Here is a 48,864-nt window from a genome sequence, read left to right as displayed (position 1 = left end):
AATTACGCTTTCGCAGCTTGACAGGCAAGACGGTATCTACGACGGCGTTCGCGTGATGCATTCGGCTTGGCCGTAGGGTGGGCACCACGTGCCCGCCAACCGCATCACCGCGCCGCGAACACCAGGCAGGTCGTGGTCGCATGCGCATACAGGCGACCGTCGGCATCGACGATGCGCCCTTCGGCGGTGGCGAGCTGGCGCCCGCAATGCAGCACCTTGCCGATCGCGCGCAAGGGCCCGCCGTCGAGGCGCGCGCCGCGCACCAGGTTCACGCTCAGTTCCGCCGTCGTGTAGGCCTGTCCCGCCTTCAGCATCGTCTGCACCGCGCAGCCCACGGCGGAGTCGAGCAGGGTCGCGTACCAGCCGCCGTGCACGGTGCCCATCGGATTCAGGTGCTTGACCTGCGGCGTGCCCTGGAACACGGCCTCTCCCTTGCTGGCCTCGATGAGGAAGAAATCGAGCGTCTCGGCGATCGGCGGATAGGGGAAGCGGCCGGCCAGCATGGCCTGCATGACTTCCAGGCCGCTCATGGCGAGCGCTTCGCCGGCCGGCACCACGCCGGGCCCGCCGCCGGCTTCGCGCACCCGCGCGCGCACGGCGCGCATCTGCTCTTCCCACTGCTGTGAAATCGATTGCATCTCCATTCCGGTCCCCTTCGTATCATCGAAACGTTGTTCAGTGTATATGCAACAGTGGGATGATGCTCAGCATTCAACATGCATGGGGTTATACTCGTCGGGACCACGCCAACCCAGCGGAAACCGTACCATGACATCGCGCGCCATCACGAATCTCAGCCTCTGCAACTGCCTCGCACTACGCCAGGCGTCCCGCTACATCACGGGCGTCTACGACCAGATGCTGAGCGCTGCGGGGCTGCGCGTGACCCAGTTCTCGATCCTGTACAAGCTGTCGGCGCTGGGGCCGATGACGGTCAACCAGATGTCGGCCGAGCTGGTGATGGACCGCACGACGCTGACGCGCAACCTGAAGCCGCTCGAACGCGACGAACTGGTCGTCTCCGGACCCAGCGAGCACGATCGGCGCGAGCGCGTGATCGACCTGACCCCGGCCGGCAAGGCCAAGGTCAAGGCGATGCTGCCGCTGTGGCGCAAGGTCCAGCAGACCTTCGAGCAGAACTTCGGCGCCGAGCGCGCGGACGAATTGCGCCGCCTGCTGCGCGACGTGGTCGACACCGGCATCCACGAACTCCAGCAAGGCGCACGGCGCTGATCCCGGGAATTTCACGCATGGCGCGGCGTCAAGGCAGTGCCGCATGCCGTGTTCCTGATATGTGTATATACTCCTGATTGCATGTAGAGTGTCGAGTGTCGACAGTCCGGTGCCGGATCCGATGCACCGGGCATCTTCCAACCAACCAGGAGTCTTCATCATGTCTTCGCGTGACATCGTCCTGTGCGCTCCCGTGCGCACCGCGATCGGCGCCTTCAACGGCAGCCTGAAAGCCATCCCCGCCGTGGAGCTCGGCGCCGTCGCCGTGCGCGCCGCCATCGAACGTGCCGGCATCGACCCCGCGCGCATCGACTCGGTCCTGATGGGCAACGTGGTCCAGGCCGGCAACCGCATGAACCCGGCACGCCAGGCGGCCGTCCATGGCGGCATTCCCGTGGACGTGCCGGCCATGACGCTGAACCGCGTGTGCGGCTCGGGCGCCCAGGCCGTCGTCTCGGCGGCGCAGGAAATCCTGGCCGGCGACTCGGAGATCGTGCTCGCCGGCGGCATGGAGAACATGGACATGGCCCCTTACCTGATGCCGCAGGCGCGCTGGGGCGCGCGCATGGGCCATGCGACGATCTACGACAGCCTGTTGCACGACGGCCTGAACGACGCCTTCTCCTCGCAGCACTCGGGCTGGCATACCGAGGACCTGGTCAAGGAGTCGGACATCAGCCGCCAGGCTCAGGACCGCTGGGCCGAACGTTCGCAGCAGCGCTTCTCGCAGGCGCAGGCGGCGGGCCTGTTCAAGGACGAGATCGCGCCGGTGGATATCAAGGGCAAGGCGGGCGTCACGCTGTTCGATACGGACGAAGCGAACCGGCCCGATACCACGCTGGAAAAACTGGCCAAGCTGAAACCGGCGTTCCGTCCGGACGGCACCATCACGGCAGGCAATGCGCCCGGCCTGAACAGCGGCGCTGCCGCCCTGATCGTGGCCGAGCGCGGCGCGGCCGAACGCCTGGGCCTGCAGCCCATCGCGCGCCTGGTCGCCTCCGGCGTGGCGGCCGTCGAGCCGGGCATGTTCGGCCTGGGCCCGGTGCCGGCCGTGCAGAAGGCGCTGGCGCGCGCCGGCTGGAAGGTGGGCGACGTCGACCGCTACGAGATCAACGAGGCGTTCGCCGCGGTGCCGCTGGCGGTGGCGCGCAAGCTGTCGCTGGCGGAAGACACGGTCAATGTCGAAGGCGGGGCGGTGGCGCACGGCCATCCGATCGGCGCCACCGGCGCGGTGCTGACGGTGCGCCTGCTGCACGCGATGCGGCGCGGCCTGGCGCAACGCGGCGTGGTCACGCTGTGCATCGGCGGCGGGCAGGGGATCGCGCTGGCGCTCGAAAAAATCTAAGCGATGGTACGTCGCCCCTGCCTGCGCAGGGACGACGGTTATACCGTCCCCTGCATCCTCCCCACCAAAAACTCGCGCAACACCCGCACCGCCGGCGACACCTGCTTGCGGTTCGCGAGCACCATGTACAGCGGCACGTTATTGCCCGCCCATTCGGGACACACGATGCGCAGCCGGCCGCTGGACAAATCGGCCTGCACGTCGATGCGCGAGCGGTAGCACAGGCCCAGCCCGTCCAGCGCCCAGCGCCGCACGATCTCGGAGTCGCCGGCCACGCGGTCGCCCTGCACCGTCACTTCGATCTCTTCTTCTCCCTTGCGGAAGCGCCAGCGGTCGTTGACCGTGTCGTCCAGCATGAAGCACAGGCAGTTGTGGCCGGGAAGGTCGTGCGGCGACGCCGGCACGCCGCGCCGCGCCAGGTAGGACGGCGCGGCGCACAGCACGCGCGGATTGTCCTGCAGCAGGGGCAGCGCCACCATGCCCGATTCGGGCGGCTTGCCGAAGCGCAGCGCGATGTCGACCGGTTCGCGGTAGATGTCGGCCAGGCGGTCGGTCAATTGCAGGCGCAGCCTCACGTCCGGGTGGCGCGTCTGGAACTCGTTCAGCCAGGGCAGCACGACGTGGCGACCGAGGTCGGACGGCATCGAGATCTGCAGCTGGCCCTCGACCTTGTCGTGGCCGGCCGCCAGCTCCTCCTCGGCGTCGCGCAGGCCGTCCAGCAGCGGCCGCGCCCTTGCCAGCAGGCGTTCGCCCGCCAGCGTCAGGCGCATGCTGCGCGTGGTGCGCACGAACAGCGGGGTGTCGAGGTCGGTTTCCAGGCGCTTGAGCGCGGCGCTGGCCACGGCCGGCGAGATGTCCAGCAAGCGCGCCGCCGCGGACAGGCCGCCGTGCTCGGCGGTGGCGACGAACAATTCGAGGTCCTGCAGGTTCCGGATACGCATCTTCAAAAAATGATTGAAATTGATTCGGTGATTACCTAGTTTATCAAAGATGCCCGACGGTGCAGAATGCTCATCATCGCAATCCGAACCCAGAACAAGGAGCCTGTCATGAAAGCCGTCGCTTACCAGACCAATCTTCCGATCGACCACGCCGAGTCGCTGGTCGACGTCACCCTGCCGGATCCCGTCGCCACGGGCCACGACCTGCTGGTCGAAGTGCAGGCCGTGTCCGTCAATCCGGTGGACTACAAGATCCGCGCCGGTTCGAAGCCGGCGGACGGCGAATGGAAAGTCATCGGCTGGGATGCCGCCGGCATCGTCAAGGCCGTCGGCCCCGACGTGACCCTGTTCCGTCCGGGCGACCGCGTCTGGTATGCCGGCTCGATCGCCCGCGCCGGCAGCAACAGCGAGCTGCAGCTGGTCGACGAGCGCATCGTCGGCAAGATGCCGCAATCGATCGACTTCACGGCCGCCGCCGCGCTGCCGCTGACGACGCTGACGGCCTGGGAACTGCTGTTCGACCGCCTCGAGATTCCGCAAGGGGATGCGGCCAAGGGCAAGACCCTGCTCGTGATCGGCGCCGCCGGCGGCGTCGGTTCGATCCTCGTGCAGCTGGCGCGCCAGCTGACCGGCCTGACCGTCGTCGGCACCGCCTCGCGCCCGGAAACGCGCGAGTGGGCCATCAAGCAGGGCGCCCACCACGTGATCGACCACAGCAAGCCGCTGGCTGCCGAATACGCGAAGACGGGCTTGAGCGCGCCGGAATACGTGGTCAGCCTGACGCACACGGAGCACCACTTCGACCAGATCGTCGAAGTCATCGCGCCGCAGGGCAAGTTCGGCCTGATCGACGACCCGGCCGAGTTCGACGTGCGCAAGCTGAAGCGCAAGGCCGCTTCGCTGCACTGGGAACTGATGTTCACCCGCTCGCTGTACGGCACCGCCGACATGGTCAAGCAGCACGAGATCCTGAACCGCGTTGCGGAACTGGTCGATGCGGGAACGATCCGCACCACGGTCAACGAGAACTTCGGCCGCATCGACGCCGCCAACTTGAAGCGTGCCCACGCGCTGCTGGAATCGAACCGGGCGCAGGGCAAGATCGTGCTGGCCGGGTTCTGAACCGTCAGCGCAACTTCAGCGTCATGTAGCTCAGGTCATGGCCGACGCCATCGATCCTGAGCATGTCGGCGATGCGGGCGACCATCGTGAAGCCCGCATCCAGGTAGAGGTCGACGGCGGGCGTGTTCCCGCTCAGGACTTCGAGGTCGATCCAGGCCATGCCGGCGCTGCTCCCGGCCCAGTCGACGGCCGTCGCCAGCAACTGGCGGCCCAGGCCGCGGCGGCGCCAGGCGCGGTGCACGCCCATGCCCAGCATGGCGCGGTGCGCGGCGCCAGGTTCCGGACGCGCGCGCAGGTCGACGTGGCCGGCGATGCCGCCGGTCGGGCCGATCGCCAGCCACAGGCGGCGCCAGCCCGGATCGCCCACGTCCTGCACGATGCCGCGGATGAACGCCAGGCGCAGGCCGGGCGGCATGTGCGAGGCGTCGCGCGGCAGCGGCTGGAACAGCGGATTGCCGTTCGTGCCGTTGTCGCGCAGGTGGTCGTCCAGGTAGGCGAAGAAGGGCGCCAGGTCGGCCTCGCCCGCCGGGCGGATCGCTGCCTGCGGCGGCGCCTGGATGGATGGCATCTCGTTCACAGCGCCCGGGCGATCAGGATCTTCTGGATGTCGCTGGTGCCTTCGTAGATCTGGCACACGCGCACGTCGCGGTAGATGCGTTCGATGGGGAAGTCGGCCACGTAGCCGTAGCCGCCGAACACCTGCATCGCGTTCGACACGACGCGCTCGGCCATCTCGGAGGCGAACAGCTTGGCCATGGCCGCTTCCTTCAGGCAGGGCAGGCCGGCGTCCTTCATCGCCGCCGCATGCAGGATCAACTGGCGCGCCGCCTCGATCTGCATCGCCATCTCGGCCAGGCGGAACTGCACGGCCTGGTGGTCGAAGATCGGGGCGCCGAAGCTGGTGCGCTCCTTCGCATAGGCCAGCGCCGCTTCGTACGCGGCCCTGGCCATGCCCACCGATTGCGAGGCGATGCCGATCCGTCCGCCCTCCAGGCCCGACAGGGCGATCTTGTAGCCTTGCCCTTCCGCGCCGATCAGGTTTTCGGCGGGAATGCGGCACTCGTCGAACACGATCTGCGCCGTGTCCGACGAGTGCTGGCCCATCTTGTGCTCGATGCCGGCGACGATGTAGCCCGGGGTATCCGTCGGCACCCAGAACGCGCTGATGCCCTTCTTGCCGGCCGCCTTGTCGGTCACCGCCATCACGATCGCCACGTCGCCGTGCTTGCCGCTGGTGATGAACTGCTTGCTGCCGTTCAGGACGTACGCGTCGCCGTCGCGCACGGCCGTCGTGCGCAGCGCGGCGGCGTCGCTGCCCGTGTGCGGCTCGGTGAGGGCAAAGGCGCCCAGCAATTCGCCGCTGGCCAGCGGGCGCAGCCAGCGCTCCTTCTGCGCCTCGTCCGCATACGCCATGCCGATCGAGCACACGGGGCAGTTGTTGACCGAGATGATGGTCGAGGTGCCGCCGTCGCCCGCCGCGATCTCTTCCAGCACCAGCGCCAGCGCCACGTAATCGAGGCCCGCGCCGCCGTATTCCTCGGGCACGGCCACGCCGAACGCGCCCAGGCGCGCCAGTTCCTGCAATTCCTCTTTCGGGAAGTGGTGCTCGCGGTCCCAACGGGCGGCGTTCGGCGCCAGGCGTTCCTGCGCGAAGGCGCGCAGGGCATCGCGGATCATCTGGTGTTCTTCGCTAAGTATCATGTCTCTGGTGGGGGCTCCCTGGACCTGCTGCGCGTTGCATTGTCGTCCTGCGATGCTCGCTGTACCCAAGTACAGCTGCGCTTCTCGGACGAAACTGCTGCCGCCCGCGACGGTCCAGGGAGCCCCTTTGGCGTTATAGGGTTGACGTTCAGTTCAGGTTACCAAGGGATCTGGGCACCATCGTAGTTCAGGAAGGCGCCGTTCTGCGACGGCTGGGCCTTGGCCAGGGTGGCGCGCAACGCCATGACGCTCTGCTCGACCGTCAGCGCGGCGGCGCTGCCGCCCATGTCGGTCTGCACCCAGCCGGGGTGGAAGGTCAGGCAGGTCGCGCCTTGCGGGCCGTAGGTCAGGGCGGCATCGGCCAGCACGGAATTGAGCGCCGCCTTGCTGGCGCGGTACAGCGAACCCTGGTTGCCGGTGCGCTCGCCGATCGAGCCCATGCGCGAGGAAATCACGGCCAGCTTGCCGCGCGTGGCGGCGACCAGCGGCGCGACGATCGGGATCAGGCGCATCGCGGCCAGCACGTTGGTGTGCATGACCTGGTCGAATTCCTGCTCGGTGGGGAAGCTCGCATGGTCGGGGCCGTACACGCCGGCGACCAGCCAGGCGGCATCGATCTTCTCGTCGTCGAGCTTCCAGCCCAGGCCGGCGATGCCTTCCGCATTCGTGACGTCGAGCTGGTGCGCCTCGGCGCCCAGGCGCTTCAATTCCTCGCAATCCGCGGCCTTGCGCGCCGTGGCGATCACGCGCCAGCCGTCGGCGCGGTATTGGCGCACCAGTTCGTGGCCGATGCCGCGCGATGCGCCGAGGATGAGAACGGTGGACATGGAAACCTCCTTGAGCTATAGCCAAACCATCAGCATAGCGTAGCGTGGAGGGCTCTGCCGTCCACGCGTCCAACATCACACCATCTCGATCGCCATCGCGGTCGCTTCGCCGCCGCCGATGCACAGCGAGGCCACGCCGCGCTTGCCGCCCGTCTTCTTCAGCGCGCCCAGCAGCGTGACGATGATGCGCGCGCCGGACGCGCCGATCGGGTGGCCCAGCGCGCAGGCGCCGCCGTGGATATTGATTTTCGAGTGAGGGATGTCCAGCTCGTGCATGGCGGCCATCGGCACGGCGGCGAAGGCTTCATTGATCTCGAACAGGTCGACGTCCTTCGGCGACCAGCCGGTCTTCTTGAACAGCTTGTTCAGCGAGCCGATCGGCGCGGTGGTGAACTGGTCCGGCTCCTGCGCATGCGTCGTGTGCGCCACGATGCGGGCGATCGGCGTCACGCCCAGTTCCTGGGCGGTCGATTCGCGCATCATGACGAGGGCGGCGGCGCCGTCGTTGATCGAGGACGAGGACGCGGCCGTGATCACGCCGTCCTTCTTGAAGGCCGGGCGCAGCGTGGGGATCTTGTCGACCTTGGCCTTCAGCGGGCCTTCGTCCTTCGAGACGACGGTCTCGCCCAGGCGGCTGGCGACGGTCACCGGCGCGATCTCCCAGTCGAAGTGGCCGCCTTCGGCGGCGTTCTGGGCGCGCTTGACGGATTCGATCGCGAACGCGTCGATCTGCTCGCGCGAGAAGCAGTATTTCGCCACGCATTCCTCGGCAAACGTACCCATCGACCGGCCTTCGCCCGTCTTCTCGTTGCGCGAATAGGCGTCTTCGAGGCCGTCCAGCATCATGTGGTCGAACATCGGCGCATGGCCGATGCGGTAGCCGCCGCGCGCCTTCGGGATCAGGTAGGGCGCATTGGTCATCGATTCCATGCCGCCCGCGACGACGACGTCGGCGCTGCCGGCCTTCAGCACGTCGTGGGCGAAGATCGCCGCCTGCATCGCCGAGCCGCACATCTTCGACAGCGTGACGGCGCCCGTCGACAGCGGCAGCCCCGCCTTGATCAGCGCCTGGCGCGCCGGGGCCTGGCCCTGGCCGGCCATCAGGCAGTTGCCGAAATAGACGTGTTCGACGAGGCTGGCATCGACGCCGGCGCGCTCGACGGCGGCCTGGATCGCCACCGCGCCCAGGTCGCTGGCGCTCTTCGAGGAAAAGTCGCCCTGGAAGGCGCCCATCGGGGTGCGCGCGGCACCGACGATAACGATTGGATCATGCATGGTGTTTGTCTCCGGATGATATGTTGGACTGCTATGGCAGACCTACCCGATCCGTCGTTCCTGCGAAGGCGTAAAAACAGTCCAGTGGACTGTTTTACCCCATGCTGAGCGTGCGATCAAAGGCACGGCCGACGACTTCGGTCATTCAGCATGGGTTCCCGCCTGCGCGGGAACGACGTTTCTGCGGCAGCGGGCTGGCAATGACGGCCTTTGCGGCTCTGTATGTGGACGCAGCCCGCGTCTCCCCTCTCTCCACAATCTGTATAGTTGATTTACATCGTTTCGCCGAACAGCTCGCGCCCGATCAGCATGCGGCGGATCTCGCTGGTGCCGGCGCCGATCTCGTACAGCTTGGCGTCGCGCCACAGGCGGCCGACCGGGTATTCGTTGATGTAGCCGTTGCCGCCCAGCGTCTGGATCGCTTCCCCGGCCATCCAGGTCGCCTTTTCCGCGCTGTACAGGATGGCGCCGGCGGCGTCCTTGCGCAGGGCGCGCACCTGCTCGGGGCTGCCCGCGCGATCGCAGGCCTGGCCGACGGCGTAGACGTAGGCGCGGCAAGCCATCATGGTCGAGTACATGTCGGCGATCTTGCCCTGCATGAGCTGGAATTCGCCGATCGCCTGGCCGAACTGCCTGCGTTCGTGGATGTAGGGCACGACCACGTCCATGCAGGCCGCCATGATGCCCAGCGGGCCGCCGGACAGCACGGTGCGTTCGAAGTCCAGGCCCGACATCAGCACGTTGACGCCCTTGCCCACGCCGCCCAGCACGTTCTCGACCGGCACTTCGCAATCCTGGAACACCAGTTCGCCCGTGTGCGAGCCGCGCATGCCCAGCTTGTCGAGCTTCTGCGCGATCGAGAAGCCTTTGAAACCTTTTTCGATCAGGAAGGCGGTCATGCCGCGCGGGCCGGCGTCGATGTCGGTCTTGGCATACACGACCAGGGTGTCGGCATCGAGACCGTTGGTGATCCACATCTTGGTGCCGTTCAGGACGTAGCGGTCGCCTTTCAGGTCGGCGCGCAGCTTCATGCTGACGACGTCGGAACCGGCGTTCGGCTCGGACATCGCGAGCGCGCCCACGTGCTCGCCCGAGATCAGCTTGGGCAGGTAGGTGCGCTTCTGTTCCTCGTTGCCGTTGCGCTTGATCTGGTTCACGCACAGGTTCGAGTGCGCGCCATACGACAGGCCCACCGAGGCGGACGCGCGCGAAATCTCTTCCATCGCGACGATGTGCGCGAGGTAGCCCATGTTGGCGCCGCCGTATTCCTCGCCCACGGTGATGCCCAGCAGGCCCAGCTCGCCCATCTTCTTCCACAAGTCCATCGGGAACTGGTCGGTACGGTCGATCTCGGCGGCGCGCGGGGCGATCTCGCTCGCCGCGAACTGTTGCACCGCTTCGCGCAGCGCGGCGATGTCCTCGCCGTGGTCAAAGGTCAATCCTGGCAGGTGCAGCATGGTTGTCGTCCCCATTCTCGTCTGGTTTATGGCTGAAGCCAGGCCAGATGATAGCGCGGAGTGACGTTAACGTAAACGTCAAGCGTCAAGGGTGTTTTCAGGCGGCATCCTTCTGCCCGGCTTCCGCCAGCAGGCGGCGGCACTCGTCCTCGTGCACGGCGATTTCCGCCAGCGACATCTCGATGTCGGCGCGCTGCTGTTCGAGGGTTTCGCGCTGGTGCGCCAGTACGCCCAGAAAGCGGTCGATCTGTGCAACCGTATCCTTGGGCGTTTCGTACATGTCGATGATGCTCTTGATCTCCGACAAGGTCAGGCCCAGGCGCTTGCCGCGCAAGGTCAGTTTCAGGCGGGTGCGGTCGCGTGGCGTGTACACGCGGTTGCGGCCGCCCTGGCCTTCGCGCATCGGACTGAGCAGCCCCTGGTCTTCGTAGAAACGGATCGCGCGGGCGGTGATGTCGAATTCGCGTGCCAGTTCGGCAATGGTATAGGTGGTGGCCATGGTGTCCTGCGGCTATGTAATGGCAGCGCCCGGAATCGCTTAGAATCGCAATCGGCGCTTGTTGTTTCCGTTTACGTCAACGTCAATGTCGACGTCAAGTGCATTGTAGCGCCCCGTGTGCCCGATCCCACAAAAAGCGAAAGACCGTCATGAATCCTCTCGAAGCCCAGCTGGCCTATCCCTTCGGCGACCAGGTTCCGTCCCCCGGCACGACGATGGAGGTCGTTCCCGGCCTGTCCTGGCTGCGCATGCCGCTGCCGTTCGCCCTCGACCACATCAATTTGTGGCTGCTGGACGAGCGCGGCGCGTCGGGGGAGGGCTGGTCGCTGGTCGACAGCGGCGCCGGTACCGACGCGACCCGTTCCGCATGGGAGCAATTGTTCGCAGGGGCGATGGGCGGGCGGCCGCTGCTGCGCCTGTTCGCCACCCATTGCCATCCCGACCACGTGGGCATGTCCGGCTGGCTGTGCGAGCGCTTCGGGGCGCCGTTCTGGACCAGCGCCGCCGAGTTCGGGTTCATGCGCATGATGGCGGCGGCGCTGCCCGGCGTCGACGGGCCGTCGGCCGTGCCGCACTTCCGCCGGCACGGATTGCGCGACGAAGGATTGCTGGCGCAGATGGAAAGCCGCCGCAACTACTATCCCTCGCTGGTGCCGTCCGTGCCCGTGGCCTACACGCGGCTGCAGGATGGCCAGCACGTCGCCATCGGCGGCACGCCATGGCGGGTGATCACGGGCTTCGGCCATTCGCCGGAACACGTGTCCCTGTATAGCGAGGAATGGAAAGTGTTGCTATCCGGCGACATGGTATTGCCGCGGATTTCGACCAACGTTTCCGTCTTCGCGGTGGAGCCGGAAGGCGATCCGCTGCGCCAGTACCTCGATTCGCTCGACAAGTTCGCCGATCTGCCGGACGACACGCTGGTGCTGCCCGCGCACGGAAAACCGTTCCGCGGCCTGCACGTGCGCATCGCCCAGTTGCGCGAACACCACGCCGCACGCCTCTCGGAAGTGCTGGCCGCCTGCGCCGAACCGCGCTCGGCGCTCGACATCGTTCCCCTGATGTTCCGCCGCCAGCTGGACGCCCACCAGCTCAGTTTCGCCATCGGCGAGGCGTTGGCACACCTGCATTACCTGCGCTTTGACGGTAGCTTGGAACGTGTAACCGGCCACGACGGGGTCATGCGGTTTGTGTTGAAAACGAACAACATCATATAAAGTCGCCGTCGTCGTAGATATCGCGACAAAAATTTCCTATAATCAACACATTATGTTGACGCTTGGGCTTTTGCGCCACGGTTTGCGCAAAGGCGCCAACACGCGCTTAATAAATTTCTGTAAAGTAACGATAGAGAGCTAAGCAAACGTTTGCTTTTTCCTGTAGGATATTTTTCACACTTATGTTATTGAAGGCCGAAAAGGGCCGGAATTGCTGGACAGCATGTGAGAATCAGTCGATACTCACATATTTGTTACGCCAAGCGTTTCCAGCCGTCACACACGGTCTGATCAATGGAGCAACCGATGACGGCAATGCATGAACCCTTAGTGCCCCCCATGAACTCGACTAACGAACGGGAGAGTTTCAGCGAGCGCCTGCAGCAAGCGCTGAAGAACGCCCACTATTCGCCCGATAGCCCGACCCGGCTGGCGCGCGAATTCAATATCCGCTTCGAAGGCCGTCCGATCACGGTCCACGCCGCCCGCAAGTGGCTGGTGGGCGAGGCCATCCCGACCCAGGAAAAGCTGCGCATGATCGCGCAATGGCTGGGCGTGCCGGCCGATTGGCTGCGCTTCGGCGGCTCGGAAAACGCCGCCAACGGCGAGAACGGCGACGGTGCGGCCCGCTTCGAATCGGCCGACGTCAAGCTGATCGCCGACCTGCAGCGCCTGGACGAGCACCACAAGCAACTGGCACGCGAATTCATTCGCATGCTGGTGCGCATGAATCACCAGCAAAAGTAAGTCTTGCCAGGAAGCTTCCTGCGCATCCCTGCGACGGCCCGGCGGTCATCCGCCCGGGCCGTTTTCATTTTTGCTTCCTGAATGCAATTTTTCTGCAATCGAACGGCACAAATGGCCGAGTCTCGCGCATAATCGATGGCGCTGTGCGGACGGAAGCCGCAACAGATGCGCCCGTCTCCCACAGGCCCCCGTAATGTTATCGGTCAATAAGGATGCAGTCGCCTCATGATTAATAACTACAGCAACACCGCGCAGTTGAAGGACCTCATGACCGCGCCGCCGATGTCGGCGGCCCAGCACGCAGAAATCATGCGCAAGCGTAACGAGCAGCGCAGGAAGATCGAAGACGCAAGAGAACAAAGACTGGTCGAGAAGGATCCCTACCGGGACCGCGGCTAGCACGCCACCAGGGGGATTGCCGCTTGCCGTGTCAAGGCGCGGCGGCGTCCTTCATCCCGCCCCAGCGCGGGGCGAGCTCGTTCTCGACCCCCAGCAAGTCCATGACGCGCGCCACCGTGTGGTCGACCATCTCGTCGATGCTGGCGGGGCGGTTGTAGAAACTCGGCAGCGGCGGGAACACGATGCCGCCCATCTCGGTCACGGCCGTCATATTGCGCAGGTGCGCCAGGTTGAACGGCGTCTCGCGCACCATCAGCACGAGCTTGCGCCTTTCCTTCAGCACGACGTCGGCCGCGCGCGTGACGAGGTTGTCCGACAGGCCGTGCGCGATGGCGGCCAGCGTCTTCATCGAACAGGGAGCGATCACCATGCCGGCGGTCAGGAAGGAGCCGCTGGCGATGGACGCGCCGATGTCGCGGCCGCGGTGCACGACGTGGGCGAGGGCGTCGACGTCGCGCCGTTGCAGGCCGACTTCCTGGTGCAGGGTGAGGGAGGCGGCGTCGGACACCACGAGGTGGGTCTCGACGCCAGGCGTGGCGCCCAGCCGCTGCAGCAGCCGCACGCCATAGATCGCGCCGGTCGCGCCGGTGATGGCGACGACGATGCGTCGGTCACCGGAGCGGGGCGATTCAGTCATTCTTCTTGAACAGGGCTTGCAGTTCGCCGGATTCGTACATCTCGGTCATGATGTCCGAGCCGCCGATGAATTCGCCGTTCACGTACAGCTGCGGCACGGTCGGCCAGTTCGAGTAATCCTTGATGCCCTGGCGGACTTCCGGATCTTCCAGCACGTTGACGGTGGCGATGTTATCGACGCCGCAGGCTTTCAGGATTTGGATCGCACGGCCGGAGAAGCCGCACTGCGGGAACTGGGCGGTGCCCTTCATGAACAGCACGACGGGCGTGTTGGTCACGGTTTCTTTGATCCAGGTTTGTACGTCGCTCATGGTATGTCGCCTCGGTTGAATAATCGTTGATCCCGGCATTTTATAAGAAAACCGGAACGCGAGTGCGCGGCCATTTCGCCCGTCGGATCAAGCGAAATGCAATGTTTTAAGCTTGGCAATGACGCGCATCGGGTATCATCGCGCGAACTTCCAACACATCGGATCACGCCATGCAACAACGCCCACCCGGCACGCCGCCGCCCGCCTTCAATTTCGCCATCGCCGCCGTGCTCGGCCTGAGCGGCCTGTTCGACCTCGCCTTCGGCGTCAGCCACATGACGCTCGGCCATACGCTGACCGGCCTCGGCGCCACTGCCTATGCCGCGCTGCTGCTGCGCGAAGGCCTGCACATCAGGAAGACGGGCCAGCGCGCGATGGCCCCCAAGCGCATGGCGCAAGCCGGTTTCCTGTGCCTGCTCGTGTTCCTGGCCGGCGTCGTCGCCAAGGTCTATCTGGACTAGTCGTCTAGGCTAGTACCCGGCCCAGGCAGACGGAGCGGTCGCTGTCCGCATACTTGCCCCATGCCGCGACGTCCACGTAGCCGTGGCGGCGGTAGAAATCCACGGCGCGCGCGTTGACGCGGCGCGTGGACAGCTGGATGGCGCGGTAGCCCATCGCCATCGCCTGCAGCTCCAGCGCGGCGAGGAGCGCGCGGCCGGCGCCACTGCCCGGCCGCGCAAGCATGCGCTTGAGTTCCGCCACGCCGTCCGCCAGCGGGCGCAGGGCGCCGCAACCCACGGCCGTGCCGTCGGCCGTGCGCGCGACGAGGAACACGGCGCCGGGACCGCGCACGTCGGCCGCGTCGAAGGAAGACGCGCCGCTGTCGCCCGTGATCGCCGCCAAGGCAGCGTCGAGTTCCGCGATCAGCGCGCGGGCATCAGGGCTGTCGGGATCGGCGGGCGTGCAGACGACCATGCGCCTCACTTCTTCAGCTTGGCGAAGGCCGCCGCCATCGCGCCGCCGGCGGGTGCCGCCGCGCGTTCCTGGCGCTGCTGCTGGCCCATGCGCTTGCGGTCCTCGCGGTCGCCGCGCTGCTGCGGCGCTGAACCGGGCGCCGGCGCGTTGTCCGACAGGCGCATCGTCAGCGCGATGCGCTTGCGCTTGACGTCCACTTCCAGCACCTTCACCTTCACCACCTGGCCCGCCTTCACGACCGTGTGCGGATCCTTGACGAAGGTGTTCGACAGCGCCGAGATGTGCACGAGGCCATCCTGGTGCACGCCGATGTCGACGAAGGCGCCGAACGCGGCGACGTTGGTCACCACGCCTTCCAGGATCATGTCCGGACGCAGGTCCGAGATCTCTTCCACGCCTTCCTTGAACGTGGCCGTCGTGAATTCCGGACGCGGGTCGCGGCCCGGCTTTTCCAGTTCCTTCAGGATGTCGGTCACGGTCGGCACGCCGAACTTGTCGTCCGCGTACTTGGCCGGGTTCAGGCGCTTGACCAGGGTGGCGTCGCCGATCACCGACTTGATGTCGCGCTGGATGTCGTCCAGGATTTTTTCCACGACCGGATACGATTCCGGGTGCACGGCCGATGCGTCCAACGGGTTATCGCCGTTCATCACGCGCAGGAAGCCGGCTGCCTGCTCGAAGGTCTTGTCGCCCAGGCGCGGGACTTTCCTGAGCGACGCGCGCGACTTGAAGGCGCCCTGCTGGTCGCGGTAGGTGACGATGCTCTGCGCCACGCTGGAGGACAGTCCCGACACGCGCGCCAGCAGCGGCGCCGACGCCGTGTTGACGTCCACGCCGACCGCGTTCACGCAATCCTCGACGACGGCGTCGAGCTGGCGCGCGAGCTGGGTCTGCGACACGTCGTGCTGGTACTGGCCCACGCCGATGCTCTTCGGATCGATCTTCACCAGTTCCGCCAGCGGGTCCTGCAGGCGGCGCGCGATCGACACGGCGCCGCGCAGCGATACGTCCAGCTCGGGCAGCTCGCGCGAGGCGAATTCGGACGCCGAATAGACGGAGGCGCCCGCTTCCGACACGACGATCTTCGTGAGCTTGAGCTCGGGGTGCTGCTTGATCAGGTCCTGGGCCAGCTTGTCCGTCTCGCGCGAGGCGGTGCCGTTGCCGATCGAGATCAGGGACACATCGTGCTTGGCCGCCAGCCTGGCCAGCGCATGCAGCGAGCCGTCCCAGTCGTTGCGCGGCGCGTGCGGGTAGATGGTGGACGTGTCGACGACCTTGCCGGTCGCGTCGACGACGGCCACCTTCACGCCCGTGCGCAGGCCCGGGTCCAGTCCCATCGTGGCGCGCGGGCCGGCCGGCGCGGCCAGCAGCAGGTCCTTCAGGTTGCGCGCGAACACGTGGATCGCATCGCTTTCCGCCTTCTCGCGCAGCAGCCCCATCAACTCCGTCTCGATGTACATGAAGCTCTTCACGCGCCAGGTCCAGCGCGCCGTGTCGAGCAGCCATTTATCGGCCGGACGGCCGGCGCCCTTGATGCCGAAGCGCGCGGCGATGCGGCTTTCGCACGGGTTGTGCGGCGCGTCCCACTTCGGCTTTTCCTCTTCCGTGTCCAGGCGCAGCGTCACGTCCAGGATGCCTTCGCGGCGGCCGCGCAGCAGCGCCAGCGCGCGGTGCGACGGCACGTTGGCCAGCGGTTCGGAATAGTCGAAATAGTCGGCGAACTTTTCGCCTTCCTCCTGCTTTCCGTCGACGACCTTCGAGGCCACGACGCCGTGGTCCTGCACGTATTCGCGCAGCGACTGCAGCAGTTCCGCGTCCTCGGCGAAGCGCTCCATCAGGATCTGGCGGGCGCCGTCCAGCGCCGCCTTGGTGTCGGCCACGCCCGGGTTGTTGACGCCGTCTTCGTTGGCGAAGGCCTCGCGCAGGTACTTCGCGGCTTCCTGTTCCGGGTCGATCGACGGGTCGGCGAGCAGGCCGTCGGCCAGCGGCGCCAGGCCCGCCTCGATCGCGATCTGGGCCTTAGTGCGGCGCTTCTGCTTGTAGGGCAGGTACAGGTCTTCGAGACGGGTCTTGTCTTCCGCCAGCGCGAAGGCCTGCAGCAGTTCCGGCGTCATCTTGCCCTGTTCCGTGACCGAGGCGATCACGGCGGCGCGGCGGTCTTCCAGCTCGCGCAGGTAGCGCAGGCGTTCTTCCAGCAGGCGCAGCTGGGTGTCGTCCAGGCCGCCCGTCGCTTCCTTGCGGTAGCGGGCGATGAAGGGCACCGTCGCGCCTTCGTCGAGCAGGGCGATGGCGGCAGCCACCTGGGCCGGTTTGGCGGACAGTTCTTGGGCGAGGCGTTGTTCGATCGAGGGCAGCATGGTGCGTGAATCGTAGATGGTGAGTCGAGCGGGCAATGATACGCAATCGGGCACGCAGCGCCAGTCTTGACAAGCCCGGCGATCCGGCGACAGGCGCGGTCTCCGCAGTGATGCCATCAAAAATGAAATGATGATTTGCGAGGTTTGCTATTTTGTAGATGAAGCGTCTTGCCTATGATGACTCCATCGCATCCACGACACGACAAGAAAGGAAGAACATCATGAACACCACCGCCCGCTCCCTCGTTGCCGCCCTCGCGCTGGCCCTCGGCACCGCCTTTACGGCCCCGGCCTTCGCCGCGCCCAAGGCGCCGGCCGCCGCCGCCGCCCCGGCCGCCGTCTCCGACGCCGCCCTGGTCAAAACACTGCCCGGCTTCCAGGAAGGGTTCGCCGACGTCAACGGCGTGCGCCTGCACTACGTGGCCGGCGGCAGCGGCAGCCCCGTCGTCCTGCTGCCGGGCTGGCCGGAAACCTGGTGGGCCTTCCACAAGATCATGCCGGCGCTGGCCAGGCACCACCGCGTTATCTCGGTCGACCTGCGCGGCATGGGCGCATCGAGCATGCCGGCCGGCGGCTACGACAAGAAGACCATGGCCGCCGACATCGAAGCGCTGGTGCGCCACCTGGGTTACGACAAGGCGACGGTGATCGGCCACGACATCGGTTCCCAGGTCGCCTATGCCTACGCCGCCAACTTCCCGCAGGCGACCGACAAGCTGGTGCTGATCGACGTGCCGCACCCGGACCAGTCGCTGTACAGCTGGCCGATCCTCCCGCAGGCCGGTACCTTCGGCGACAAGATCGACGACGCCCACCCGTTCGCCTGGTGGTTCGCCTTCCACCAGGTGAAGGGCCTGCCCGAGCAACTGCTGGAAGGCCGCCAGTACCTCGAACAGGAATGGTTCTTCCGCTACCTGCTCAAGGACGAAGGCGCGATCGACGCGCGCGACCGCGCCGTGTACCGCAAGGCCTACGCCAGCCGCGCAGCGATCCGCGCCGGCAATGCCTGGTACCAGGCCTTCCCGCAGGACATCCTGGACGACAAGACCTACGGCACCCTGACGATGCCGGTACTGGCGATCGGCGGCCCTGGCTACGGCTGGCTGCAGGCCGTGCTGACCCCGAAGACGACCAATCTGAAGCTCGTGAAAGCGGAAGGCAGCGGCCACTTCGTCGCCGAGGAAAAGCCGGCCGAGACCACGGCCTGGATCGAAGACTTCCTGAACTGAACCGCATACGACAAGGAGAACCCACCATGACCACCCGTATCGACCACAGCGCCGACACCATCGACAGCACCTCGCGCCGCAGCTTCCTGGGCGGCGCAGCCGGCGCCCTGTTCGCCGGCAGCTTCGCCAGCCTGTTCGCAGCCGCTCCGGCATTCGCCGCCACCACCAACGCCCCGGCCGGCCCCGGCGTCACCCCGTTCCGCGCCGCGGTCCCGCAGGCCGCGCTGGACGACCTGAAGCAGCGCCTGCGCATGGTGCGCTTCCCGGAACGGGAAACCGTGGGCGACTGGTCGCAGGGCGTGCCGCTGGCGAAGGCCAAGGCACTGGTCGCCTACTGGCGCGACCATTACGACTGGCGCAAGTTCGAAGCGCGCCTGAACGCCTTCCCGCAGTTCCGCACCGAGATCGACGGCCTGGGCATCCACTTCATCCACGCGAAGTCGCGCCATGCGAACGCGCTGCCGATCATCCTGACGCACGGCTGGCCCGGTTCCATCGTCGAATTCCTCGACGTGATCAAGCCGCTCACCGATCCCACCGCCTACGGCGGCAAGGCCGAGGACGCGTTCCACGTCGTGATCCCGTCGATGCCCGGCTTCGGCTTTTCCGACAAGCCGGCCGAAGCGGGCTGGGACGTCGTGCGCACGGCCAAGGCCTGGGGCGTGCTGATGCAGCGCCTCGGCTACACGAAATGGGTGGCGCAGGGCGGCGACTGGGGTTCGGGCGTGACCCATGCGCTGGGCCACGTGCGTCCCGCCGGCCTGCTGGCGGCCCACGTCAACTGGCCGCTCGTGTTCCCCGAGCAGATGCCGGCGAACCCGACCCCGGAAGAGCAGGCCGCCTATGCCGCCGCCGGCCGTTTCGCCGACCAGGAATTCGGCTACTTCAAGGAACAGGCGACGCGTCCGCAGACGATCGGCTACGCCTTGGCCGATTCGCCGGTGGGCCAGGCGATGTGGATCTACGAGAAATTCCAGGCCTGGACCGACAACCGCGGCAACCCGGAAGACGCGCTGTCGCTGGACGCCATGCTGGACGACATCACGCTGTACTGGCTGACCAATACGAGCGCCTCGTCGGCCCGCATCTACTGGCAGAACTCGCAGGGCAAGCCGGCCGGCTTCTCGGCCGGCCGCATCGAGCTGCCGATGGCCGCCACGATCTTCCCGCGCGAGATCTACCGCGCGCCGAAGGGGTGGGCCCAGGCGCTGTGGCCGAACATGATCTACTGGAACGAGGTCGACCGCGGCGGCCACTTCGCCGCCTTCGAGCAGCCGGCGCTGTTCGCCGGCGAGATGCGCAAGGCGTTCCGCACGGTGCGCTGAGCCGGCGGTCTCAGATCTCCGGCATCGGGTCGGTGCCGGAGACCAGTACGTACTCCTTGCCGTCGAAGCGCCAGCGTGCGGTCTGCTTGACGGTGGACGTCAGGTGCTCGACCTGCTTACCGTCCTTGCCTTCGCTGACGCGGTAGTGCTTGCCGTGGTAGTCGAACAGCATGTCGGCGTAGCCGCCCGGCTGGGCCGTCGTGTCGAAGCGGATATCGGCTTCGACGCTCCAGCAATCCTCGCTCTCGGCGGTACAGGCGCCGGAACTGTCGGACATCGTCCGGAACGCGCCCAGGTGGCGCGTTTCATCGTCCAAGGCGAAGAGGTCGGCGGTGGCGAGCAGGTAGCCCTGCCACATGCCGCCGGAGCCGAGGATGAATCCCTGCTTGCCGGGACCGAGCGTGACCCATTCGACGCCGCCGATGTCGCCCCGCACGCCGACTTGCGCGACGTCCTCGCGTCGCTCGAGCACTTCCCAGCCCTTGTCGCTGCGCTTCAGGAAGTAGACGTTCAGCGTGCCCGGCGTCGCATACCCCCCGATATCGTTGCCGTCCTCGTCGGCGTCGACACCGTTCACGATCGCGACGGTGCGACCGTCGGTCAGCTTGATACCGGACGTCAGGGTCATCAGCGTGCGGAATTCGCCTTCCACGACCAGGGCACGTTCCTTGGCGGGATCGTAGGCGTCTTCGAAGATCGCCCGCATCCACTCCTTGCCTTCTTGCTGCGTCAGCGTTGGCGTCCTGGCCGGCGCTGGTACGGCAGCCGCTGCAGGCGCAGAAGCAGCGCTGCGGACCGCAGGCTGCGGCGGCGGGCCGGCCTCGTGGCGCGAACACGCGGCCAGGAACATCATCGCCGCCAGGCAGGCGGCGCGGGTGCTTGTCGTGGGTGCTGGATGCATCGTGAACGGAAGAAGTGGCGGACAGCCGGATGATGCCCAAGCACGGTAGCGAAGGGAAGCGAATCCGCATTATCCAGCCGGCATGCCGCCTGATGAACCTGCCGGTAGCGCCGGGCGCTACCCGTGGGCTTCACTCCACGGCTTGCCACCAGCGCCGTCCCGGCTGCGGCTGGCGCAGGTCCAGCGCCTCACCCATCTCCGGGGTGGCGAGCGAGACGCCGCGTTCGTCGGCCAGCGCGGCGATGCGGTCGAACGGATCCTGCCAGCGGTGCAGGCTCAGGTCGAAGGTGCCGTTATGGACCGGCACCAGCCAGCGGCCGCCCAGGTCGAGGAAGGCTTGCAGCGTTTCCTCCGGCTGCATGTGCACGTCGGGCCAGCGCTTGTCGTAGGCGCCCGTCTCCACCAGGGCCACGTCGAACGGGCCGTACTTGGCGCCGATCTCCTTGAATCCCTTGAAGTAGCCCGTGTCGCCGCTGAAGAACAGGCGCAGGTCGTCGTGCAGGATCACCCAGGATGCCCACAGCGTCGAATTGCGGTCGCCCAGCGTGCGGCCCGAGAAGTGCTGGGCCGGCGTCGCGACGAAGCGCACGCCGTCGATAGCCGTGCCCTGCCACCAGTCGAACTGCTGCACCTTGGCGCGGTCCACGCCCCACTCGACCAGGCGCTCGCCCACGCCCAGCGGCGCCAGGAAGTGCGCCGTCTTCGCATCCAGCGCCTTGATGGCCGCGTGGTCCAGGTGGTCGTAGTGGTCGTGCGACAGGATCACGGCCTTGATCGGCGGCAGTTCATCGATACCAAGGGGCGGCGCATGGAAGCGTGCCGGCCCGGCCCACTGCACCGGCGAGGCGCGCTGCGAGAACACGGGATCGGTCAGGTAGAACTCGCCGGCCAGCTTGATCAGCATGGTCGAGTGGCCGAGGCGGTACAGGGTATTGTCGGGCGCGGCCAGCAATGCCTCCCGGGTCAGCGGCCGCACGGGGATCGGCTGGGCGGGCACGGTGCCCTTGGGCTTGTTGAACGTGACGTCCCACCACAGCTTGGCCATCTCGCCCACGGTGTGCTCGTGCATGGGCGCCGGGTTGCGGAATTTCCCGTCGTGGAATTGGGGAGATGCTTCCTTGGAGGGCGGCGGCGACGCCAGCGTGCGGCTAGTCATGATGAACAAGGTCCCGAGAAAGAGTGCGGTCAAGAAGCGCATCAACGTGCTCATCCTATAAATGTACACTACACAGTGTAGTTTCAAGGAGTGAGAAAGTAAACTGACGGGTGTAAAATTTGCGTATGCATCCGACCGCACCGACAACTCGTCTCACCGACCGCAAGCGCCAGGCCATCCTGGCCGCGGCCGCCGACCAGTTCCGCGCCCACGGTTTCGAAGGCAGCAGCGTGGACCGCATCGCGGCGCTGGCCGGCGTGTCCAAGCGCACCGTCTACAACCATTTCCCCAGCAAGGACGAGCTGTTTACCGAGACCATCGTGCAGCTTTTCCACCGCAGCGCAGGCGCGCCGGATTTTGCCTACCGTGCCGACCGCAGCCTGCGCGCGCAGTTGGAGGAATTCCTGGCGCTGAAGATGCGTTCGATGGCCGATCCGGACTTCCTCGGCCTGGCCCGCGTCGGCATCGCCGAGGCGATCCGCGCGCCGGAACGCGCGCAAGGCGTGTTCGCGCGCCTGGAGGAGCGCGACGAGGGCATGCCGGCGTGGGTGCGCGCCGCCCAGGCGGACGGCAGGTTGAAGGCAGGCGACCCGGGCTTCGCGGCCACGCTGCTGCAGGGGCAATTGAAGACCTTCGCGTTCTGGCCCCAGGTCACGATGGGCGCGCCGCCGCTGGGGCCGGAGGAGCAGGCGCGCGTGATCGATGCGGCCGTGTCGATGTTCCTGGCCTATTTCGGCGTCCCCTCGGACTGAGCGGCTTCACAGGCCCGGCACCGCATTCTCGCCGGAGACCAGCACGTATTCCTTGCCGTCGAAGCGGTAGCGGGCGCTCTGGCGGATGAGGACCTCGTCCTGCTTGACCTGTTCGCCATATTCGTTCTCCACCGCGCGGTAGCGCTTGCCCTTGAAATCGACCAGCAAGTCGGCGTAGCCGTCCGCCTGCGCATCGTCGGCGAAGCGCAGGTTCGCCCCGACGTCCCAGCATGCGCGCTCGGGAATGCAGGCGCCGATATTGTCGGATGCCTCCTCCAACTCTCCCAGCTGGCGCACGCCCCGGTCCAGCACGAAAATGGAGGCCAGGGTGATCGAGTAGCCGCGCGCACTGGTGGACGAAGACATCACGAAGCCGGTCTTGCCGGGACCGAGCTTGACCCAGCATGCGTCGCCAACATGGCCTTTGGAACCCATGGCTGCCAGATTCTCGTGGCGTTCGCGCACTGTCCAGCCGCCGGCGGCACGTTCCAGCAGGTAGACGTTCAGGATGCCCGGCGATCCGTTGCCCGGAAGGTCCTCGCCATTGTCGGCCGTGGAGGAAGCGTTGACGATGACGGCGATGCGTCCGTCGGCCAACGTGGTCGAGGAGACGATGACCATGACGCAGGTGCCCGCATCGCCGATCTCGGCCAGGGCACGTCCGTTGGCGTGGTCGTAGCGCTGTCCGAAGATTGTTCGCATCCACTCCTGTTCACGCGCATCGTCGGGCCAGTTGGGGCGGGATGCGGTGAGCGGCATGGCGCTTTCCCGGGGGGACGGTCCAGGTGCGAATTTGAGCACGGTGGCGGGTGCCGGCGCAGCCTGCTGGACAGGCGGCGCCGCACGCTCGCCGCTGCGCGAGCAGGCGCCGAGGCAGGCCGCCAGCGCGGCGCTGCCGGCCAGGATGGAAACCCTGGCGTGCAGGGTGGAGCGTATCGTATCGCAGGAGATCATCGGATGCCGGGGCGAGATATTGAACAATTCGATCACGCCCCAGTCTCGCTTCGCGTGGAAGGTGCGCACGCTTTCTTGCGCGGAGCAGAAGACCTTCGCGCTGCGCGGCTCGTGACAATGCGTGCATGTGTGCGTCGTGCGCTTGGATACACTTGCACTTCGTACCGACGAGAGGAGACGGCATGTCCAGGCTGGAGAAGAAATGGTGGTTCATCGTCGTGGTCAGCGCCCTGACCATGATGGCGACGCGTTACGTGATGAAAGTGGCTGGCGTTCCTTTCATGGACGATGCCAATGCGGCCCGCTTGCTGCTGCAGTTTTTCTGCTTCCTGGGCCTGTGGCGCTGCTTTTCCTTCGTCGCCTGGCTGCTGGCGCTGGCGCTGGCGCCGGCGCTCGCCAAACCCGAATGACGCGCGCCAACGCCTGCCGTACGGTCACGTCGCCGTTCGCGTGCCCTCGTTCGAGGTGAGCAGCACCGTCCCGCGCTTGCCCGCTTGCCCCGCATGGCGCACCGCTTCCGCCACCTCGGCCAGGTCGTAGCTGCCGGCGACCTCGAACAGCGCCGGATGCCGGCGCGCCAGGTACAAGGCGCCCTGCAGGTCCTGCTGGCGCTGCGAGGGCGGCAGGCCGGCCCAGCGGCCCACCGAGACCCCTTCGATGTGCAGGTCGCGCATCGGCAGCATCAGGGCCGGAATGCTCAAGGGTTCGCCGCTCATGTCGCCATAGGTCACGAGCGTGCCGCCGGAAGCGAGACGCAAGAACAGTTCGCTCGGCAGCGCGCCGCCGATGGCGTCGAACACCGCGCGCAGCGGACGGCCCTCCAGCGCGCGCTCCAGGCGTTCGCGCCAGTCCGGCGTGTCGGTCGCGATCACGGGCAGCGTCGGCAGCAGGCGGGCGAGTTCGGCGGCGCCGGCGCTGCCGCGTACCAGGCCGATCACGGGCAAACCTTCTTCCAGCGCCAGCGCGGCCAGCATCTTCGCCACCGAGGAACCAGCGGCCGTGAGCACCATCGCCCCCTGGGTTTCCCCTGGACCGACATCGGCCTGGTATGCGGCGCGCAGCAGCATCTGCGCGGTCAGCGGATTCACGTGCAGTTGCGCGCCCCGTTCGTCCGGCACGTCCTCCGGCAGCGGCGTCACGAATTCCGCCGCGACGATGGCGCGCTCGCTCCAGGCGCCGCGTCCCGGGAAGAACGCGACGCGCATGCCCGGCGCCAGCCGGCCCGCGGCCTGCACGGCGCTGCCCACGGCCGCGATCGTGCCCATGCCTTCGAAGCCGACGCGCACGCCGCCGACGGGGACGGCCACGGTGTCGCCGGGAGCGCGGTAGCGTCCCGCCACGCCCAGCAAATCGCCCGGATGCACGGGGCGGGACAGCACCCGCACGAGGACGTCGTCCGGGCCGGGCGCCGGCGGGTCGTTCACGTGGTCGAGTTGCAGGACTTGTTCGGGGTTGCCGTAGCGGTGGTAGGCGAGGCTGCGCATGATGGGTTCCTTTTTCTTGTTCAAGCAAGTTCGGCGAGGACGATCTCGGTGTCGTCCAGCGCGGTGATGGCGATGTGCGATTCGCCGGCGATGGCGGCGCCGTCGCGTGCCGCCAGCCGCACGTCGTTGACGCCCGCCCGGCCGGTCGTGGAGACGAGATAGGCCTGGCGGCCCGGCGGCAGCACGTAGTCGATGGTGTCGCCGGCCCGCAGCGTGGCGCCGAGCAGGCGCGCATCGGCATTCATCGGCAGCGCCCCGTCGCGCGTATCGTCTTCATAGCCGCTGGCCAGCACGGTAAAGGCGCCGTCGCGTTCGGCGCGCGGGAAGCGGCGCGTGCGCCACGACGGCGCGCCGCCGGTGCTGCGCGGACGCAGCCAGATCTGGTACAGCGCCGTGGTCACGTCCTCGGCATTGAATTCGGCGTGGCGGATGCCGCTGCCGGCGCTCATCGCCTGCACGTCGCCGGCCTGCACGGTGGCGCGGTTGCCCAGGCTGTCCTCGTGGGTGATGGCGCCCTGGCGCACATAGGTGAGGATCTCCACGTCCTGGTGGCGGTGCAGCGGAAAGCCGGACCGCGGCGCGAATTCGTCGTCGTTCCAGGCGCGCAGCGCGCGCATGCCAGTGTGGTTTGGGTTGCCCAGGCCGTTGATGCTGACGTGCAGGCGGGCCTTCAGCCAGTCGAGGTCGTTGCCGCCGAGGGCGGCGTAGGGGCGCTGTTCGATCATGTCGTTCTCCTGTGGTCCGCGCCGCCGGCGGGCGGCGCGGCGTTGATCGGCTATCAGATCTGGGCCTGGCCGCCGTCGACGAACAGTTCGGCGCCGTTGACGAAGCTGGCGTCGTCGGAGGCGAGGAACACGGCGGCCTTCGCGATCTCGTCCGGATCGCCCACGCGGCCCAGCGGGATCTGCGAGGCCAGGTAGTCGACCAGGCCCTGCTGGGCGGCGGCATCGTTGCCGGCCAGTTCGACCAGGCCGGGGGTGCGGGTGGCGCCCGGGCTGATGGTGTTGACGCGGATGTTGCGGTCCTTCAGGTCCAGGATCCAGTTGCGGGCGAAGGCGCGGATCGCGGCCTTGCTGGCGGCGTAGACGCTGAAGGCCGGGGTGCCGCTGCTGGCGGCGGTCGAGCCGGTCAGGATCACGGAGGCGCCGGACGACAGCAGCGGCAGCGCCTTCTGCACGGTGAACAGCGTGCCCTTCACGTTGCGGCCGAAGGTGTCGTCGAACTGTTCTTCGGTGATGGCGCCCAGCGGCAGCATCGAACCGCCGCCGGCATTCGCATACAGCACGTCGAGGCGGCCGAAGCGGGCGCGGATCTCCTCGTACAGGCTGTCCAGCGCGCCGAGGTCGCCGGAGTCGACGCGCAGGCCGATGGCGTCGTGGCCGATGGCTTGTACCGCGGCGTCCAGTTCGGCCTGGCGGCGGCCGGTGACGATCACTTGTGCGCCTTCGAGGGCGAAGCGCTTGGCGGCGGCCAGGCCGATGCCGCTGGTGGCGCCGGTGATCAGGGCGATTTTGTTGTCGAGTTTGCGGGTCATGATGGGCTCCTTGAGGTTGTCTGCTTCGGTGAGTGGACGTTTGTCGTCGTCCGATGTGAAGCATCGTACCGAGGAAGCCATAGCATTAAAATAGCACTGATCGAAAACCATCTTTGCATTTTTGGTGGTATCGACGATGCCGCCTGACCGATAGGCCCATACCGTCCCGCGCCGAGATGCCGTAACATGGCAGGTCCGGCTGCTCATGCATGAAGGGATCGATGTCCAAACTGCCCGATTTCGAAGGTCTCGCGATGTTCGCCAAGGTGGCCGAGGAACGCTCGTTCGCCGGCGCGGCGCGGGCCCTCGGCGTGTCGGTGGCGACCGTGTCGCGCGCCGTCGCCCGGCTCGAGGAACGCCTCGGCGCGCGCCTGCTGAACCGCACCTCGCGCCAGCTCGCGCTGACCGAGTTCGGCCGCACCATCGCCGACAGCGCGCTGCGCCTCTACCGCGAAGCCGAACAGGCCGAAGGGGCGGCGCGCGAACTGTCGGCGCGCCCGCGCGGCCTGGTACGCCTGGCCGTGCCGATGTCCTTCGGGCTGCGCTGGGTGGCGCCGCTGATGCCGGAATTCTTCACCACGTATCCCGACATCGAGGTCGACCTGCACCTGAGCGACGCCACCGTCGACATCGTCGGCCAGGGTTTCGATGCCGCCCTGCGCATCGCCGTCATGCCCGATTCCTCGCTGGTGGCGCGCAAGCTGTGTCCGGTGGGGCAGGTGCTGGTGGCCGCTCCATCCTACCTGGAACGCTGCGGCACGCCGCGCCACCCGACCGACTTGAACAGCCACGCCTGCCTGGGCTATGCCTATCATCGGCGCAACGACGTCTGGCGTTTCACGGACGCGGCCGGAGAGGAAGTCGATATCCGCCCCGCGGGTCCGCTGCGCGTGACGAATTCGGACGCGCTGCTGCCGACCGTGCTGGCCGGCCTGGCGATCGCCGAGTTCCCGGAATTCATCGCGGCCGATTACGTGCGCGACGGCCGCCTGGTGCCGATCCTGCAGGACTGGGCGATGGCGCGCGGCGGCCTGTATTTCGTCACGCCGTCGGCGCGCACGCGGCCGGCCAAGGTCGAGGCGCTGTCCGAATTCTTCGTGCGCCACCTGGGTTCGCCGAGCTGGCGCCTGGTGACATAAGGTGAGGAAGCTGCCATGCCCCGTTCTCTAGAGAAGTCACACGAAAAAATGCGCATCCGGGGGCTGGCAAAACTGGACGGCAGCGTGTAACTTCTACTCCTTTCGGCCTGTAAAGTTTTCACCGCTACGTGCGATTCCGAACAAAACAGTAGGGGTCGCATGGCGGATAATAGGAATTGTTGTTTTTTCAAATTCGGACTCGTGAGACCCCATGCACACAGTTGATTTTCACCGCGACGACACCAGCGACGCACCTCCGGCCCGCGCGCCCGCCCGCGCCCCGGCCCTGCCCGCGCCGGTGTTGAGCTGGCTGCAAAGGGTCGAAGCGGCAGCGCATCCGCAACCCAAGCTGACCGCGGAAGTCGCCGACCCCAAGGCCGTCCAGTACAAATTCGTTTACGTCATGGCCCCGACCAGCGGTGGCCGCCATGTCGCGGTGTGCCTGTGCAAGGCGCGCCTGCGCCCGAACGGCGACGTCGCCGCGGCCAGCCCGGTGAGCGAAGTGTTCTCGCTGCTGTCGGCGCCGCCCGCCTACCTGGAGGGCGACGACGTCGACCTGGTCCGCTTCTTCATCGCCATGCGCAGCGGCTCCAACCAGAGCACCAGCGCCACCGAGCCGAAGGGCAAGGTGGGCGCGATCCTGCTGCAGATGCTGCTCGAGCAGGGCAAGCTGCTGTGGGCGAACTCGTGGTCCGACATGGGCAACGGCCTGCTGTACCCGCTGCAGGCCGGCCCCGTGCGCAAGGCGAACCTCACCTGGCGCGACGAAGGCCGCACGGCCAAGCTGGGCTGGTCGGTGGAGCCGGCGGGCGGCGCCGCCAACCACCCGGGAGCGGACCTGGTCGACTACATGCTGCCGACCGACCCGCCGTGGTACATCGACAACCTGTCCTGCGGTCCGCTGGAATTGAACCGCGGCGGCATCGACATCTCGCTGGCCGACCTGCAAGCCCTCGTGTCGCAGGCCCCGCTGCTGACCGGCACCGATAAAAAGCGCGTGTCCCAGCTGCTGCTGGCGCACGGCCTGCAGCAATTGATGCCGCTGCCGCAACCGCTGACGCAGCGCATCCGCACCGACGTCAAGCCGCAGCCGCACCTGCTGCTGGATGCGGTGCAGGTACCCGACGGCGCGACCCAGCGCTGGCAGGATTTCGCCGTGCTGTCGTTCGACTACGACGGCCAGCGCATCTCGTTCGACCCGGCCCAGCGCGTGGTGCGCCAGATCGGCGACGTCACCGAAGTCATCCAGCGCAACGAGGCCTTCGAAGCCGCCGCGCTCGACATGCTGCAAGAGATCGGTTTCCACAAGCCGGTCACGGCGCCGCTGTCGGCATTGGCCGGCGCGCAATTGCTGGATAGCCAGGCGCACTGGCTGCGCTTTGCCGAAAACGAGCTCGACGCGCTGTCCGACCTCGGCTGGCACGTGCAGAAGTCGCCGAAGTACCGCTACGACGTGGTGCCGGTCGAGGACTGGTATGCCGAGATCGACGAACCGCCCGAAGCGGGCAACGCCTGGTTCGAGCTGGAACTGGGCATCGTGGTGGCCAAGAAGCGCGTGCCCCTGCTGCCCGTGCTCGTGCAGCTGATCCGCAGCGCGCCGCTCGACTTCAATCCGGAAGTGCTGGCCGCGCACGGCGAAGCCGACCAGATGCTGGCGACCTTGTCCGACGGCGTGCGCGTGGCGCTGCCGTGGGGCCGCGTGAAGCCGATCCTGTCCACGCTGGGCGAGCTGTACTTCAACGACAAGATCAAGAACAAGGTCCGCCTGTCGACGCTGGACGCGGCGCGCCTGGAAGAACTGGCGCGCGGCGGCGAGTTCAGCTGGACCGGCGGCGAGCGCCTGCGCGAGACGGGCCGCAAGCTGAGCCAGTTCGGCAAGGTCAAGAAGGTCGAGGCGCCCAAGGGCCTGCAAGCCTCGCTGCGCGACTACCAGCTCGACGGCCTGGCATGGATGCAGTTCCTGCGCGAGTACGACCTGGGCGGCATCCTGGCCGACGACATGGGCCTCGGCAAGACCGTGCAGACCATCGCCCACATCCTGACGGAAAAGGAAGCGGGCCGCCTGACCAATCCGGCCCTCGTCATCGCGCCGACCAGCCTGATGATGAACTGGATGGAGGAAGCGGCGCGCTTCGCGCCGAGCCTGAAGGTGCTGCTCTTGCAGGGCAAGGAACGCATGGACTTGTTCGACGAGATCGACAAGGCCGACATCGTGCTGACCACCTACGCCTTGCTGCCGCGCGACGAGGAAAAGCTGCGCGAGCACGAATACCACCTGGTCATCCTGGACGAATCGCACTACATCAAGAACACCCGCTCGAAGGCGGCGCAGACGGCCGGCTCGCTGAACGCGCGCCACCGCCTGTGCCTGTCCGGCACGCCGCTGGAAAACCACCTGGGCGAGCTGTGGTCGCAGTTCCACTTCCTGCTGCCGGGCCTGCTGGGCGACGAGAAGACCTTCAATACGCAGTTCCGCCATCCGATCGAACGCCAGGACGACCCGGTGCGCCGCACGCTGCTGAACCGCCGCATCAAGCCCTTCCTGCTGCGCCGGACCAAGGACAACGTGGCCAAGGAGCTGCCGCAGAAGACGGAAATGATCCGCCGCATCGAGATCAGCGGTCCGCAGCGCGACCTGTACGAGACCGTGCGCCTGGCGATGGACAAGAAGGTGCGCGAGGAGATCGACCGCAAGGGCGTGGCGCGCAGCCAGATCGTGATCCTGGAAGCGCTCCTGAAACTGCGCCAGGTCTGCTGCGACCCGCGCCTGGTGAAGGCGATGCCGGCCAAGAAGAACACGGCGGCCGTGTCGGCCAAGCTGACCGACCTGATGCAGATGGTCGACGACCTGCTGGGCGAGGGCCGCAAGATCCTCGTGTTCTCGCAATTCACCAGCATGCTGGGCCTGATCGAGGAAGAACTGGAGGCGCGCAAGATCCCCTACGCCATCCTCACCGGCGAGACGCGCGACCGTTCGGCCCAGGTGGCCGCGTTCCAGCAGGGCGCCGTGCCGATCTTCCTGATCAGCCTGAAGGCCGGCGGCGTGGGCCTGAACCTGACCGCGGCCGACACCGTGATCCACTACGACCCGTGGTGGAACCCGGCCGCCGAGAACCAGGCCACCGACCGCGCCTGGCGCATCGGCCAGGACAAGCCCGTGTTCGTGTACAAGCTGATCGCCAAGGGCACGCTGGAAGAAAAGATCCAGCTGCTGCAGCAGAAGAAGTCGGAGCTGGCGCAGTCGATCCTGGCCGAGGGCGAGTCGCAGAAGATGGCCTTGACGCAGGAAGACCTGCAGGCGATCTTCGCGCCGCTGGACGAAGCATCGGCGTGACCTGAACCGGCAAACGTGCATATGCCAAATGTGCATATGCGATGAAGGGCAAGCCGCAAGGCTTGCCCTTTTTTCATGCATGGTGCGTGCTTGGCGCAACGCCCCAGCAGCGGGTAGAAGGGGTTTTCTATACAAAGAGGGAAGCTCAGCACTATACTTGTGACAGCAATAATTGTCTGTCATCACTCCTACCCGGAAAGCCGCCATGAAACGACGCGACCCCCTTCCGTTGCCTGGCCAGGAAGGGCTGGCGGATGCCGCCGCTTTCCGCACGGCCGCCGAACTGGGCGGCGACCTCGTCTTCATCATCGATTGCGCCGCCGGCGTGCCGGTCTATGTCAGCCCGGGCATCGACGCGATGCTGGGCTATGGCGCGGCCGACGTTCACGCGCAATTGACCTCGAACGATACGCCGGGACCGCTGCAGCCGCTGTGCGCCGGCCTGGCGGAACGGCTGCGCCGCTTCGCCGCCGGCGACGGGTCGCGCCTGCGCGTGGTGCGCGAATTCGACCTGCGCCGTCCGGACGGCCGCGAGATTCCCGTCGAGGTGATCTCGACGCTGGTGCCGGGCGCGGACGGCACGGTGTCGACGCTGGTGGCGGTGCTGCGCGACTTGTCCGCGCGGCGCGAGCGCGAACGCGAGCGCAAGCGTTTCGCCAGCATGCTGAACCATGAATTCCGCACTCCGCTGTCGACGATCGACGGCGCGATCCAGCGCCTGGAAGCGACGCAGACGGGCGCCGACGAGGCGACGCGCCAGCGCTACCGCAAGATCGCCACGGCCACCGACCGCCTGATCGCGATGCTGGACGACTACCTGTCGCCGGAGCGCATGGCCGAACTCGGCCGCCAGCGCCGCGCCGACACGGTGGCGCCGCGCCTGCTGCTGGACGAATTGGTGGCGCAGGCGCGCATGGCCGGGCGCCCGGTGACGTCCGGCGTGGAGGCGCTGCCGGCCACGCTGCGTGCCGATCCGGCCGGCCTGCGCCTGGCATTGAAGGTCTTGCTCGACAATGCGCTGCGCTACACGCCGGCCGGCACCGCGCTGGAAGTGACGGGGCGGCGCGAGGACGGCGGCGTGGCGCTGGCGCTGCGCGACGCGGGGCCGGGCGTGCCGGAAGGTGATATTGCACGCATCTTCGACAAGGGGTACCGCGGCGCGAACGCGGCCGGCGTCCCCGGCAGCGGCCTCGGTCTTTACATGGCGCGCTCGCTGGTCGAGGTGCATGGCGGCGCGCTCACGCATGCGGGCCGGGAAGGGCAGGGCGCCGAGTTCCGCATATGGCTGCCGGTGCAGTTGGAAGTGGAAAGAGAAGCGGAAAGGTTTCCGCAAGGTCTTGCTTCCGGACAGGCCTGACGGGATAATCGGGAGTGCGGCGGGGTAACCACCCGACAAGATCGTGAGCCGTGTGCTCCAGGTGGGACATCGAAATAACGACAACATGGCATACCCATGACGCAAATACTGATTGTTGAAGACAATGGCGAATACGCCGGCGACATGGCCGACTTCCTCAAGGAACTCGGCCACGAGGTCACGATCGCGACCACGGCCGGCGATATGTGGGCCGCGCTGACGCGCACCCCGGCCGCCGTGGTGGTGCTGGACCTGGGCTTGCCCGACGAGGATGGATTCAATGTCATCCCGCGCATGCGCCAGCTGTATCCCGAGATCGGCCTGCTGGTACTCACCGGCCGGGTCGCCTTCGACAACCGCATCCTGGGCCTGCGCCTGGGCGCCGACCACTACCTCACCAAGCCGATCAAGTTCCCCGAACTGGCCGCCCACATCGAAGCGCTGGACCGCCGCGTGCGTCCGTCCGAACCGGTGCCGCCACCCACCAAGTGGACGCTGCGCGTCTCGGCCCGCCAGCTGGAGCTGATGGGCAAGGTGATCGACCTGACCGAAAAAGAGTGCAATTTCCTGCACCTGTTGACGATCAATACGCGGCCCGTGCCGCGCCAGGTGATCGTGGCCGGCATGGGCGGCGACGACCCGGACGCCAGCCGCCGCGTCGACATGCTGGTCTACCGCCTGCGCAAGAAGGCGAGAACCGGGCTGGGCCAGGACCTGCCGCTGCGCAGCGCGTACGGCGAGGGCTACAGCCTGTCGGCCGGATTCACGCTGGCCTGAACCGTCTGCACGTCGTCCCTGCGAAGGCAGGGACCCAATTTCGCCGAATCATACGTCACATTGGGCCCCTGCCTGCGCAGGGGCGACGGTCTTCCATTTAATAGGGACAGGGTGCGCTGCCTGCGCTAGAATCTTCTTTCCACCCCTCGAAGATTCCACCATGGCCCGCCAGCCCCGCCTCATCCTCCCGCACCAGCCGCACTATATCGTCCAGCGTGGCAACGACAACCAGCCCATCTTTCGCGACGACGAAGACCACGGGCGCTTCCTCGGCTGGCTGAAGGAGGCGGCCAAGGCCTATCGCGTGGCCATCCACGCGTATGTCCTGCTGCCCAACCACCTGCACCTGCTGGCCACGCCGGCCGACGAGGAGGGCCTGGCGGCGATGATGCAGAAGGTCGGCCGCCTCTACGTCCCCTGGTTCAACAACAAGTACGGCCGCTCGGGCACGCTGTTCGGCGGACGCTTCCGCACGGCGCCGGTCGACCCCGCGCAGTACCTGCTGCCCGCCATGTGCTATCTGGAACTGCACCCGGTACGCAGCCAGGCCGCCTTCGCACCGCTGGACTACCGCTGGTCCAGCCACGCGCATCATGCCGGCGTGCTGCCGGATCCCCTGGTCACGGACCACGCCCGCTACTGGGAACTGGGGAACACGCCGTTCCAGCGCGAAGCGGCGTACATCGCAATGGCGCAACAAGGCTTGAACGCGGACGAACTCGCGGTCATCGATGCGGCCGTCGCGAAGGGGGGCGTGCTGGGGTCGCATGCCTATCTGGTCGAGCTGGAACGCCAGACCAAACGCCAAGTCCTGCCGGCCAAGCGCGGACGTCCTTTCAAGGTCAAGGAAGCATAAATCCGCATTTTTTCGACGCTCCAGCATCGTTTCTTCACCTTAACGACTATGTCCCCAATTATTCGTTCGATGAGCTTCGGTGAAATTAATGTGACTCCGACCCTATTTGTTCCTGTTGCCGTTTGCCGAGGTCTGCTCTATTCTCGTCTTTCGATATGACCAGAATGCTGCGGAGCCCCCATGATTGCCCAAGGTTTGTACGACCCCGCCAATGAACACGACGCCTGCGGCGTCGGTTTCGTCGCCCACATCAAGGGCAACAAGAGCCACTCGATCGTCGAGCAGGGCTTGCTGATCCTGAAGAACCTCGACCACCGGGGCGCCGTCGGCGCCGATGCGCTGATGGGCGACGGGGCCGGCATCCTGATCCAGATCCCGGACCAGTACTTCCGCGACGAGATGGCCAAGCAGGGCATCGAACTGCCGCCGCCAGGAGAATACGGCGTCGGCATGGTGTTCCTGCCGAAGGAACACGCCTCGCGCATCGCCTGCGAGCAGGAAATCGAACGCGCCGTGCGCGCCGAGGGCCAGGTCGTGCTGGGCTGGCGCAACGTGCCGGTCGATGACGCGATGCCGATGTCGCCGACCGTGCGCGCGAAGGAGCCCGTGATCCGCCAGATCTTCATCGGCCGCGGCCCGGACGTGATGGTCACCGACGCGCTCGAGCGCAAGCTGTACGTGATCCGCAAATCGTCGGGCCACGCGATCCAGGCGCTGAAGCTCAACCACGGCAAGGAATTCTTCGTGCCGTCGATGTCGGCGCGCACCATCGTCTACAAGGGCCTGCTGCTGGCGGACCAGGTCGGCGTGTACTACAAGGACCTGCAGGATCCGCGCTGCGTGTCGGCGCTGGCCCTCGTGCACCAGCGCTTCTCCACGAACACCTTCCCGGAATGGCCGCTCGCGCACCCGTACCGCCTGATCGCCCACAACGGCGAGATCAACACGGTGAAGGGCAATTTCAACTGGACCCGCGCGCGCGAAGGCGTCATGAAGTCGGCCGTGCTGGGCGACGACCTGAACAAGCTGTTCCCGCTGATCTACGAAGGCCAGTCGGACACCGCCTGCTTCGACAACGCGCTGGAACTGCTGGTCATGGCCGGCTACCCGATCGCCCAGGCGATGATGATGATGATTCCGGAAGCGTGGGAAAACCACACGATGATGGACGACAATCGCCGCGCCTTCTATGAATACTACGCGGCGATGATGGAACCGTGGGACGGCCCGGCCGCCATGGCTTTCACCGACGGCCGCCACATCGGCGGCACGCTGGACCGCAACGGCCTGCGCCCGGCGCGCTATGTCGTCACGGACGACGACCTGGTCGTGATGGCGTCCGAATCGGGCGTGCTGCCGATCCCGGAATCGCGCATCGTCAAGAAATGGCGCCTGCAGCCGGGCAAGATGTTCCTGATCGACCTGGAAGCGGGCCGCATCATCGACGACAAGGAATTGAAGGACACCTATTCGAACGCCAAGCCCTACAAGGCCTGGATCAAGTCGGTGCGCATCAAGCTGGGCGAGATCAAGCTGTCGGAGTCGCAACTGGCGGGCAACCGCGCCAAGGACACCCCGGCCCACGGCGAAAAGGCCGCGCTGTCGCTGCTGGACCGCCAGCAGGCGTTCGGCTACACGCAGGAAGACCTGAAATTCCTGATGTCGCCGATGGCCGTGCTGGGCGAGGAAGCGACGGGCTCGATGGGCAACGATTCGCCGCTGGCCGTCATGTCGAACAAGCTGAAACCCTTGTACGCCTACTTCAAGCAGCTGTTCGCGCAGGTGACCAACCCGCCGATCGACCCGATCCGCGAGGCGATGGTGATGTCGCTCGTGTCCTTCATCGGCCCGAAGCCGAACCTGCTGGACACGAACAACGTCAACCCGCCGATGCGCCTGGAAGTGTCGCAGCCCGTGATCGGCGTGGACGACATGGCGCGCCTGCGCAATATCAGCCTGCACACGGGCGGCAAGTTCAAGTCGTATGAATTGAACATCTGCTATCCGGTCGCCTGGGGCAAGGAAGGCATCGAGGCTTCGCTCGCCTCGCTGTGCGCGGAAGCCGTCGATGCGGTGAAATCCGGCCACAACATCCTGATCGTCTCGGACCGCAACCTGTCGTCGGAACAGGTGGCGATTCCCGCGCTGCTGGCCACCTCGGCCATCCACCAGCACCTCGTGATGCGCGGCCTGCGCGCCTCGACGGGCCTGGTCGTCGAGACGGGGTCGGCGCGCGAGACGCACCACTTCGCCCTGCTGGGCGGCTACGGCGCGGAAGCCGTGCACCCGTACCTGGCCCTCGAGACGCTGGCCGACCTGGCGCACAGCCTGCCGCACAAGGAATTTGAAGAGCGCGCCGTCGACAAGGTGCTGTATAACTACACGAAGGCGATCGGCAAGGGCCTCATGAAGGTCATGTCCAAGATGGGCATCTCGACCTATATGTCCTACTGCGGCGCCCAGATCTTCGAAGCCGTGGGCCTGAACAAGTCGCTGGTCGACAAGTACTTCAAGGGCACGTCGTCGACCGTAGAGGGCATCGGCCTGTTCGAAGTGGCGGAAGAAGCGCTGCGCCTGCATGCGCTGGCCTTCGGCAAGGATCCGGTCCTGGCCAACACGCTGGACGTGGGCGGCGAATACGCCTACCGCGTGCGCGGCGAGGACCACCTGTGGACGCCGGACGCCATCGCCAAGCTGCAGCACTCCACGCGCGCCAACAACTTCTCGACCTACAAGGAATACGCGCAGCTGATCAACGACCAGAGCAAGCGTCACCTGACGATGCGCGGCCTGTTCGAATTCAAGATCGACCCGAGCAAGGCGATCCCGCTGGACGAGGTCGAGCCGGCCAAGGAAATCGTCAAGCGCTTCGCCACCGGCGCGATGTCGCTGGGCTCGATCTCGACCGAGGCGCACGCCACGCTGGCCATCGCCATGAACCGCATCGGCGGCAAGAGCAATACGGGCGAGGGCGGCGAGGATCCGGCGCGCTACCTGAACGAATTCAAGGGCATCAAGATCAGCAAGGGCGAGACCCTCGCGTCGATCCTGGGCAAGGACCGCGTGGCCGCCGACATTCCGCTGCAGGAAGGCGACTCGCTGCGCTCGAAGATCAAGCAGGTGGCGTCGGGCCGCTTCGGCGTAACGGCCGAATACCTGAACGCGGCCGACCAGATCCAGATCAAGATGGCGCAGGGCGCCAAGCCGGGCGAAGGCGGCCAGCTGCCGGGCCACAAGGTGTCCGAGTACATCGCCTCGCTGCGCTTCTCGGTGCCGGGCGTGGGCCTGATTTCGCCGCCGCCGCACCACGACATCTATTCGATCGAGGACCTGGCCCAGCTGATCCACGACCTCAAGAACGCCAATCCGCGCGCCTCGATCTCGGTCAAGCTGGTGTCGGAAGTGGGCATCGGTACCGTGGCCGCCGGCGTGTCGAAGGCGAAGGCCGACCACGTCGTCGTCGCCGGCCATGACGGCGGCACGGGCGCCTCGCCGCTGTCCTCCGTCAAGCACGCCGGCACCCCGTGGGAACTGGGCCTGGCCGAGACGCAGCAGACCCTCGTGCTGAACGGCCTGCGCAGCCGCATTCGCGTTCAAGCAGACGGCCAGATGAAGACGGGCCGCGACGTCGTCATCGCCGCCATGCTGGGCGCCGACGAGATCGGCTTCGCCACGGCGCCGCTGGTGGTGGAAGGCTGCATCATGATGCGCAAGTGCCACCTGAATACCTGCCCCGTGGGCGTCGCCACCCAGGATCCGGTGCTGCGCGCGAAGTTCCAGGGCAAGCCGGAACACGTGGTGAACTACTTCTTCTTCGTCGCCGAGGAAGCGCGCCAATTGATGGCGCAGCTGGGCATCCGCACCTACGACGAGCTGATCGGCCGCTCCGACCTGCTGGACAAGAGCAAGGCCATCGGCCACTGGAAGGCGCAGGGCCTGGACTTCTCGAACATCTTCTACCAGCCGAAGGTGCTTGACCCGCGCGCCCTGCTGCACACGGAAGAACAGGACCACGGCCTGGACCGCGCGCTGGACCACAAGCTGATCGCGCAGGCGAAACCGGCGCTGGAGCGCGGCGAGCGCGTCTCGTTCATCTCGCCGGTGAAGAACCTGAACCGCACGGTCGGCACCATGCTGTCTGGCGAAGTCGCCAAGCGCTACGGCCATGCCGGCCTGCCGGACGACACGATCCACATCCAGCTGCAGGGTACGGCGGGCCAGTCGGCCGGCGCCTTCCTGGCGGCCGGCATCACGCTGGACCTGGTCGGCGAAGGCAACGACTACGTGGGCAAAGGCCTGTCGGGCGGCCGCATCATCGTGCGCCCGAACACGGAGTTCCGCGGCTGGGCTGTCGACAACATCATCGTCGGCAATACGGTGATGTACGGTGCGATCTCGGGTGAAGCCTTCTTCAACGGCGTGGCCGGCGAACGCTTCGCGGTGCGTAACTCGGGCGCGACGGCCGTCGTCGAGGGCCTGGGCGACCACGGCTGCGAATACATGACCGGCGGTACCGTCGTCGTGCTGGGCGAGACCGGCCGCAACTTCGCGGCGGGCATGTCGGGCGGCGTGGCCTATGTGTACGACCCGAAGGGCGAGTTCGAGCAGAAGTGCAATACCAGCATGGTGGCGCTCGAGCGCGTGGTGTCGAGCAAGGAGCAGGGCGGAGACAAAGCCACCTGGCACAGCCAGACCCGCAACGGCGAACGCGAGTCCGACGAAGCGATCCTGAAGCGCCTGATCGAACGCCACTTCAAGCACACGGGCTCCACCCGCGCGCGCAACCTGCTGGACGACTGGGCCACCAGCCGCGGCAAGTTCGTCAAGGTCTTCCCGACCGACTACAAGCGCGCGCTGGAAGAGATGCACAACAGCAGCATGGAAGAAGCCAACGACCGGGTCGAACTGGCTGCCTGAGCTGACACACCGACGCACCGAACCAACGTCGTCCCTGCGAAGGCGTGATAGTGCCCCTGGCACTATCACCCCAATTTCTGCCAGCGCCATCGAGATGCGCGCAGAAATTGGATCCCCGCCTGCGCGGGAATGACGGTACCGACTGAATATAAGGAAAAACACCGTGGGTAAAATCACCGGCTTCATGGAATTCCAGCGCCAGGAAGAAGACCACCTGGAACCCGCCGCCCGCCTCAAGAACTACAAGGAATTCACGCTCACCCTGACCGACGCCCAGGCGAAGGTGCAGGGCGCCCGCTGCATGGATTGCGGCATCCCGTTCTGCAATACGGGCTGCCCCGTCAACAACCAGATCCCCGACTGGAACGACCTGGTCTATCACGGCAATTTCCGCTACGCCGTCGACAACCTGCACTCGACGAACAACTTCCCCGAGTTCACGGGCCGCATCTGCCCGGCCCCTTGCGAAGCCGCCTGCACGCTGGGCATCAACGACGAACCGGTCGGCATCAAGTCGATCGAGCGCAAGATCGCCGATGCCGGCTGGGAGCACGGCTGGATCCAGCCGCAGCCGGCCGCGAATAAAACCGGCAAGCGCGTCGCCATCGTCGGTTCCGGCCCCGCCGGCCTGGCCGCGGCCCAGCAGTTGGCCCGCGCCGGCCACGACGTGACGGTGTTCGAGAAGAGCGACCGCATCGGCGGCCTGCTACGCTACGGCATCCCCGACTTCAAGATGGAGAAGGACTTGATCGACCGCAGGATCGAGCAGATGCAGGCGGAAGGCGTCACCTTCCGCACCAGCACGCTGATCGGCAAGGACTTCCCGACCACGGTCAGCAATATGGCGCGCGAGACCATCTTCCCGGAAGACCTCGCGAACGATTTCGACGCCGTCGTCATGGCCGGCGGCGCCGAGCAGCCGCGCGACTTGCCCGTGCCGGGCCGCGAACTGAAGGGCGTGCACTTCGCGATGGAGTTCCTGCCCCAGCAGAACCGCGTGAACGCCGGCGACAAGGTCAAGGACCAGATCAAGGCGACGGGCAAGCACGTCGTCGTGATCGGCGGCGGCGATACGGGTTCCGACTGCGTGGGCACCTCGAACCGCCACGGCGCCGCCGGCGTCACCCAGTTCGAGCTGATGCCCATGCCGCCGGAGCACGAGAACAAGCCGCTGGTCTGGCCCTACTGGCCGACCAAGCTGCGCACCTCGTCCTCGCACGAGGAGGGCTGCGAGCGCGACTTCGCCGTCGCCACCAAGCGCTTCGAAGGCAAGGGCGGCAAGGTCGAGAAGGTGATCGCCTGCCGCGTCGAGTGGAAGGATGGCCGCATGACGGAAGTGCCGGACACGGAATTCGAGATCAAGGCGGACCTCGTGCTGCTGGCCATGGGCTTCGTCTCGCCCGTGCAACAGGTGCTCGACGCCTTCGGCGTGCAAAAGGATGCGCGCGGCAACGTGCGCGCCACCGTCGACGGCGAGACCTGCTACCAGACCTCGGTGGCGAAGGTGTTCACCGCCGGCGACATGCGCCGCGGCCAGTCGCTGGTCGTATGGGCGATCCGCGAAGGCCGCCAGTGCGCCCGCGCCGTCGACGAGTTCCTGATGGGGGCCTCGGACCTGCCACGCTGATCCGCACTGCTCGACGCATGCAACGGCCCGGTTCCTGCCGGGCCGTTTTATTTATGCGCATAGCAAGGCCATGAGGAAAAGCAAACAATACATACGTTTCCGTTTGACGAATTTTACAAACAGGCATATATTTTTTCACATCGGTTTGGAAACGTTTCCAACTCCAGCTTCCGCAACATCATTCGAGACCGGCACCAGCCGGCGGGCCGTGGCCGTTCGAGGCCGCATTTCTTTGGAGCAGACAGAGGAGTCGATGTGAATAACCATCACGATCAGCATCAGCGCATTCGGAAACCGTTTCAACTACTGGCCGCCGGCCTCCTGCTGGCAACGGGCATCCAGGCCTCGGCCAGCGTCACCAATCCCCAGATCGGGCAATTGCTGTGGTCCGAGGAGTTCAACGGCGCCAGCGTGAACACGGCGACGTGGAACGTTATCGACGGCAACGGGTGCCCGAACCTGTGCGGCAACGGCAATGCCGAACTGCAGTATTATAGCCCGAACAACGTCTCGATCGCGGACGTGCCGTTCGAGCCGGGCACCCGCGCGCTGGCCCTGCGCGCCCAGCGCCAGACGGTGGGCAGCAATGCCTTCACCTCGGGCAAGGTCGAGAGCAAGAACAAGGTGCAGGTCCAGTACGGCATGGTCGAGATCCGCATGAGCACGCCGAACCTGACGACGGGGCTGTGGCCGGCCGCGTGGATGCTGGGCACCAGCGCCCAGACCTGGCCGCGCAACGGCGAGATCGACATCATGGAGATGGGCCACAAAGCCTCGTCGCGCGCCGCGGCGGGCGGCAGCCCGTCGGCCAACAACTTCGTCGGCTCGAACGTGATCACCTGGCAGCAGGCCGCCTGCGTGCCGGGCAACGAGAGCTGCGCCGCCTCCACGGCCTGGCAAACCAAGAACTGGTACGTGCCGACCACGTCGCTGGCGAACCGCTTCGTGCTGTACCGCCTGTACTGGACCGAGAGCGAGATGCGCTTCACCGTCGTCGACAACGGCGTCGAGCGCAATATGTACGATGCGCCGCTGCCGGTGAACTCGACGGCACTGCAGGCGCCGTTCTTCCTGCTGCTGAACCTGGCCGTGGGCGGCAACTTCACCGATGCCGCCACGGCGGACCAGGTCACGGCGCCGCTGCCGGCCACGGCCTACGTCGACTACGTGCGCGTCTACCAGCTCGACGGCAAGGGTTCCGTCAAGCTGGGCAACCAGACGGTGCCGGAAACGGCCGGCAAGTTCGGCGTGTTCACCGACACCACGGCCGTCAACGCCAAGCTGGTGGCCGGCACCAGTTCCGACATCTTCCTGTGGAACGGCGCCTCGAGCGGCGGCGGCAACACGGCGCCGTACGAAGGCGGCAACGTGATCGCCTGGGCCTACACGGCGCCCGGCCAGTGGTGGGGCGGCGGCATCCAGGCGCGCCAGGCCCGCGACCTGACCAACTACCGCAACGGCACGATGCGCTTCCGCATCAAGATCCCGGCCAACGTGGCCTTCAACATCGGCGTCGGCGACACCTACACGAACCAGAACTGGGTCAGCTTCCCGGCCAACACGACGGCCTACGGCCTGGTGCGCAACGGCGACTGGGCCACGGCGACGATTCCCGTCTCCACGCTGATCGGGCCGAAGGTGGCGCTGCAGTCGCTGCTGGACGTCTTCATGATCTCCAGCGAGGCCAGCAACCTGCCAGCGTCCACCTTCCAGTTCGCCATCGACGACATCGTCTGGGATTCCGGCACCGGCTCGACGCCGCCGCCGTCGTCCGGCCCGACCTCGGTCACCCAGACCTCGGCCACCACGCTGCAGTTCACGACGACCACCGGCAGCTGGGCCGACGTGCACTACACGGTCAACAACGGCGGCCAGCAGAACGTGCGCATGCGTCTGGACGGCAGCACCAATACGTATATTGCCGGCGGCCTGAAGATCGGCGACGTGGTGCGCTACAGCTTCACCTACTGGGATGCGGCGCGCAACTTTGCCGTCGATACGGCGCAGCAGAGCTATACGATGCAGTAAATAGGGTGGGCACGTGGTGCCCACCCTGCAACAGCTTCCCCGCGAGCGTCTTTTGGCATGAAAGCGACGGTTTGGCCGTCGCTTTTTTTATTCTGCGAATCTCAACAAAAGGTAAGTTTCCTTAAAGAATGATTAACAATTTACCACATAATGTAACAGTCCACGTATGCATAAGTTATTAAAAACAAGCACTTACGTCTGGAAATATCTGACTCATGGTTCAGTAGTGTTGTAATATCACGTCGATAAGCTTCCCAAAACCGGAGCCTTCTCAGCAGGGATTGCCGTTTCTGCACTACAATATGGGATTGTCAAAAATCCCGAACTCACCAGTGTCCAACCTCGTCGAAATCCGCGATCTGCATTTTTCGTATGGAGATCGCCCCATCCTGTCGAACCTGCGCATGGATTTCCCGCGCGGTAAGCTGGTTGCCGTGATGGGCGGTTCCGGCTGTGGCAAGACCACGGTGCTGCGCCTGATCGGCGCCCAGATCAAGCCGCAGAAGGGCACGGTCTCGATCAATGGCGAAGCCATCAACCGGCTCGACACCCAGGGCGTGTACCGCCTGCGCCGCAAGATGGGCATGCTGTTCCAGTTCGGCGCGCTGTTCACCGACCTGTCGGTGTTCGAGAACGTGGCCTTCCCGCTGCGCGAGCACACCGACCTGCCGGAAGAACTGATCCGCGACCTGGTGCTGATGCGCCTGAACGCCGTCGGCCTGCGCAACGCCCACAAACTCAAGCCGAACGAGATCTCGGGCGGCATGGCGCGCCGCGTGGCGCTGGCGCGCGCCGTCGCGCTGGACCCGGAACTGATCATGTACGACGAGCCGTTCGCCGGCCTCGACCCGATCTCGATGGGCGTGACCGCCAACCTGATCCGCAACCTGAACGACGCGCTCGGCTCGACCTCGATCCTTGTCTCGCACGACGTGCAGGAAACCTTCGCGATCGCCGACTACGTGTATTTCATGGCATCAGGAAAAATCGTCGCCGAAGGCACGCCGGAAGACCTGCGCCGCTCGACCGACCCCTACGTCGTCCAGTTCATCAACAACCAGCCGGACGGCCCCGTGCCCTTCCATTATCCGGGCAAGTCGCTGGCCGAGGACCTGGGCCTGGGAGAGCAGCGATGATCGCGACCGTCCTCGGCTTCATCGGCGGCCTCGTGCTCGACATGTTCGCGCGCATCGGCTTCGTCACCCGCTCCTTCTTCAAGCTGCTGATGCGCCTGCCGGGCGCATTGAAGCGTCCGACGCTGATCTCGGAGCAGATTCACTTCATCGGCAACTATTCGCTCCTGATCATCGTCGTGTCCGGCCTGTTCGTCGGCATGGTGCTGGGCCTGCAGGGCTATTACACGCTGTCCCAGTTCGGCGCCGAGGAAAAGCTCGGCCAGCTGGTGGCGCTGTCGCTGCTGCGCGAACTGGGCCCGGTCGTGACGGCGCTGCTGTTCGCGGGCCGCGCCGGCACCTCGCTGACGGCGGAAATCGGCCTCATGAAAGCCGGCGAGCAGCTGACGGCGATGGAGATGATGGCCGTGAACCCGGTGCAGCGCGTGCTGGCCCCCCGTTTCTGGGCCGGCCTGGTCGCCATGCCGGTGCTGGCCACCGTGTTCTCGGCGATCGGCGTGATCGGCGGCTACCTGGTCGGCGTGCAGCTGATCGGCGTCGACCCGGGCGCCTTCTGGTCGCAGATGCAGGCGAACATCGACGTGCGCCGCGACGTGATGAACGGCGTCCTGAAGAGCCTGGTGTTCGGCATCGCCGTCACCTTCACGGCGCTATTCCAGGGCTACGAGGCGCAGCCGACGCCGGAAGGGGTGTCGCGCGCGACCACCCGCACCGTCGTGGTGGCCTCGCTGATGGTGCTGGGCCTGGACTTCATCATGACGGCGTTGATGTTCAACAAGTGATATAAAAGATTGACTGCATTTACAGCAACAAATATTAGGAAAATTTATGCATCGTAAATCCATTGACGTCTGGGTCGGACTGTTTGTCCTGTTGGGTGCGTTATCGCTCCTATTCCTGGCGCTGAAAGCCGGTAACATGAGCACGATCTCGTTCAGCAAGACGTATGCGATCACCGGCAAGTTCGACAACATCGGCGGCCTGAAGCCGCAGTCGCCCGTCAAGAGCGCGGGCGTCGTGGTCGGCCGCGTCGGCGACATCACCTTTGACGACAAGACCTTCCAGGCCATCGTGCGCCTCGATCTGGATCCGGCCTACAAGTTTCCGAAGGACAGCTCGCTGAAGATCCTGACGTCGGGCCTGCTGGGCGAACAATACATCGGCATCGAAGCGGGCGGCGACACCAACAACCTGGTCGAGGGTGACCGCATCAACCGCACCCAGTCGGCAGCCGTACTCGAAGACTTGATTAATCAGTTTATTTATAGCAAAGCAGCAGATGGAAAGGACGCTGATAAATGAAAAAACGTAATGCATCCGGCCAGTTGCGCGCCCGAGGCCTGATGGTGGCAGCCGGCGCCGCCCTGCTGCTGAGCGGCTGCGCCACCAACAACCCGCGCGACCCGCTGGAGCCCTTCAACCGTGCGATGTTCAGCTTCAACGACGCGGTCGACCGCGCCGCCCTGAAGCCGGCCGCCACCGCCTACAAGAAAGTCACCCCGAGCTTCGTGCAGACCGGCGTGAACAACTTCTTCGGCAACCTGTCGGACCTGTGGAGCTCGCTGAACAACTTCGCCCAGTTCAAGGGCCAGGACGGGTTCCAGGACCTGACGCGCTTCGCCGTCAACTCGACCCTGGGCCTGGCGGGCGTGCTCGACATCGCCACCCCGGCCGGCCTGCGCAAGCATAACGAAGACCTGGGCCAGACCCTGGGCTACTGGGGCGTGCCGGCAGGTCCCTACTTGATGTTGCCGTTGCTGGGCCCATCTACGGTGCGTGACACCGCGGCGCTGCCGGGCGACTGGTGGGGCGATGCATGGACCCATGTGAACGACGTGCCGTGGCGTAACAGCGGCATCGTGCTGCGCGCCGTCGACCAGCGCGCCAGCGTGCTGGATGCGTCGACCCTGCTGGAAGAAGCCGCGCTGGACCGCTACGAGTTCCTGCGCGACGGCTACCTGCAGCGCCGCGAGAGCCAGGTGCTGGATACCGACAAGGCGCAGGAGCGCGCCGAGAAGGTCCACGACCGCATCGAGAAGGTCCAGGAAAAGCTGGGCGTCAAGAAGGCCGCCGCGCCGGACGACGGTGCCGGCGATGCGGCGCCCGCATCTGCTCCCGCCGACAACGCGGCGCCCAACAACCCGCCCGTGCCGTCGCCCGCGACGCCCGCGCCGGCCACGAAATAAACCATGCGGGCAGGCCGCCATGCCGGCCCGCCGCCAGAGGAAGGAAGCCCATGAAACCCATCGCACAACTGATCATGACCGCCGCCGTGGCCGTCTCCGCCAGTGTCCTGGCGCCGGCCGCCATCGCCCAGGAAGCCCCGGATGCGCTGGTCAAGCGCGTCAGCAACGACGTCATCAACACCGTCAAGGCCGACAAGGACATCCAGGCCGGCAACCGCCAGAAGATCATCGACCTGGTCAACAGCAAGATCCTGCCCTACGTCGACGCCCAGAAGATGACCCAGCAAGCGGCCGGCCGCTTCTGGCGCCAGGCGAGCCCGGAGCAGCAGAAGCAGCTGACCGAGGAATTCCGCACCCTGCTGGTCTATACCTACTCGGGCGCGCTGTCGCAGATCAAGAACGAAACCGTCGAGTTCAAGCCGTTCCGTGCCGACCCGGCCGACACCGACGTCGAGGTGCGCTCGCAGGTCAACGTGACCCGCGGCGAGCCGATCACCCTGAACTACCGCCTGTCCAAGGGCCCGCAGGGCTGGAAGATCTATGACCTGAACGTGCTGGGCGCGTGGCTGGTCCAGACCTATACCAGCACCTTCAGCTCGGAGATCGGCAAGGGCGGCATCGATGGCCTGATCAAGAAGCTGCGCGACCGCAACCAGCAGCTGGCCAGCAAGCCGCTCGCCGCCCCGGCGAAGTAATCCCATGGCCGAAGCCAATCCCATGCTCTCGCTGGATGCCCTGACCTTCCATAACGCCCACGCGGCGCTGGACCAGGGCTGCGCCGCGGTGGCGGCCGGCGAGACCGTGTTCGACCTCGGCGGCGTCAAGGCCGCCGATTCGTCGGCGCTGTCGCTGATGCTGGCCTGGCAGCGCCGCGCCCGCGCGCAGGGGCGCACAATCAAGTTCATCAACGTGCCGGCGAATGTGGGTGCGTTGGCGAAGCTGTATGGCGTCGACGAGCTGATCAGCCACGGCTGATCGCATGCTTTGGTGGGCATGTGATGCCCACCCTACGTCCCGGCATCCTTGCCGCCTGCCGCCCATCCCGCGAAACTTGCCTTCCGAATCTTCAAATTCGGAATTCTTCTATAATGGCTCGTTTCCCTGCACGGTCCATCGATCCGGACCACCCACCGCATGACAGCAGCCATCCAGATAGATAGCGTCGAGAAAAGCTACAAGGGCTTCAAGGCCTTGAAGGGCGTTTCCCTGACCATCGAACAAGGCGAATTCTTCGGGCTGCTCGGCCCGAACGGCGCCGGCAAGACCACCCTGATCTCCACCATCGCGGGCCTGATCCGGCCGGACGTCGGCAGTATCCGCATCCACGGCCACGACGTCGTCACCGACCAGCGCCAGGCGCGCATGAAGCTCGGCGTGGTGCCGCAGGAACTGGTGTTCGATCCCTTCTTCACGGTGCGCGAGACGCTGCGCCTGCAATCGGGCTACTTCGGCCTGAAGAACAACGACGCCTGGATCGACGAGGTCATGGAAAACCTCGACCTGACCCCGAAGGCCGACGTCAACATGCGCGCCCTGTCCGGCGGGATGAAGCGGCGCGTGCTGGTGGCCCAGGCCCTCGTGCACAAGCCCCCCGTGATCGTGCTGGACGAGCCGACCGCCGGCGTCGACGTGGAACTGCGCCAGACGCTGTGGAAGTTCATCTCGCGCCTGAACCGCGAAGGCCATACGGTGGTCCTGACCACCCACTACCTGGAAGAAGCGCAGGCCATGTGCCAGCGCGTGGCCATGCTCAAGACGGGCAACGTGGTGGCGCTGGACACCATGTCGCAGCTGCTGCGCCGCGTGTCCGGCTCCTCGCTGGTCGTGCACCTGAAGCGGGGCACGCTGCCGGAAGGCCTGCGCCACCTGGTCGCGCACGATGAGCACGATGCGCACGACGCAGCCAACGGCAACGGCGGCGGCAACAAGTACGTGCTGCGCGTGAACGAGTATGCGGAAGTGGAGGGCATCCTGGCGCGCCTGCGCGAATCGGGCGTCGAGATCGACGAGATGCAGCTGCAGCAGGCCGACCTGGAAGACATCTTCATCCAGATCATGGACGGAGGGAGCGCGCGATGAACTTCTTCTCCGTCGGTTTCCGGACCCTGTTCTATAAAGAGATCCTGCGCTTCTGGAAGGTCGCCATGCAGACCGTGGCGGCGCCCGTCGTCACGTCGATGCTGTACCTGCTGATCTTCGGCCACGTGCTCGAAGGGAAGGTGCAGATGCTGGACGGCGTGAACTACACGTCCTTCCTGATCCCGGGCCTCGTCATGATGAGCGTGCTGCAGAACGCGTTCGCCAATTCCTCGTCCTCGCTGATCCAGTCCAAGATCACGGGCAACCTCGTGTTCATCCTGCTGCCGCCGCTGTCGCACTGGGAAATCCTGTCGGCCTACGTGGCGGCGTCCGTGGTACGCGGCGTGGCCGTCGGCGCCGGCGTGTTCGTCATCACGGCGTGGTTCGCCCACCTGAGCTTCGTCGCGCCCGTGTGGATCGTCGTGTTCGCGCTGCTGGGCGCCGCCATCCTGGGCACGATGGGCGTCATCGCCGGCATCTGGGCCGAGAAGTTCGACCAGCTGGCCGCTTTCCAGAACTTTTTGATCATGCCTGCAACATTTTTGGCCGGCGTGTTCTATTCCATCCAGAAACTCCCGCCATTCTGGCTGGCAGTCTCGCATTTCAACCCGTTCTTTTATATGATTGACGGGTTCCGCTACGGTTTCTTCGGCAAGTCGGACGTCTCGCCCTGGACCAGCCTGGCCATCGTCGCCGTGTTCTTCGTGGCCCTGGCGGCCGTCGCCATCAACATGCTTCGCCGCGGTTACAAACTGCGTCACTGATTTATTACAGGATTATTCATCGTGGCTACCACACCCGAACTCATCCACGGCTATCTCAAGAACGGCCTGGAGTGCACCCACCTGGAAGTGGAGGGCGACGGCCAGCATTTCACGGCCGTCATCGTGTCCCCGGCATTCGCCGGCAAGAACCGCATCCAGCGCCACCAGGTGGTGTATGCGGCCCTGGGCGACCGCATGCGCGAGGAAATCCACGCGCTGTCGATGAAGACCCTGACCCCTGAAGAGTACCAAGGATAAGCATGGACAAGCTCCAGATCGTGGGCGGCAAGCGCCTGAACGGCGACATCGCCATCTCCGGCGCCAAGAACGCAGCGCTGCCGATCCTGTGC

The 48,864-nt window shown here is 66.1% G+C and carries 47 protein-coding genes (1 of these 47 only partly in view); 29 read left to right on the top strand and 18 right to left on the bottom strand.

All coding sequences use genetic code 11. From position 1 onward, the window contains the following. Positions 1 to 104 precede the first annotated feature (104 nt). Entirely contained in the window at positions 105 to 644 is a 540-nt protein-coding gene (locus tag QPK32_RS11265; protein WP_374046732.1) for a PaaI family thioesterase, read from the bottom strand. Positions 645 to 768: 124 nt separating this feature from the next. On the opposite strand from QPK32_RS11265, the gene QPK32_RS11260 reads away from it, so the two are divergent. Beyond that, complete coding sequence (locus QPK32_RS11260; protein ID WP_290412901.1) at positions 769 to 1,233, top strand: MarR family winged helix-turn-helix transcriptional regulator; 465 nt, start codon at positions 769 to 771, stop codon at positions 1,231 to 1,233. Between the two features lie 160 nt (positions 1,234 to 1,393). Further along, complete coding sequence (locus QPK32_RS11255; protein WP_290412900.1) at positions 1,394 to 2,578, top strand: thiolase family protein; 1,185 nt, start codon at positions 1,394 to 1,396, stop codon at positions 2,576 to 2,578. A gap of 38 nt (positions 2,579 to 2,616) precedes the next feature. On the opposite strand, the gene QPK32_RS11250 is transcribed toward QPK32_RS11255, so the two are convergent. Beyond that, positions 2,617 to 3,519, bottom strand: coding sequence for a LysR family transcriptional regulator (locus QPK32_RS11250; RefSeq protein WP_308632515.1), 903 nt, complete (start codon positions 3,517 to 3,519; stop codon positions 2,617 to 2,619). A gap of 108 nt (positions 3,520 to 3,627) precedes the next feature. Between QPK32_RS11250 and QPK32_RS11245 the strand changes: the two genes are divergently transcribed. Next, entirely contained in the window at positions 3,628 to 4,641 is a 1,014-nt protein-coding gene (locus tag QPK32_RS11245; protein ID WP_290412899.1) for a zinc-binding alcohol dehydrogenase family protein, read from the top strand. Positions 4,642 to 4,645: 4 nt separating this feature from the next. Here the strand turns inward: QPK32_RS11245 and QPK32_RS11240 are convergent, their stop codons facing one another. The 6 genes from QPK32_RS11240 to QPK32_RS11215 all read right to left on the bottom strand — a co-directional run bounded on the left by QPK32_RS11240 (position 4,646) and on the right by QPK32_RS11215 (position 10,400). Beyond that, a complete protein-coding gene (locus QPK32_RS11240) occupies positions 4,646 to 5,209 on the bottom strand; it encodes a GNAT family N-acetyltransferase (protein ID WP_290412898.1) in 564 nt (187 codons plus the stop codon). Positions 5,210 to 5,214: 5 nt separating this feature from the next. After that, complete coding sequence (locus QPK32_RS11235; RefSeq protein ID WP_290412897.1) at positions 5,215 to 6,342, bottom strand: acyl-CoA dehydrogenase family protein; 1,128 nt, start codon at positions 6,340 to 6,342, stop codon at positions 5,215 to 5,217. A gap of 158 nt (positions 6,343 to 6,500) precedes the next feature. Beyond that, entirely contained in the window at positions 6,501 to 7,169 is a 669-nt protein-coding gene (locus QPK32_RS11230) for an SDR family oxidoreductase (protein ID WP_290412896.1), read from the bottom strand. 75 nt (positions 7,170 to 7,244) lie between these two features. Continuing rightward, complete coding sequence (locus QPK32_RS11225; protein ID WP_290412895.1) at positions 7,245 to 8,444, bottom strand: acetyl-CoA C-acyltransferase; 1,200 nt, start codon at positions 8,442 to 8,444, stop codon at positions 7,245 to 7,247. 272 nt (positions 8,445 to 8,716) lie between these two features. Then, entirely contained in the window at positions 8,717 to 9,901 is a 1,185-nt protein-coding gene (locus QPK32_RS11220; protein ID WP_290412894.1) for an isovaleryl-CoA dehydrogenase, read from the bottom strand. A gap of 97 nt (positions 9,902 to 9,998) precedes the next feature. Then, complete coding sequence (locus QPK32_RS11215) at positions 9,999 to 10,400, bottom strand: MerR family DNA-binding transcriptional regulator (RefSeq protein WP_290412893.1); 402 nt, start codon at positions 10,398 to 10,400, stop codon at positions 9,999 to 10,001. 149 nt (positions 10,401 to 10,549) lie between these two features. Here QPK32_RS11215 and QPK32_RS11210 point away from each other — a divergent pair, with 149 nt between their 5' ends. The 3 genes from QPK32_RS11210 to QPK32_RS11200 all read left to right on the top strand — a co-directional run bounded on the left by QPK32_RS11210 (position 10,550) and on the right by QPK32_RS11200 (position 12,763). Continuing rightward, the gene (locus QPK32_RS11210; RefSeq protein ID WP_290412892.1) at positions 10,550 to 11,617 is read left to right on the top strand and encodes an MBL fold metallo-hydrolase; all 1,068 of its coding nucleotides are present in this window, start codon (positions 10,550 to 10,552) and stop codon (positions 11,615 to 11,617) included. Between the two features lie 339 nt (positions 11,618 to 11,956). Continuing rightward, positions 11,957 to 12,364: a hypothetical protein gene (locus tag QPK32_RS11205; RefSeq protein WP_290412891.1), complete on the top strand. Its 408-nt coding sequence runs from the start codon at positions 11,957 to 11,959 to the stop codon at positions 12,362 to 12,364. A gap of 225 nt (positions 12,365 to 12,589) precedes the next feature. Continuing rightward, the gene (locus QPK32_RS11200) at positions 12,590 to 12,763 is read left to right on the top strand and encodes a hypothetical protein (protein ID WP_290412890.1); all 174 of its coding nucleotides are present in this window, start codon (positions 12,590 to 12,592) and stop codon (positions 12,761 to 12,763) included. 31 nt (positions 12,764 to 12,794) lie between these two features. Here the strand turns inward: QPK32_RS11200 and QPK32_RS11195 are convergent, their stop codons facing one another. Both QPK32_RS11195 and grxD read right to left on the bottom strand, forming a co-directional pair. Further along, the gene (locus QPK32_RS11195) at positions 12,795 to 13,400 is read right to left on the bottom strand and encodes a UbiX family flavin prenyltransferase (RefSeq protein ID WP_290412889.1); all 606 of its coding nucleotides are present in this window, start codon (positions 13,398 to 13,400) and stop codon (positions 12,795 to 12,797) included. After that, positions 13,393 to 13,710 carry a Grx4 family monothiol glutaredoxin gene (gene grxD, locus QPK32_RS11190; RefSeq protein WP_290412888.1) on the bottom strand — a complete coding sequence of 106 codons (318 nt, stop codon included), beginning with the start codon at positions 13,708 to 13,710 and terminating at the stop codon, positions 13,393 to 13,395. The genes QPK32_RS11195 and grxD overlap by 8 nt, the downstream gene beginning before the upstream one ends. A 170-nt stretch (positions 13,711 to 13,880) precedes the next feature. On the opposite strand from grxD, the gene QPK32_RS11185 reads away from it, so the two are divergent. After that, positions 13,881 to 14,171: a hypothetical protein gene (locus QPK32_RS11185; RefSeq protein ID WP_290412887.1), complete on the top strand. Its 291-nt coding sequence runs from the start codon at positions 13,881 to 13,883 to the stop codon at positions 14,169 to 14,171. Between the two features lie 4 nt (positions 14,172 to 14,175). Here the strand turns inward: QPK32_RS11185 and QPK32_RS11180 are convergent, their stop codons facing one another. Both QPK32_RS11180 and QPK32_RS11175 read right to left on the bottom strand, forming a co-directional pair. After that, on the bottom strand, positions 14,176 to 14,625 hold the full coding sequence (locus tag QPK32_RS11180; protein WP_290412886.1) for a GNAT family N-acetyltransferase: 450 nt from the start codon (positions 14,623 to 14,625) through the stop codon (positions 14,176 to 14,178). Positions 14,626 to 14,630: 5 nt separating this feature from the next. Next, positions 14,631 to 16,982 (bottom strand): Tex family protein, encoded by a 2,352-nt coding sequence (locus QPK32_RS11175; RefSeq protein WP_290412885.1) that lies wholly within the window; start codon positions 16,980 to 16,982, stop codon positions 14,631 to 14,633. Positions 16,983 to 17,203: 221 nt separating this feature from the next. On the opposite strand from QPK32_RS11175, the gene QPK32_RS11170 reads away from it, so the two are divergent. Beyond that, on the top strand, positions 17,204 to 18,211 hold the full coding sequence (locus QPK32_RS11170; RefSeq protein ID WP_290412884.1) for an alpha/beta fold hydrolase: 1,008 nt from the start codon (positions 17,204 to 17,206) through the stop codon (positions 18,209 to 18,211). 26 nt (positions 18,212 to 18,237) lie between these two features. Next, entirely contained in the window at positions 18,238 to 19,536 is a 1,299-nt protein-coding gene (locus QPK32_RS11165; protein ID WP_290412883.1) for an epoxide hydrolase family protein, read from the top strand. Positions 19,537 to 19,546: 10 nt separating this feature from the next. Here the strand turns inward: QPK32_RS11165 and QPK32_RS11160 are convergent, their stop codons facing one another. Continuing rightward, positions 19,547 to 20,437: a hypothetical protein gene (locus tag QPK32_RS11160; protein ID WP_290412882.1), complete on the bottom strand. Its 891-nt coding sequence runs from the start codon at positions 20,435 to 20,437 to the stop codon at positions 19,547 to 19,549. Between the two features lie 130 nt (positions 20,438 to 20,567). After that, on the bottom strand, positions 20,568 to 21,593 hold the full coding sequence (locus QPK32_RS11155; protein ID WP_290412881.1) for an MBL fold metallo-hydrolase: 1,026 nt from the start codon (positions 21,591 to 21,593) through the stop codon (positions 20,568 to 20,570). Positions 21,594 to 21,718: 125 nt separating this feature from the next. Here QPK32_RS11155 and QPK32_RS11150 point away from each other — a divergent pair, with 125 nt between their 5' ends. Next, on the top strand, positions 21,719 to 22,345 hold the full coding sequence (locus QPK32_RS11150; protein WP_290412880.1) for a TetR/AcrR family transcriptional regulator: 627 nt from the start codon (positions 21,719 to 21,721) through the stop codon (positions 22,343 to 22,345). Between the two features lie 6 nt (positions 22,346 to 22,351). Here the strand turns inward: QPK32_RS11150 and QPK32_RS11145 are convergent, their stop codons facing one another. Further along, positions 22,352 to 23,368 carry a hypothetical protein gene (locus QPK32_RS11145; RefSeq protein WP_290412879.1) on the bottom strand — a complete coding sequence of 339 codons (1,017 nt, stop codon included), beginning with the start codon at positions 23,366 to 23,368 and terminating at the stop codon, positions 22,352 to 22,354. Positions 23,369 to 23,481: 113 nt separating this feature from the next. Here QPK32_RS11145 and QPK32_RS11140 point away from each other — a divergent pair, with 113 nt between their 5' ends. After that, on the top strand, positions 23,482 to 23,709 hold the full coding sequence (locus tag QPK32_RS11140) for a hypothetical protein (RefSeq protein ID WP_290412878.1): 228 nt from the start codon (positions 23,482 to 23,484) through the stop codon (positions 23,707 to 23,709). A 24-nt stretch (positions 23,710 to 23,733) separates the two neighbouring features. On the opposite strand, the gene QPK32_RS11135 is transcribed toward QPK32_RS11140, so the two are convergent. Genes QPK32_RS11135 through QPK32_RS11125 form a run of 3 tightly spaced genes read right to left on the bottom strand, consistent with a single transcriptional unit; the run spans position 23,734 to position 26,317 of the window. Then, positions 23,734 to 24,783 carry a zinc-binding dehydrogenase gene (locus QPK32_RS11135; RefSeq protein WP_290412877.1) on the bottom strand — a complete coding sequence of 350 codons (1,050 nt, stop codon included), beginning with the start codon at positions 24,781 to 24,783 and terminating at the stop codon, positions 23,734 to 23,736. Positions 24,784 to 24,803: 20 nt separating this feature from the next. Further along, a complete protein-coding gene (locus tag QPK32_RS11130; protein WP_290412876.1) occupies positions 24,804 to 25,508 on the bottom strand; it encodes a pirin family protein in 705 nt (234 codons plus the stop codon). Positions 25,509 to 25,561: 53 nt separating this feature from the next. Beyond that, a complete protein-coding gene (locus QPK32_RS11125) occupies positions 25,562 to 26,317 on the bottom strand; it encodes an SDR family oxidoreductase (protein WP_290412875.1) in 756 nt (251 codons plus the stop codon). 221 nt (positions 26,318 to 26,538) lie between these two features. Here QPK32_RS11125 and QPK32_RS11120 point away from each other — a divergent pair, with 221 nt between their 5' ends. From QPK32_RS11120 to murA, 18 genes are all read left to right on the top strand, one after another. Further along, positions 26,539 to 27,456, top strand: a complete 918-nt coding sequence (locus QPK32_RS11120; protein WP_290412874.1) for a LysR family transcriptional regulator — start codon at positions 26,539 to 26,541, stop codon at positions 27,454 to 27,456. Positions 27,457 to 27,667: 211 nt separating this feature from the next. Then, positions 27,668 to 30,790, top strand: coding sequence for a DEAD/DEAH box helicase (locus tag QPK32_RS11115; protein WP_290412873.1), 3,123 nt, complete (start codon positions 27,668 to 27,670; stop codon positions 30,788 to 30,790). A 205-nt stretch (positions 30,791 to 30,995) separates the two neighbouring features. After that, a complete protein-coding gene (locus tag QPK32_RS11110; RefSeq protein ID WP_290412872.1) occupies positions 30,996 to 32,147 on the top strand; it encodes a PAS domain-containing sensor histidine kinase in 1,152 nt (383 codons plus the stop codon). Between the two features lie 96 nt (positions 32,148 to 32,243). Continuing rightward, a complete protein-coding gene (locus tag QPK32_RS11105) occupies positions 32,244 to 32,924 on the top strand; it encodes a response regulator transcription factor (RefSeq protein WP_290412871.1) in 681 nt (226 codons plus the stop codon). A 160-nt stretch (positions 32,925 to 33,084) separates the two neighbouring features. Next, positions 33,085 to 33,780 carry a transposase gene (locus QPK32_RS11100; RefSeq protein WP_290412870.1) on the top strand — a complete coding sequence of 232 codons (696 nt, stop codon included), beginning with the start codon at positions 33,085 to 33,087 and terminating at the stop codon, positions 33,778 to 33,780. 180 nt (positions 33,781 to 33,960) lie between these two features. Then, entirely contained in the window at positions 33,961 to 38,697 is a 4,737-nt protein-coding gene (locus QPK32_RS11095; RefSeq protein WP_290412869.1) for a glutamate synthase-related protein, read from the top strand. Between the two features lie 163 nt (positions 38,698 to 38,860). Then, a complete protein-coding gene (locus QPK32_RS11090) occupies positions 38,861 to 40,324 on the top strand; it encodes a glutamate synthase subunit beta (protein ID WP_290412868.1) in 1,464 nt (487 codons plus the stop codon). 255 nt (positions 40,325 to 40,579) lie between these two features. Beyond that, on the top strand, positions 40,580 to 42,352 hold the full coding sequence (locus tag QPK32_RS11085) for a glycoside hydrolase family 16 protein (RefSeq protein WP_290412867.1): 1,773 nt from the start codon (positions 40,580 to 40,582) through the stop codon (positions 42,350 to 42,352). A 332-nt stretch (positions 42,353 to 42,684) separates the two neighbouring features. After that, entirely contained in the window at positions 42,685 to 43,488 is an 804-nt protein-coding gene (locus tag QPK32_RS11080; RefSeq protein WP_290412866.1) for an ABC transporter ATP-binding protein, read from the top strand. Continuing rightward, a complete protein-coding gene (mlaE, locus tag QPK32_RS11075) occupies positions 43,485 to 44,267 on the top strand; it encodes a lipid asymmetry maintenance ABC transporter permease subunit MlaE (protein WP_290412865.1) in 783 nt (260 codons plus the stop codon). The genes QPK32_RS11080 and mlaE overlap by 4 nt, the downstream gene beginning before the upstream one ends. A 46-nt stretch (positions 44,268 to 44,313) precedes the next feature. Then, positions 44,314 to 44,787 carry an outer membrane lipid asymmetry maintenance protein MlaD gene (gene mlaD, locus QPK32_RS11070; RefSeq protein WP_290412864.1) on the top strand — a complete coding sequence of 158 codons (474 nt, stop codon included), beginning with the start codon at positions 44,314 to 44,316 and terminating at the stop codon, positions 44,785 to 44,787. After that, on the top strand, positions 44,784 to 45,671 hold the full coding sequence (locus QPK32_RS11065; protein ID WP_308632513.1) for a VacJ family lipoprotein: 888 nt from the start codon (positions 44,784 to 44,786) through the stop codon (positions 45,669 to 45,671). The genes mlaD and QPK32_RS11065 overlap by 4 nt, the downstream gene beginning before the upstream one ends. A gap of 50 nt (positions 45,672 to 45,721) precedes the next feature. Further along, positions 45,722 to 46,366: a phospholipid-binding protein MlaC gene (locus tag QPK32_RS11060; RefSeq protein ID WP_290412863.1), complete on the top strand. Its 645-nt coding sequence runs from the start codon at positions 45,722 to 45,724 to the stop codon at positions 46,364 to 46,366. Positions 46,367 to 46,388: 22 nt separating this feature from the next. Beyond that, positions 46,389 to 46,646: a lipid asymmetry maintenance protein MlaB gene (locus QPK32_RS11055; protein ID WP_290412862.1), complete on the top strand. Its 258-nt coding sequence runs from the start codon at positions 46,389 to 46,391 to the stop codon at positions 46,644 to 46,646. A gap of 159 nt (positions 46,647 to 46,805) precedes the next feature. Beyond that, the gene (locus QPK32_RS11050) at positions 46,806 to 47,750 is read left to right on the top strand and encodes an ABC transporter ATP-binding protein (protein ID WP_290412861.1); all 945 of its coding nucleotides are present in this window, start codon (positions 46,806 to 46,808) and stop codon (positions 47,748 to 47,750) included. Continuing rightward, a complete protein-coding gene (locus QPK32_RS11045) occupies positions 47,747 to 48,514 on the top strand; it encodes an ABC transporter permease (RefSeq protein ID WP_290412860.1) in 768 nt (255 codons plus the stop codon). The genes QPK32_RS11050 and QPK32_RS11045 overlap by 4 nt, the downstream gene beginning before the upstream one ends. 21 nt (positions 48,515 to 48,535) lie before the next feature. Then, entirely contained in the window at positions 48,536 to 48,772 is a 237-nt protein-coding gene (locus QPK32_RS11040) for a BolA family protein (protein ID WP_290412859.1), read from the top strand. Positions 48,773 to 48,774: 2 nt separating this feature from the next. Continuing rightward, positions 48,775 to 48,864 carry the start of a UDP-N-acetylglucosamine 1-carboxyvinyltransferase gene (gene murA / locus QPK32_RS11035; protein WP_290412858.1) on the top strand. The gene runs 1,161 nt beyond the window's last position, so only the first 90 of its 1,251 coding nucleotides appear in the window; it begins with the start codon at positions 48,775 to 48,777; the stop codon falls past the right edge of the window.

Source organism: Massilia sp. YIM B02763, from assembly GCF_030412015.1.
In the GTDB taxonomy this organism is placed as follows: domain Bacteria; phylum Pseudomonadota; class Gammaproteobacteria; order Burkholderiales; family Burkholderiaceae_D; genus Telluria.
The sequence above is the reverse complement of the archived record's forward strand: the minus strand, read 5'-3'. Positions and strand labels throughout refer to the sequence as shown.

What these genes read in the sequence shown, in the direction of transcription:
- QPK32_RS11235 (WP_290412897.1), bottom strand. Translation starts at nt 6,342, where the DNA reads ATGATACTTAGCGAAGAACACCAGATGATCCGCGATGCCCTGCGCGCC.
- QPK32_RS11125 (WP_290412875.1), bottom strand. Translation starts at nt 26,317, where the DNA reads ATGACCCGCAAACTCGACAACAAAATCGCCCTGATCACCGGCGCCACC.
- QPK32_RS11245 (WP_290412899.1), top strand. Translation starts at nt 3,628, where the DNA reads ATGAAAGCCGTCGCTTACCAGACCAATCTTCCGATCGACCACGCCGAG.
- QPK32_RS11160 (WP_290412882.1), bottom strand. Translation starts at nt 20,437, where the DNA reads ATGCATCCAGCACCCACGACAAGCACCCGCGCCGCCTGCCTGGCGGCG.
- QPK32_RS11210 (WP_290412892.1), top strand. Translation starts at nt 10,550, where the DNA reads ATGAATCCTCTCGAAGCCCAGCTGGCCTATCCCTTCGGCGACCAGGTT.
- QPK32_RS11050 (WP_290412861.1), top strand. Translation starts at nt 46,806, where the DNA reads ATGACAGCAGCCATCCAGATAGATAGCGTCGAGAAAAGCTACAAGGGC.
- QPK32_RS11060 (WP_290412863.1), top strand. Translation starts at nt 45,722, where the DNA reads ATGAAACCCATCGCACAACTGATCATGACCGCCGCCGTGGCCGTCTCC.
- QPK32_RS11215 (WP_290412893.1), bottom strand. Translation starts at nt 10,400, where the DNA reads ATGGCCACCACCTATACCATTGCCGAACTGGCACGCGAATTCGACATC.
- grxD (WP_290412888.1), bottom strand. Translation starts at nt 13,710, where the DNA reads ATGAGCGACGTACAAACCTGGATCAAAGAAACCGTGACCAACACGCCC.
- QPK32_RS11255 (WP_290412900.1), top strand. Translation starts at nt 1,394, where the DNA reads ATGTCTTCGCGTGACATCGTCCTGTGCGCTCCCGTGCGCACCGCGATC.
- QPK32_RS11065 (WP_308632513.1), top strand. Translation starts at nt 44,784, where the DNA reads ATGAAAAAACGTAATGCATCCGGCCAGTTGCGCGCCCGAGGCCTGATG.
- QPK32_RS11130 (WP_290412876.1), bottom strand. Translation starts at nt 25,508, where the DNA reads ATGATCGAACAGCGCCCCTACGCCGCCCTCGGCGGCAACGACCTCGAC.
- QPK32_RS11140 (WP_290412878.1), top strand. Translation starts at nt 23,482, where the DNA reads ATGTCCAGGCTGGAGAAGAAATGGTGGTTCATCGTCGTGGTCAGCGCC.
- QPK32_RS11150 (WP_290412880.1), top strand. Translation starts at nt 21,719, where the DNA reads ATGCATCCGACCGCACCGACAACTCGTCTCACCGACCGCAAGCGCCAG.
- mlaD (WP_290412864.1), top strand. Translation starts at nt 44,314, where the DNA reads ATGCATCGTAAATCCATTGACGTCTGGGTCGGACTGTTTGTCCTGTTG.
- QPK32_RS11230 (WP_290412896.1), bottom strand. Translation starts at nt 7,169, where the DNA reads ATGTCCACCGTTCTCATCCTCGGCGCATCGCGCGGCATCGGCCACGAA.
- QPK32_RS11205 (WP_290412891.1), top strand. Translation starts at nt 11,957, where the DNA reads ATGAACTCGACTAACGAACGGGAGAGTTTCAGCGAGCGCCTGCAGCAA.
- QPK32_RS11115 (WP_290412873.1), top strand. Translation starts at nt 27,668, where the DNA reads ATGCACACAGTTGATTTTCACCGCGACGACACCAGCGACGCACCTCCG.
- QPK32_RS11120 (WP_290412874.1), top strand. Translation starts at nt 26,539, where the DNA reads ATGTCCAAACTGCCCGATTTCGAAGGTCTCGCGATGTTCGCCAAGGTG.
- QPK32_RS11135 (WP_290412877.1), bottom strand. Translation starts at nt 24,783, where the DNA reads ATGCGCAGCCTCGCCTACCACCGCTACGGCAACCCCGAACAAGTCCTG.
- QPK32_RS11225 (WP_290412895.1), bottom strand. Translation starts at nt 8,444, where the DNA reads ATGCATGATCCAATCGTTATCGTCGGTGCCGCGCGCACCCCGATGGGC.
- QPK32_RS11095 (WP_290412869.1), top strand. Translation starts at nt 33,961, where the DNA reads ATGATTGCCCAAGGTTTGTACGACCCCGCCAATGAACACGACGCCTGC.
- QPK32_RS11180 (WP_290412886.1), bottom strand. Translation starts at nt 14,625, where the DNA reads ATGGTCGTCTGCACGCCCGCCGATCCCGACAGCCCTGATGCCCGCGCG.
- mlaE (WP_290412865.1), top strand. Translation starts at nt 43,485, where the DNA reads ATGATCGCGACCGTCCTCGGCTTCATCGGCGGCCTCGTGCTCGACATG.
- QPK32_RS11195 (WP_290412889.1), bottom strand. Translation starts at nt 13,400, where the DNA reads ATGACTGAATCGCCCCGCTCCGGTGACCGACGCATCGTCGTCGCCATC.
- QPK32_RS11045 (WP_290412860.1), top strand. Translation starts at nt 47,747, where the DNA reads ATGAACTTCTTCTCCGTCGGTTTCCGGACCCTGTTCTATAAAGAGATC.
- QPK32_RS11165 (WP_290412883.1), top strand. Translation starts at nt 18,238, where the DNA reads ATGACCACCCGTATCGACCACAGCGCCGACACCATCGACAGCACCTCG.
- QPK32_RS11100 (WP_290412870.1), top strand. Translation starts at nt 33,085, where the DNA reads ATGGCCCGCCAGCCCCGCCTCATCCTCCCGCACCAGCCGCACTATATC.
- QPK32_RS11240 (WP_290412898.1), bottom strand. Translation starts at nt 5,209, where the DNA reads ATGCCATCCATCCAGGCGCCGCCGCAGGCAGCGATCCGCCCGGCGGGC.
- QPK32_RS11220 (WP_290412894.1), bottom strand. Translation starts at nt 9,901, where the DNA reads ATGCTGCACCTGCCAGGATTGACCTTTGACCACGGCGAGGACATCGCC.
- QPK32_RS11265 (WP_374046732.1), bottom strand. Translation starts at nt 644, where the DNA reads ATGGAGATGCAATCGATTTCACAGCAGTGGGAAGAGCAGATGCGCGCC.
- QPK32_RS11175 (WP_290412885.1), bottom strand. Translation starts at nt 16,982, where the DNA reads ATGCTGCCCTCGATCGAACAACGCCTCGCCCAAGAACTGTCCGCCAAA.
- QPK32_RS11055 (WP_290412862.1), top strand. Translation starts at nt 46,389, where the DNA reads ATGCTCTCGCTGGATGCCCTGACCTTCCATAACGCCCACGCGGCGCTG.
- QPK32_RS11260 (WP_290412901.1), top strand. Translation starts at nt 769, where the DNA reads ATGACATCGCGCGCCATCACGAATCTCAGCCTCTGCAACTGCCTCGCA.
- QPK32_RS11110 (WP_290412872.1), top strand. Translation starts at nt 30,996, where the DNA reads ATGAAACGACGCGACCCCCTTCCGTTGCCTGGCCAGGAAGGGCTGGCG.
- QPK32_RS11170 (WP_290412884.1), top strand. Translation starts at nt 17,204, where the DNA reads ATGAACACCACCGCCCGCTCCCTCGTTGCCGCCCTCGCGCTGGCCCTC.
- QPK32_RS11155 (WP_290412881.1), bottom strand. Translation starts at nt 21,593, where the DNA reads ATGACTAGCCGCACGCTGGCGTCGCCGCCGCCCTCCAAGGAAGCATCT.
- QPK32_RS11250 (WP_308632515.1), bottom strand. Translation starts at nt 3,519, where the DNA reads ATGCGTATCCGGAACCTGCAGGACCTCGAATTGTTCGTCGCCACCGCC.
- QPK32_RS11200 (WP_290412890.1), top strand. Translation starts at nt 12,590, where the DNA reads ATGATTAATAACTACAGCAACACCGCGCAGTTGAAGGACCTCATGACC.
- QPK32_RS11185 (WP_290412887.1), top strand. Translation starts at nt 13,881, where the DNA reads ATGCAACAACGCCCACCCGGCACGCCGCCGCCCGCCTTCAATTTCGCC.
- QPK32_RS11105 (WP_290412871.1), top strand. Translation starts at nt 32,244, where the DNA reads ATGACGCAAATACTGATTGTTGAAGACAATGGCGAATACGCCGGCGAC.